Consider the following 48,216-nt stretch of genomic DNA (forward strand, 5'->3'; position numbering starts at 1 on the left):
TCCAGCGCGAACCGGTACGCCTGCACCGTCTCCACCACCACACCCCCGCCCCGACCGACACCGCGAACAGTATGGACCGCGGGTACGACACTTTTTCGGCAACCCACACCCACGAACACGCTCAACAGCGCTGAAGAGCACTGAAGTGCACTCAACCGCCAGCAGTTGGCAGCCCCGAGAAAAGCTGCTCCCCTGGGTGTGATGGTCGGGCCGGTGCCGGACACAGACGGGGTGGAGGTGGATGTGACAGCCGAAGAAGAGTTCTCCGCCGTGTTCGAACGGCACTATCGCGACGTCGAGCGGTACCTGCACCGGCGGGCACCGGACGTATCAGCGCATGACCTGGCGGCCGAGGTGTTCCTGGTCGCGTGGCGGCGGTGGGAGCGGATGCCACCGGACAAGACGCTGCCGTGGCTCTACGCGGTGGCGGGCAACGTCCTGGCCAACGAGATCCGGGGCCGGCAGCGGCAGCGGCGGCTCACCGATCGCGTCGCGGCGCTCAGCCCGCCGCCGGTCGAGACCGACCACGCCGAGGAGATCTCCGAGCGGGCGGCGGTCGCGGCCGCGTTCGACCGGCTCGGCGAGCCGGACCGCGAGGTGCTCCGCCTGGTCGTGTGGGAGCGGCTGAAGATGGCCGACGCCGCCCGGGTGCTCGGCTGCAGTATGCCGGCCTTCGCGATGCGGCTCGCCCGCGCACGCCGCCGGCTGCGGGCCGCGCTGGAGCCTTCGCCGTCGCCTCCCATGGCGACCCGCATCCGCGCTGTGCCCTCGACGACAGGAGAAACGTCGTGATGACCCGTTCCGTACGGCGAGCCGAATCGGTGCTCGCCGGCCTCGACCCCGCAGCCGACCTCGAAGGAGATCTCCGCGGAGGCAGTGACCAGCGCACGGTTCTGAACACCATCCTGGCCGCATCGCGCGACGAGCCCCGCCGCGCCGCCGTCCGGCCCCGCCGCCGGCTGTTCCTGGCCGGGGCGGCCCTCGCCGTGGCGGCCGCCGCCACGACCGGCACCGTCGCCGTCCTGCGGCACGACCCTGCCCCGGCGTACGCGGCGACGGCACCGCCGCTGCGCTACGAGCGCCCGACCGGCGGGCCCACCGCCGCCGAGCTGCTGCGCGGCCTCGCCGACACCGCCGAGCGTTCCCCGACGAAGGGGTCGGGCGGCTACGGGTACATCCACACCAAGCAATGGCAGCTGGCGAACCCGAACCTGGCCCCCAAGGGCGTCTACCTCACCGTGGATCCGTCCGAGACCTGGCTGTGGTATCAGGACAGCGATCGCTCCACCAGGATCGTGCAGGACAGCCCGCAGTTCGGCCGGCACGAGACGCGACAGCCTGCCGGCACACAGGTGGGCTACGTCTGCTGGACGACCAGCGTGGTCCCGCAGTCCTGCCCGACCGACAAGCTCATGGACCCGAAGCTCCTGCGCGATGTCCTGTTCATCAGCGGTCAGGGCAAGATGGTCAACATGACCGGGGAGCAGTCGCCCCTGGGCGGATATGCGCACCTGGCCGGCGGCCTCGTGCTGCCGCCAGGGGTGCGGGCGCAGGTCCTGCGAGTGCTCGCCGACCTGCCCGGCATCGCCTACACCGGCCGGGCCAGGGACCGCGCCGGACGCACCGGCGAGGCGTTCTCGCTCGACTTCGACGCCATGACCGGACCCGTCCGCGACACGATCATCGTGGACCCCGCCACCGGCACGTTGCTCGGGTACGAACGGACGCTGCTGTCGCTGACGAACCCGAACTACTTCGACGAAATGGTGCCGGGCGCGGTGCCGCTGAAGGTCCGCACCCCGGCCGTCGTGGACTACACCGTGTTGCTCGAGTGGGAGCTGCGCGCCACCGACCGATGAAGGGTGCATGAGCGACCCTGCACAGCGCGTCGGGCTGGTCGGCTACCGCGTGGCCGGATCCGCCTTCCACGCCCCGCTGATCTGCACAACGCCCGGCCTGCGGCTGAGCGCGATCGTCACCGCCGACCCCGGGCGCCGCTGCGGCCTACCCCGGGGTACGGCTGGTGAAGCGGGCCGAGGAGCTGTGGGCACCCAGCGCCGAGGTGGACGTGGTCGCCGTCGCCTCGCCGAACCGGACCCGGCGGTGCAGGCGACCGAGGCGCATGTGCAGGCCTTCTCACCGCCGCCGGCAACAACATCATCCGACTCGCCCAACACCGGCCCGACCCACGTCGACGACCACGGAGCCGTCTTCAACAACTTTTCCGCGCCATGTCCGACGACTCATCCCAAGATCACCAACAGCATCGAAAGCGTGATTGATCAGCGCTGACCGGCGTTCGTCCCACGGCTGCTGACGGCGTGGGTGATGTCAGACGGCGTAGTGCACGACCAGGCCGGCCAGGATGTCGCGGGTCCGGTGCAGAGAGCTGATCTGATCCTCGACCCGGCTCAGCTCCGAGCGCAACCGCTCGGCCAGCCAGGGCGTGCGGATCGCCTTCTCGGTGATACACGGCAACACGTCGTGGATGGTGCTGCTGGACAGACCTGCGGCGAGCAGAGACTGGATAAGCGTGACGCGCTCGACCGCCGACTCAGGATAGTGCCGTTGCCCGCCGGAACTGCGCTCGCTTGCGAGTAACCCCTGCTCCTCGTAGTAGCGCAGCGATCGCGCGCTCGCGCCGGTCGCCGTGGCCAGGTCGCCGATGCGCATCGGTGTCTCCCTCGTCACAAGACTTGCCCTTGACGTCAATGTCAGGTTTTAGCGTAACGGCATGACCGCGACGACTACCCTTCTGGGTACCCTTCTCGAGCCGATGACGCTTGCTGGCCTGCCGCTGAACAGCCGTTTCGTGATGGCACCGATGACCCGATTCCGTTCGCCCGGCGGTGTTCCGACGCCCGAGGTTGCCGCCTACTACCGGCGCCGAGCCGAAAACGGCATTGGTCTGATCATCAGCGAGGGGGTGCTCGTCGGGCATCCCAGCGCCGGCCACGAGACGACCGTGCCGCGGATGACCGCCGGTCCGGCGGAGAAAGGCTGGCAGCGGGTGACCGATGAAGTGCACGCCGCTGGCGGCCGGATCGCCGCGCAGCTCTGGCATCTCGGCAGCGCACGCGAGCCGGTAGACGGGATCCCGGCTTGGACCCCGTCGGGCGTGCCCGGCAACAGCCACGCGATGACCCTCGCCGACGTCGACGCCCTTCTCGCCGCATACGCCGACGCCGCTCGTGTGGCGGTCCGGGCCGGTTTCGACGCCGTGGAAATCCACGCCGCGCACGGCTATCTGCTCGACGAGTTTCTCTGGCCGTACACCAACCGCCGCACCGACCGTTTCGGCGGGTCACCCGCCGCGCGCGCCGCATTCCCGGCGGAGGTGATCCGGGCGGTCCGCGCGGCGATCCCCGCCGAGATGCCGGTCATCGTGCGGTTCTCCCAGTTCAAGGAGCGAGACTACGCCGCCCGGATCGCAGAGTCACCTGCCGAGCTGGCGGTGCTCCTCAATGCCTTCACCACGGCCGGCGCCGACGTGCTGCACGCTTCCCAGCGCAACTTCGCCAACCCGGCGTTCCCCGGCTCGCCGCGCAATCTGGCCGGCTGGGCCAAGCACCTCACCGGCCTGCCAGCCATCACCGTCGGCTCGATCGGCCTGACTCGTGACTTCCTCGGCTCCAGTGCGCTACGCAACCTGCTCCACCGGCTCGACGCGGGCGAATTCGACCTCGTCGCTCTCGGACGCATCCTGCTCGGCAACCCGGCGTGGGTAACCCTCGCCGCAGCCGGCCGACTCGACGAAATCCACAACTACCGCAAGGCCGACGAGGACATGTACTTCTAGCGATCTTCATGATTGAGTCAAGTTTCATGCTGCCGGAGAAAGCCGGGCATGGTCGGCGTAGTGGTGGACATGTCGACCGAGGGTCTGTATCGTTGAGCGTTGCCCGGGTCGGGCAGGCTTGAACGGTGCAGCTCTCGACCCGACGTCGTCCAGTCCAACCACCACGGTCGGCGTTCGCCGGGTTCCGGTTCCGGCCGACATCATCATCGTCGCCGTCCGGCTCCACCTGCGCTACAACCTACCGCGACGTCGAGGAACTCCTTGTCGTTGAGCGGGACACGAATGTACGTCCTCGCCGTGATCGAGCACGCCAGCCGCCGGATCCGGGTCCTGGGCGCGGTGAGGTCGCCGCCGGCAGCGACGCCAGCGCCTGACGGATCCGCGGGCCCAAGGCCGCGGAGAGCTCGTCGACCCACTGGTAGGTGAGGTCCGCGAACGTGCCGCTCGACGTGTCAACGTCGAGCTGCGCATCCATGAACAACGAAGCGGTCACTGCCGTTCAGTCCCCTGTCGTCAGCCCCGGCACCCACACCCCGCTGGCTGTGGCTCTGGTTGCGCCGGCTGCGTCGTTTGCGGTTCGGGAGCCCGGCCCGGGACCGGCGTCCGCCGGGGCTCGGCTGCCTCAACATCGCCGTCGACCACTGGACCGCCTCCGACGGCCGGCGCGCCCTCGTCGGCCTCCTGGACGAGGCCTTCGCCGCGCTCGATCCCGGCCCACCTCCGCCTCGTCACCGAGCCGGTCGAGGAGGGCCACCACCGGCCGATGTTGTAGAGTGCGTCGGACTCGTACCACAGCGATCGAAGTAAATGATCTTCTCACACGACGAGCCTTTCGCATAGGAGCCTGGCAATGGTCGACCCGGATTCCGAGCTCGCCGCACAGCTTCGTTTCGATGTGCCGCACGCGGCGCGGATCTGGAACTACTGGATGGGCGGCAAGGACAACTTCCAAGCCGACCGGGCCGCTGGGGACGCAGTGGTCCAGGTCTATCCAGAGATCGCCGTCATGGCGCGCGAGTCCCGGCAGTTCCTCATCCGGGTCGTGCGGTTCCTGGCGGCCGAGGCGGGCATCCGGCAGTTCCTCGATATCGGGACGGGCCTGCCCACCATGCAGAACACCCATGAGGTCGCCCAGCAGGTCGCGCCCGAATCCCGGATCGTGTACGTCGACAACGACCCGATGGTGCTGGTGCACGCCCGTGCCCTGCTGACCAATTCCAGCGCCGAGGGCCAGACGGACTACGTCCACGCCGACTACCACGACCCGGAACTAATTCTCGCCGAAGCGGCGAAGACGCTCGACTTCTCCGAACCGGTCGCCGTGATGTTCATGGGCGTCATGGGCTACGAGCCCGACCTGGACGTGGTGCGTTCCATCGTCGGGCGGGTGATGGACAGCGGCGCGCCCGGCAGCCACCTGGTCCTGTGGGACGGCACCGACACCACCCCGGCCGTGGTCGAGGGCGCCAACAAGCTGGCGGAGAGCGGCGGTGTCCCGTACATCCTGCGCAGCCCCGACCAAATGGCCGGATGCTTCGATGGCCTCACAATGGTGGACCCCGGCCTCGCGCCGATCACGCAATGGCACGTGGAGGACCCCGCGGCCGAGCACATCGACGCGTATGGCGCCGTGGCCCGCAAGCCGTGACGCGTCCCTGATCGAACGGTGCTGCGTCTCGGGAGCCGTGCCGCAACAGCCGTCGAGCAGACGTCAGTCGTGGTCGGCGGGGGCGCAGTGCCGCGCCGGCCGCAGTTCCTCGGGCGTCGTTGCGTGGTGGGATCGACGGACGCGTTGACCCCGTGTCGGGTCCGCGGTCAGATCGCCCGGGCGAGTTCGGTGAACGCCGCGGCGACCCGCGTAGTCGGCGAGGCGTCGACGGCGAGTGCGTGGTGGCCGCGGCGGAGGTTCTGCATGAAGGCGTGTCCGGTGTTGATCGTCTTGGCTGTGCGGTCGGTGCGTAGCCCGCGCATCGATCTCAGGCGGTGTTTGAGCCGGCTGTGATCAGCCTCGATCGGATTATTGGCGTACCGCTGACGATGGAGGCGATGGTGAACACGGCCAGGCCGGTCAGGAACACCCACTTGCGGGAGAGCAGGTCGGCGATGCGGCCGCCGAACAGCAGCCCTCCACCGGACATCATCAGGTAGGCCGTAACGACCCACTGCATGTCAGACCCGGCCAGGTGAAGGTCGCGCCCGATGGCCGGTAGGGCGGTGTTGACCACGGAGATGTCCAGGACGACGAGGATCTGCGCGGCAAGGGTCAGCGCCAGGACGACCCACGATGTGCGCGGTCCATGCTCGGCGTCGCCGTGGTGGGTGGTGGCGGGCGCGGCGTGTGATGTGTGGGCGGTGTGCGTGGCGGTGTCGACCGCGAGCGGTTCGGCGGCGGGCTTGGCGTGCATGATGACTCCTTGGCGAGGTGCTGACGGCCGGTTTCCTTGGTCGCATCGCGTGGCGGTGGTGGGTCCAACCGTCGTCGGAACGCCGAGGGTCTCGCGCCGGTCAAATCGCCGGGGTACCGGGCGGGCTCGGGACCGCCACGCCAACAGGGCCGGCTGAGGGGGTCGGCCGGCGGCGCTCAGCTGAAGTCGAGCTGGGCGAGCTCGGTCCGCGAGCTGACTCCGACCTTGGTGAACACGTTCCGCAGGTGGAACGCCACAGTTCGGGGTGACACCCAGCACTGGGCCGCCACGTCCTTGTTCGACAGCCCGGTGCTGACCAGCTGGGCCACCTTGCGTTCCATCGGGGTCAGGTCCAACAGGGTGGACGGGTCCCGCTTGCGGGCCGTCTCCCCGGAGGCGCGCAGCTCTTGTCCGGCCCGGGCGGCAAGGGGTGCGGCGCCGAGGTCGGTGAACGTCTCCAACGCCGGCCGCAGGTGGGTGCGGGCGTCGACGCGGCGGTTGGTCCGGCGCAGGAACTCCCCGTAGGCGAGCCGGGTCCGAGCCAGGTCGTAGGGGCGGGCCGCGTGCCGGTGCCGGTCCAGCGCGCTGTCGAACGCGTCCGCGGCATCCGCCGGGTTCACCGCGGTGAGAGCGTGTCCTAGGTCGATGTCGGCCAGCGCCCACGAGCGGTTCGTCGTCGTCGCGAACGGGGTCAGTTCCGCCACCCAGGCCAGCGCCTGGTCGCGGGCGCCGGCGCGGACGGCCGCCTCGATGCGGTCCACGGTGGCCATCCGCTGCAGCGCGGGCACCCGCATGGCCCCCAGTTGGTGCAGCGCTGCGAGCGCGTCACCGTCGGCAGCGGCCCTGATGCCCTTGGCCCAACGGGTCAGGTCGTGGACCGGGTCGGTGAGGATGCCCAGCGGGCGACCCGCCACCACTGTTTCGAGCTCGGTCAGGTGCTGGTCGTAGTCGTGGGTGCCGGTCAGGGCGGCGAGCAGCGTCAGCCAGGCCAGCGGCGCGGCGGTGAGGGTGGACTGCCCGACGCTGCGCGCCAAGGTGAGTGCCTCGTCTGCGCAGCTGCGGACGCCGGCCCATTGGGCGGCGGGGAGCTGGGCGAACGCGAGCCGCTCCAAGCCGTAGATGACGACCATGCCGGCGCCGAGCTCGCGGGCGCCGGACACCATGGCGGAGTAGAAGAACCGGGCGCCGTCGTCGTGACCGAGGTTGAGGGCGGTGTTTCCGAGGTTGCCCATCACGTCCAGGTCCTCCACCTGGCGTCCCGACTCCAGGGCGCGCTCGAGGATGGATGTCGCCTGGGCCCAGTCACTGTGGGCGGAGGCGTCCAGGGTCCCCAGCAGCAGCCGCAGACACCCGGTGCGGGCGGAGTCACCGTCAGTCGGGGTCAGCAGGTGCGCCAACACCGCTTCGGGGAGGGCGGCTCCGCTGTCGCCACCGTAGGTCCGGGTCAGGGCCGCCGCAGACGCCATCTCCAGGGCCCTGCCGGGGTCCATGTCCGCGACCGTACGCGCCCCGACCGTGAAGATTCGGTGCGCATCGGCCGCGGAACCGACGTAGATCTCGATGCGGGCCCGGAGCCGATCGATGTCGGCACGGAGCAACGGGTCGGAGACAACCTCGCGGGCGGATGCGGCCAGCGCCCCCGCGCGTGCCGCCTGCCCGGCCGCCCACGCAGTGCGGGCGGCGCCGAACAGCCGAGCCGCACGGTCAGACTCGTTCACCGTCAACGCCGCGGCGCGTTCGAACGCGTCCGCTGCCGCGACGTGCCCGCCACGCCGCTCTGCCCGCAGGGCCACCTCATGTATGGCGTCGGCGACGGCGGGGTCGGGTCCGTCGGCGGCTGCTGCCCGGTGCCACGTCGCCCGGTCCGGATCGTCAGGACCGACCACGTCCGCCAACGCCCGGTGCGCCTGACGGCGTTCGAAGCCGGTGGCGGCCTGGTACACCGCGGAACGGACCAGGGGATGCCGGACCGCGACGATCTCACCGGTGAAGGTCAGCAGGCCGGACCGCTCGGCGTCCTGCCATGCTGTCGGCTCGACACCCAGCACGCCGGCTGCTTGACGCACGGTGTCGACGCGGCCGGTGGCGTCGGCTGCCGCTACCAGCAGCAACGTCTGCACCTGTTCGCTGAGCCGACGGCACCGGTCCAGGAACGCCCGTTCGACCCCCGCTGTCAACGCCAGTTGTCGCGGCAACGGTGCTGTCCCGTGGAGCTGAGCGGGACTCAGCCCGGTCGGCAGTTCCAGCAGGGCCAGCGGGTTTCCCCCGGTGTCACGGACCAGCCGGTCGGCGACCTCCTCGGGCAACGGGCGGCCGCTGCGCTCGTCGAGAAGCTGACGTGCGGTCTCATTATCGAGACCACCGAGCTGAAGCACGGGAAGTCCTGTCCGGGCGAACGCCGCGCCACCGGCTTCGCCGGTGCGGGCGGCGAAGACCACCGCCACCGGGTCAGCCGACAGCTGACGGGCAGCGAACAGCAACGCGTCCGCGGACGCCGAGTCAAGCCACTGCGCGTCGTCCACCACACACAACACGGGTGCGTCGGCGTCGGCTACCTCGGTCAGTACAGACAGGGTCGCGACCCCGACCAGGAACGGCTCAACGGTGGGACCGTCCTCAAGGCCGAACGCGACCCGCAACGCCCGCGATTGCGGGGCCGGCAGCCGGTCAAGGTTGGAGACGGGACGCAGCAGGCGATACAGCGCGGCATACGGCAACGGTGACTCGGACTCCACACCGGCGGTGCGAAGCACCCGCGCGCTCCTGCCCTGCGCCCCCTGCTGCTGAGCGGTCGTCAGGTCGCTCAACAGGGCGGTCTTGCCCACGCCAGGCTCGCCCAGGACGACCAGCACGCCAGCGGTCCCGGCACGCGCCTGCTCCACCAGGGCCGCAAGCTGCCGGCGTTCCCGCTCGCGGCCGTATAGCACCAGCCGAGGGTACCGGTCGCCGCGACCGCCACAAGAGCATCCCAGTCCGCTGGCCGGGCCCCCGCCGCCCTCGGCAGTTCACTCGTCTCACTCGTTGAACGGGGCGAGGCGCACGGCGGCCGCAAACACGCCGTACCGCCGCAGCAGGTTCGCCCGACCCTGGGGGACCCGAGCCGCTTCGTCCGCCCACGCCTGAGCGAAGTACCGCTTGAAGCCCGCACGCGGGTGGGCGCTGACGGCCTGCGCCAAGGTCGAGCGCGGCAGGTCCCAGCAGCGCAGACCGACCACGTCGACGCCGGCTCCTGCCGACAGCAGGTATGCGACCGGTCCCGCAGCGAGGGTGACGCGAGGGCTGTGGTGCATGGTGATGGCCGTCTGCAACGTCTCGGTCGCGGCCGTGGAAAGGCCCACCTGTTCGGCCACGTCCCTGGCGACCCGAGCTGAGGTGAGAGTGAAATCGTCCCGCCCGTTGGCCATGACCAGACCCGTGTCGTGCAGCAGCGCTGCCGAGAACAGCACCTCGGCGTCCACGTCGACTCCTTCGAGCTCCCCCAGGGCGCGCCCGAACTGGTAGGTGCGGTGGCTGTGGTTGAGCAGGGTGGCCGGGAGGACGCGAGTGGCCGCGTCCCGCGCGGCGCGCGTCAACGGCGAGTCCGGGGGGACCAGCCGGGCGGGCGGCACGGACGCGTTCCTACGCGGATTGAGGTGTGCGAGGACGCTCAGCCTGCCGACAATGTTGCCGACGTGCACGCGGGCAAGGTCAGCGACGAAGCGGCGCTGCTGCGCAGGTTCGAGGCGCCCGCCGGTGCGCATCGTCCAGTCGGCGGTTCCAACGGTCGTAGCGGCGTTCATGTCATTCTCCCTCGTCACGGTTGGTCGTCTCCGACCTTGACGCCGCCGTGCCGGGCTCGCCCCGGTCAACTGACCGGGGCGCCGCCACAAACAGTTCGGCAGACCCGTTCAACTGCGGGGCGCCGCCCACGCCAGCGCCATGGCAGCCCAGCAGGTCCTGTCTGACGTCGGCACATCCCGGCAATCCCGGCCATGTGACCGGGGCGAGCAAATCGCGACACCGCGACGGTTGTTTCCGTGGCCGACCGCCCCAGGACGGCCAGGAAGGGACACCATCATGACCACTGCAACACGCACACCAACATCCGTCCCTGCGGGCGCGCCGGCCACGGCGACCGGCCCTGTCGGCCGCATCATCGCCGCCTGCACAGCCACCGGAGCCGTGGGTGCGGCAGCCCTGACGTTCGCCGTCCTGCCCGACGCGTCCGAGGCACGCATCGTCGGCGCCGCCCTCGTCGCGTTCGCGACGGGCTGGGCGATCCTCGCCTGGCTCACCACCCGCATGACGACACGCCCGCAACGGTGGGCGTACGTCCCTGCGACCCTCATGGCCACATCCGGCGCCGTCATGCTGGCCGTCAACCCGGGTGAGCCGGCCATGACCCGCCTGGCCTGGGCCTGGGCCCCGGCACTGGTCGTGTTGGCAGTGTGGGTACAGCGGCGAACCCGCCGCACCGTCCCCGGCCGGAGCCGCCTGCTCATCTACCCCGTCACACTCGCCATGCTCGCCGCCGGCACCGGCGGTCTGTACCAAGCCACGACCAAGGCACCCGACGTCACCGCCGGGACCATGCCCGGCCGACTCGTCGACGTCGGCGGGTACCGGCTCCACATCAGCTGCACCGGCATCGGCGCCCCCACGGTCGTCCTGCTCAACGGCCTCGGTGAGACGTCCCCACTGTGGGCACGCATCAACCCGCCAATCGCCGCGACCACCCGCGTCTGCACGTACGACCGGGCAGGACAGGGCTGGAGCGATGACTCACCAAACCCGGCCGATGCCACCAACGCCGCGACCGACCTGCACCGTCTGCTGACCGCCGCCGATGAGTCCGGTCCGTTCGTGCTGGCCGGGCACTCCAGCGGTGGAGTGCACGCCCTCACGTACACGCACCTGTACCCGCACGACGTGGTGGGCGTGGTCCTTCTCGACAGCGCCAGCCCGCACCAGGTCGACCTGGTGAAGCCGTTCAAGGGTGAGCATCAGCTCATGCGTCGAGTCCTGGCCGTCGCGCCGACTCTGTTCCGGTTCGGCATCGGTCACGTGATCCAGGCGATGACCACACCGGCACTGCCCGGTGCAGCCGGCAAGCAGGTGTCCGTGTTCGCGAACAGCACTCGAGGCATGGCGAACATGCGAGCCGAACAAGCGGCGCTGCCTGACGCATTCCGCCAGGCCCAAGCGCTCACCACGCTCGGCGTCACCCCGCTGGTCGTGCTCACCGCCAGGGACAACGTCGACCACAAGCGGGGATGGGGTGACGCCCAGGACCGGCTCGCCGCCCTGTCGACGAATACCCGGCACACCGTCGCCGACCTCGACCACGTGGCGTTCCTGGCGGACCCCGCAGGTGCCGCCCTGTCAATCACCGCCATCGCCGACGTCGTCACCGCCGTCCGCACGCACACCCCAGTGCCCACACCGTAGGACCACCGCCGCAGACGCCGGCATCCGACGATCCCGGCCATTTCACCGGCGCGAGCACTCCGGCACCGGCCGCACTGTGCACGACATCCTGACCACGCCGAAGGAGCCCACCGTGTCCGCCACCCTTGAGACCCGCACCGCCACCGGCGAGACCCGTATCACCCCGGCGGATCTCAGCGCCCACCGCCGCTGGATCGCCTTGGGGCTCCTGGTGTCCGCCCAGTTCGTCGTCATGCTCGACACCTCCATCGTCAACGTCGCACTACCCTCCGTCCAAGCCGACCTGCGGCTCAGCCCAACTGCCGTCACCTGGGTCATCAATGCCTACGTCCTGGCGTTCGGAGGCCTGTTGCTCCTCTCAGGACGTGCCGCAGATCTGTTCGGACGACGCCGCATGTTCGTCGCAGGCTCAACAGTGTTCACGGTCGGCACCCTGCTCGCAGCGTTCGCCGCCAACCAAGGGCTGCTGGTCACCGGCCGCATCGTCCAAGGGGTCGGTGCCGCGGCACTCAGCCCGGCCGCAATGTCCCTGCTCCTGCTCACCTTCCCCGGTCCGCGGCGGGCCCAGGCCATGAGCATCTGGGGCGCCGCCTCAGCCCTCGGAGGCGCCGCCGGCGTCATGGCCGGGGGACTCCTCGTCGGGTCCTTCGGCTGGTCATCAGTGTTCTTCGTCACCGTGCCGGTCTCGGTCGCCGCAGTTGTCATGGCCCGGACCGTGCTTGACGAGCCTGCCCGCAGTGCGCGACGCCGCTTCGACGGGCTCGGCGCAGCGACCATCACCGGCGCGGTCATTGCCCTGGTTCATGGCGCCCTCAGCGGCGCTGACCACGGCTGGACGTCCGCTCCCGTCGTCGCGAGCCTTGCCGGCTCCGCCGTCCTCACCACGCTCTTCGTGACTATCGAGCGCCGCACCGCCGACCCGCTCGTGCCCCTCAAGCTCTTCCAGAACCGGAACCTGTCTGCCTGCGTCGTCCTCGCGGTCCTCGGCGGAGCCGCCCGCGCGTCCACGTTCGTGCTCGTCGCCCTCTACCTCCAGCAGGCACTCGCCATGGCCCCGCAGCAGGCCGGGCTGGCCATGGTCCCCACGTCGCTGGCCGGGTTCGCCGTCTCGCTCGCCCTCCTGCCGCGGATCTTGCGCGCCCTCGGCCCGCAGCGCACGCTCGTCATCGGCCTCATGGTCCTCGCCGCCGGTCACCTGTGGCTGGCAGACGCACCGGTCGCCGCCGGATACGTCGTGGCAGTCCTGCCCGGGCTACTGCTCGTCGCCGTAGGCGTGGCCCTCAGCTTCACGCCCACCACCATGGTCATTGCCTCGGCCGTGCCCGAGTCGCACGCCGGCCTCGCGTCCGGTCTCGCAGGCTCAGCAACCCAGGTAGGCGCCGCGCTCGGGACGGCCACGTTCACGGCAATCGGCATCTCGGCGGGAGCATCGGCCACCGGCATGCTCGGCGCCACCGGATTCTCGGCAGCGTTCACCGCAGCCGCGGCGGTCGCACTCGCGACCGCGGTTCTCGGGTCCACCATCGCGCGAACGCGGCAATGAGCTTCTCGTCGACCGGCAGACGCGTCTGACAGCCCCTCCTGCACGTCCCCTTGCCGACCAACGGTCTCCGGGGCACGTGTGTGTCAGCCGCGGTCCAGTCGTCGAACGGCCCGCACACCCACTCCAACCCCGGCGATTCTGCCGGGGCGACCAGATCCTTCACCCGCATAGCGTTGCGGTCACGTCCACCTGATCCGCAACCGACCACCACGAGGAGTACACCATGAAGGCCATCGTTCAGGACCGGTACGGAAACGCTGACGTCCTCCAGCTCCGGGACGTCGACCAGCCCACGGCCGGCGACGGCGAAGTGCTACTCCAGGTGCACGCCGCCGCGCTCAGCCGAGGCACACTGCACCTGATGACGGGAGAGCCCTACCTCCTGCGCCTGAGTTTCGGTGTCCGAAAGCCGAAGAATCCCGTCCCCGGTCAAGACGTCGCCGGCACAGTCGTCGCAGTCGGGCCGAACGTCACCCGCTTCGCCGTCGGCGACGAGGTCTTCGGCATCGCCCGGGGCTCGTTCGCCGAGTACACCATCGCACGGGAGGACAAGCTGGCCCACAAGCCGCCGAGCATCACCTTCGAGCAGGCCGCAGCCATGCCGATCTCCGGACTGACGGCCCTGCGAGCCCTCGATGCCGCCGAAGTCGAGGCCGGACAGACCGTCCTCGTCGTCGGTGCCTCCGGCGGCGTCGGCACCTACGCAGTCCAACTGGCCGTCGCCCGAGGCGCGATCGTCACCGGCGTCGCATCCACCCGCAAGACCCAGCTCGTCAAGGACCTGGGCGCCAACGCCGTCATCGACTACACCCACGACGACTTCACCGACGGCTCCCGCACCTTCGACGTCGTCGTGGCCATCGGCGGCATGACGCCGGTCAAACGACTGCGCCGCGCCCTCACCCGGACAGGGACGCTGATCATCGTCGGCGGCGAGGGCGACGCAAGGTGGAGTCCCGGCCTGGGACGCCAGATGCACGCGACCCTCCTGTCCCCGTTCGTGTCCCAGCGACTCACGATGGTGATGAACAAGGAGCACCACTCCGGACTCGACCGGCTCGCCGCACTCGCGACCGAAGGCGAGCTCGCCTCCTTCATGGACCGGCCCTACCCACTGGCCGAAGCCCCTGACGCCGTGCGTCACCTCGCAGCCGGCAAGGCCGCGGGCAAGGTCGTCATCACCGTCTGACCGTCCGCACACCCCCCACCAGACCGTGTCGCCGCTGCACTTGACCACACCGTGCTCGTGCAGCGTGGCGTTGGTGGTCCTCCGCCGGGTCCAGCGATAATCGCGACGTGCCTACCGGTTCGCGTGATGACAGCCTCGGCGACGCGGTGCTCGGGCTGATCAGGACCCGGACGGACCTGCATCGGTGGAGCGCCGCCAACGCGCACGGCCGTCGCATGCACGAGGCGGTGGATCTGCTCCGGCAGGCCGCCGACGCTGCCGACCCGGCGGCGCTGTTGCCGGTCGCGGAGAAGGCGATCGCCTCCGCCGTCCACGTCGTACTGCGCGCCGACGATTCCAGCGGCATCATCGGCGACGCGATCCGTGACCTGCTGGAACTCCACGCGCAGGTGGCACGCAAGGCCCGCCCGGCCGCGTCGAAGCTCGTCCCCTGGATGATCAAGTTTCAGTTCGACAGCACCCAGGACTTCTTCTCCATCGACATCGCCGACTACGCGTCGGCGCTGGGGCCTGATGGTTTGGCGCAGTACAAGGCCCGGCTGGCCGAGATCGCCGGAGGGCTCGGGCCGGAGCCTACCGATGCGCAGCAACGGTCCTACTTCAAGGCACGGTCCACCGAATCCGAGGCTTGGGAGACGGCGGCCCGCGACCGGCACACCCGATTCGTCCTGGAACACAACGCCCGACGGCTGGCGGTGGCGGACCGCGACGTCGACGCCATCATCGCCACCCACGTCCGCGACCAGGATGTGTCATGACCATCCACAGTGGACCGAGGATGGCCGGGTCGCCGACTGGTGGTTCATAGGGTTCGAGTGGGTCGGCCCCGTCGTCCGACACGCGTCGGCCGGTTCGGGCGAAGTACACCTGGTCGGCGACAGCTCCGAACGGCTCCGCGAGTTCGATGCCTCGATGGGCGAAAATATCTACCAGCGTGTCCGGATCGTCACGGAACGGTTCGAAGGATTGCCGACCGGTCGCAACGATAAAGGTTCGGAAGTCCGTGAACCCGTCATCACCGATCAGCCCCTCGACCAGTTCCACGGCTGCCATGCGGGTCCACGCGTACAGCCGTCGGCGTCGGCGCTGCTGCCCCAGATTGCGCTCGGCGTCGTCGCGCTCGGCGCGGCCGGCCAGCACCCTTGGCGGGTTGTCTGATGCCGATCGCCGTTGCTGCGGCTCGGTCTTCATAAAGCGGGGGCGCCGCGGCGACGCAAATCCGTGTGGAGCGTCGGTGCAGAGTTTTGGAAGTGTCTTCGGAGCGCGATCGAATTTCGTGAGGAGGCCAGTACCAAAGATTCTGCGTGGTACAGCCGAAAGCTTTTCGGCGTACATGACCGCCACTCTTAAGGGGCTGCGTGTTGCGTTGTCCTCCGTCCGAATCAGTGTGGAGGATCAATGTTGATCATCATCGAACTCCCTGGCCACCGGGCTGGGCAAGGGTTGATGATCGAAGATCCAGCGGCCAATGATACACAACCGACACCCGCACCGCTGCCCCGTCCGCTGCGACTGAGATCGACGACCGCAAACTTGCATTGGCGATCACAAAATTGCCCGGGTTGAGCGAAATATCGATGGCTCGCGTCTTGACGGCGACCCCGGCGGTGGCTAGCTTCGGATTGGGAACTTCGATGTCTATGACGACATCGATCAATTTCGCGACGGTCTCACATCAACGGGGGTTGAAGTGCAGAGTGCGGTGAATCGCGCGTCGGAACAGCAGAGCCGCACGGCTGAGGTCCTCGCCTACGGTTCGGACCGAAGCAACTTCATCAACGCGCGGTATCTCACCGACGCGGCGTTGACCGAGATTCGCGCCTGGTATGACGACCCGATTCCGCGGCCGATCGGGCTGGAGGACTTCCTCGTCCCGCAGGTGGCACGCGACATGGGCGAGGTGCTGCGGACGCTGCCGAGCTGGTCCCGCTATGCGGGCATCTATCAGGGGCGCACAGGCAAGGAAGAGCGGTTCGACGACGACATCCCGGACGACGCGCAGCCGACTGCCTCGCACCAGATCGTGCGCGACATCCCGGCGCTGCTGGAGGGCCGGACGCTAAGCGCCGAGCACCGCGCGGTCCTGGAGCGCTTCTTCGCCTTCTCCCTGATCTCCGAGGCGTTTCAAGGGTGGCTCATCGCCGCGACCGGGTTGAAGCTGCGCCGGGTCGCCAACATTGAGCTTGCCTGCTACCAGAATTCCGACGGCATCGGTGAACACCAGGATCTGGTGCCGGGTCGGGTCCTCGCGCTCAACTTCTATCTGGACGAGTCCTACGATCCGGCTCAGGGCGGACATCTCGGCCTGCGCAATGCGGCCGGCGAGGTGCACCACGTGGTGCCGAGATTCAACACGCTGTCGGTGATCCCGATCCGGGAGGACTGCTGGCACTGGGTGGAGCCTTTCCGGACGTCGGGCACCGGGCGTTTCACCGTCGCCATGGGACAGCACCTGGCCTCCTGACAGGAGCCGGCCGGATGGGCCCGCCGGGCGGGCGAACCAGGCACCGGCCGATCGATCCACCCCACGATCCACCGATCCAGGGCTGACCCTTGCCTGTGATCGGTGATCGTCGACCCGTTCGTACGGGGCGACGAGAGGGAATTCTGCCAGCGCAGAGGGGAGGTGCAGCATGGAAAACACGACGACGGAACGCGCCTACAACGAGGCGGTCGAGGCGGTCGAGGTCCGTAACGAGGAGGACACGGCCGGCCAGCCGGTCGAGACCGATGGTCTCGTCTTCAAGCGTGAGGTGCTCAACGAGTTCTTGGGCCTTCGGGTCCGTAGCTGACACCACACGACTGCCGACGGTGGCAGCCCTGTCACCTGCGTCGGCACAACCGAACCCGGAGGCCTGATCGCACGGTCAGGCCTCCGGGCCCGCCCCGGCCGCCATGCTCGATCGACGAAGGAGCGCCGCAACGGTGACGTTCACCTGCACCGTCGATCTCGACGCATGGCCTTTGAGCTTCGACCCGTTCGACATTGTCGACTTCAACCAGGCACTCGTCCTGGACGCAGTGATCGACCCGCTGCTGCGCGAGGGGGCCGGCGCCGGGCCTGTACCGTCGTGCGCGGCCGGGATCGTTCCCGTCGACGACGGGCGACGGTGGCTGCTGCGGCTGCGCGAGGGGCTGCGGTGGCCGGACGGGTCGCCGATCACCGCCGGGCACGTGGCCGCCGGGGTGCACCGGGTGTGCGGCCCGACCGGTGTGCACCTGCCGTCGCTGCGACGTCCAGGTGAGCGCGCCACGGTACGTGGTGCGGCCGTGTCGGCGGACACGGTGGAGATCCGGTCGGAGTATCCGATCCCGTTCATGCCCGAGCTGCTGACGTTCCTCGGTGCCGGACCCGTGCGGTCCGACGGTGAGCGGTGGACGGGGTCTGGCCCGTATCGGGCCACCGGGGTGGACCGGCACGCCGGACGTATCGAACTGAGCAGGCAGGAGGCGCGCACCGCCGAGCGTTGCGGACCCGACCGGTTGTCGTTCCGGGTCTACGGGGACCGGGCTGCGGCGCTGACGGCCCTGGATGACGGCCGGCTCGACGTCTCGCTGAACACCGGTCTGCCGCCGGAGGACTTCAGCAGGCTGGCCGAGCATCCCCGGTCGATGGTGCGGCCGTTGTCCATGGTCGCGCAGCTGTGGGTACACCCGACGGTGGCGGCGGTGCTCGGCCACTCGGACGGGCGCCGCCTGCTGTCGGAGACGTTCGACCGGGCCGCGGTCGCCGCGGCGTCCGGGGGCGCGCTGATCCCGTTGCGCCGCTACCGTGACCTGTGGCGCACGCCGCAGGGCCGCGGCGCCGGGCCGGCTGTGCCGGCGGAGCGGGTGAGCGCCGGCCCGCGCGGCGAGCTCCGTCTGATCGTGGCCGACTTTCCGCCCAACCACCTGGTCGCTGCCGTTCTGGCGGCCCATGTCCACAGTGGGTTCGGCCATGTCGTGCGGCCGGTGGTGCTGCCCTACGAACGGTTCGCCCGGGCGGCGGCACACGGCGATTACGACCTGATGTACGGGATCAACCCGGCGCCCGTCCCGCACGTCGCGGCGTTGCTCACCGCCCTGCATTCCTCGTCGCCGTATGCCAGGTCGGTGGGGCTGCGCGACGACACCGTCGACGCGGTGCTGGAGCAGGTGCTGCGGTCCGGCGACCCGGACTGGGACGACGCGGAGGATCGGGTGCTCGCGGCGGCCCCGGTGATTCCGCTCTTTCAGGTCAACAGCGTCACCGCCTGGGCGTCCGATGTGGACGGGATCGACGTCGCGCCGTCCGGGGCGCTCGCCTGGCAGCGCATCGCCCGACCGGCCGGGCACCGTTCCTTGGAGGGAGCACGATGACACATTCCGCGACGACAGCACCGGCCCTCGCGCCGAGGACGCCGGACCGGGACGAGGCCGCCGCGCTGCATGCGCTGCTGCGGCAGTCACCGGCCCGCCCGGTGCACCTGCGTGACTTCTTCCCCCTGGCCGCTGCCCGGCGCCTCGCGGCGGCGGTTCGGGCACTGCCCGACTGGCAGGTGATGCCGCTGTTGTGGCTGCCCGACCGTAGCCGGACCAGGCCGGCGGACGCCGCTGAGTGGAGCACCGCGTCCGAGGGTGACCGCGCCGCAGTCCGGCAGGTGGCGGTACGCATCGGCGAGGCCTTCGACGACCCGGACGCGCTGCCGGCCGCCGGGCGGACGGCGCTGCAGGATCTGTTCGTGTTCGCCGCCATGGGGCCGGCGCTGCGTGAGCATCTCAGCGACTGGCTCGCGCCTGAGACGCCGTTCACGACGAACGTCGAGTTCGCGCGGTACACCACCGGCGATTTCCTGGGTGAGCATTCCGACACCGACTCGGACACCAGCTTCGTGCTCAATCTGTACCTCGATGAGCAGTACCGGCCGGAGGACGGCGGTGCGCTGGGCTTCCGGGCAGAGTCGGGCACGGAGCACTCGATCGAGCCGGTGTTCAACAGCGTTTCGTTCATGCCGATCCGGGAGGGCGCCGTGCACTGGGTGACCCCCTGGCTGGCGCAGCGGACCGGCCGGTTCACGGTCAGCATCGCGGCCGTGCCGGTCGCCGCCTAACACGAAGGGAGACCATCGAGATGGACGTGCCACAACCGTCCGGCGTACTGATCTTCCCGCCGATGGTCGAGTCGAGTTTCGGCCGGTACTTCCCGTCGCTGGCGGTCCTCGCGGGATACCTGCACAGTCAGGGCATCGCGACCACGCAGTGGGACCTCAATGAGGAGTTCGCGTTGCACCTGCTGCGCGACGAGCATCTGCGCAGCAGCGGTCACGGCAATCCGGTTGGGTTGCCGCCATGTGGGGGCGCGAGTATGAGCGCCGTCGCGGGTCGGTGGCTGCTCGGCAACAAGGCGACCCTCTTCGACGACGCCGGCCGGCACGACTTCACCAATCCCGACGGCGGCGCCTATCTGCTCGCGGCGCTAGCGCGTCCCTATCTCATCGACCCCGACTCCCAGTGGCTTCGCGACAGGTCCCTGCTGCACGACGACCGGGTCGCGATCTACCGGGAGTGCTATGCCCGGCTGTCGCTTGCTGAGCGGATCCCTGCCGGTGCCTCGCTCATCGGGATCTCGGTGCCGATGGGTCCGCAGCTCGTGCCCGCGCTGGTGCTGGCCGACATGGTCCGCGAGGTGCGGCCGGACGTCCGGATCGTCCTGGGCGGCCCGACGCTCTCATTGCTCGACGAGGACGACCTGACCACGCTGCTGCTCGCCCACGACCAGGTCGATGCGATCGTCCGGTTCGACGGTGAGTTGCCGCTGGCAGCGCTGCTACGGCAGGCGGCGCCCGGCGCCAGTTGGCGGCCGGAGACCGTCGCCGGTGTGTCGGCCGTGACGGGCGGCGGTGTCATGCACGTCCCGCCTGGGCCGGGACTGCATCCGAACGTGCTGCCGCACGCGCACTACGACGGTGAGCTGATGGGGCGGCTGGCCCGGCCGGAGATCGGCATCGTACAGGCGCGCGGCTGTTACTGGGGAAAGTGCGACTACTGCGACTTCGTCGAACTCTACGACGGCAGCCCGCCGTACCGGGGGCGGTCGGTCGGCACCTTTCTCGGCGAGCTCGAATACCAGATCGCCACCCACGGCGTCCGGTACTTCGAATTCATCACCGAGTCGATACCGCCCGCGTTCGCCCGACGGCTGTGCAGTGCCATCGTCGAACAGGGCATCGACATTTCTTGGAACTCCTTCGCCATGGTCGACCGTCGCTTCGACCGGGACACCCTGCGGGCCATCGCCGAGTCCGGCTGTGACTACCTGGTCATCGGCATGGAGACGACCAACACCCGCGTGCTGCAGTTGGTGCACAAGTCGGCGGACCGCGAGGAGAACCTCCGGTTCATGCGCACGGCGCAGGAGGTGGGGTTGCGGCTGCACATCAATCTCATCCCGGACCTACCGAGCACCACCTACGCCGAGTCGATGGCGTCGCTGGACGACATCGGCCGGATCGCCGACTGCGTCGCGTCGTTCAGCGTGTACCCGTTCGAGGCGACGCGGTCCTCACAGGTCGGCCGGACGCCGGAACGATTCGGGCTGCTCGTCTCCTCCCACGCCGACGGCGCCGACCAACAGGCACAGTTCGCCGTCAACCACCTCCGCAACGTGGATCCCGCGATGACGCCGGACGAGCGCCGCGCCGTGCACCTGGCCTATCAGGACTTCGCCGTGCGGCACGCCACCCGCGCCCGGGCCGGTGGTGCGCCGGCACTGCCCGGCCCGGACGACGTCGTCAGCGTTGCCGTCGGCGAGATCGACGTGTGGCGCGAACCTGAGGCAACGACGATCACCAACGTGGGGCAGCGGGAACGCATCGTGCTGACCCCCGCGGTGGTGGCGGTCGTCGACCCGCTGCTCACCGGGGCGACGTTCACGTTCCGACAGCTCGCCGAACTCCACGGCAGGTCCGTCGCCACGCTGCTGCTGCGTGAGCTGTCCGAGGCGCTGCTGCTGCACGCCACGCCGGCACCGACCGGTTCCGTACCGTCCCACGACAGTCGAATGGACGTCCGATGATCCCGTCCGCCGCGGTCTCGCCGCTGCCCGAAAACGTCCTTGCCCAGGCAGCGGCGTTCATCAACCCCGAGTACCTCGGCGTGGAGGCGCTCCGCGCGGTGCAGACGTGGTTTCACCTGCCCGACCCGCAGCCGCTGCCACTGCGGGACTTCCTGCGGCCCGAGGTCGCCGACGGCATCTCGGGCGCGCTGCGGACCCTGCCGTCCTGGGTCCGGTACGCCGCGTCCTATCACGGCCGGCTCGACAAGCAGGAGTTCTGGGGCGACGACGCCGATGGCGCCGCGACAGGGGGCCCGGCGCAGTATGTGATCCGGGACGTTGCCGCGCTGCTGGACGATCCCGCCCTGGACGCCGGGCACCGGCAGGCGATCGAACGGTTCCTGGTGTTCACCGTCCTGTCCGAGGCCTTGCGGGGGTGGCTCCTCGCGGGCACCGGGCTGGAACTGAGCCGCCACACCGGCGTGGAGTTTGCCTGCTACCGCGACTCCGACGGCCTCGCGCCGCATCAGGACCTGGTGCCCGGCCGGGTGCTGGCCGCCAACTTCTACCTGGACCCGGCGTACCGCACCGGGCACGGCGGCCGGCTGGGCTTCCGCAGCGGATCCGGCGAACACTTCGTCGAGCCGTTCTACAACACCCTGTCACTCATGCGGATCAGGGAGGACTGCTGGCACTGGGTCGAGCCCTACCGGGGCGACGGCATCGGCAGGTACACCATCGCCGTCGCGCTGCAGTCCGCTACGAGCTGATGCGGGACGCCATGGTGGATGTCCCGCATCCGGGTGACGCCGAGCAGTTGAAACTCGTCGACGCCGTGGCCGTGGTCGTGACGGGGCAGACGATCGCCCTGGTCCTCGGCTCCGATCTGCTGCGGATCGAGGGGCGGACCGAGTGGGTGCTCGACCTGCTCGACCTGCTCCGCGCCGGCACGACGGCCAGCGCGTTGCGGCGCCGCGCCGGGCCGGTCGACGCCACCCGGCTGGTCGACCAGTTGACCGCCATCGGCTGGATCACGACCGGTACACAGGCGCCGCAGCCTGCGCCGGACACCTTCGACCGGCAGATCGGCTACCTGGCGACCTTCACCCCGGATACGGCCACCGCCCAGGAACGGCTGCGGCGCTCCGCGGTCGCGGTGCTCGGCGTGGGCGGCATCGGTGCGACGGTCGTGCAGCATCTCGCCGCCGCGGGCATCCGACGGTTTCATCTGATCGACGACGACACCGTCGCACTGCACAACCTCAACCGCCAGTTCGCCTACACGCGCGACGACATCGGCGCGGCGAAGGTCGATGTGCTCGCGCGGCGCCTCGAGGTGCTGCGGCCCGACGGTTCCACCACGCTGTACCGGCACCGCGTCCACGACGCGGACGACCTGGCCGTGCTGCCGGACGACCTCGACCTGCTGGTCGTCGCGGCGGACACCCCCCCGACGATCATGGACCACGCCTGGCGGTGGGCGGAGGCAACCACCGCCGCGGTCACCACCGCGGCGGTGGGTCTGGGATCCGGGCATTGGGGTCCGCTGGTGCGGCCGGGGAGCGCTGCGTGCTGGCCCTGCTTCGAGCAACAGCGGCGCGACCGCCTCTCTGACCTGGAGCGTTCGCTCGAAGATGCGCTCAGCGCGCCGACACCCTATTCATTCGGCCCCAGTAACACCGCGATATCTGGCATGCTCGCACACGACATCATTGAATTTCTCTGTATCGGTACGTGCCCGACGTTCGGCCGGCGGGCGCATCTGGATTTCGCGAGACAAAGGCTCTCGCACAACGGGAAAGTGACGTGTGCATGCCCAGTGACACCATGACCGAACGCCCCACCGGGCCGGACCGGTCCTTCAAGGGGACCGGGTTCATCCGGCTGTGGAGCGGCGAGACGGCATCCCTGGCCGGGGCTGAGATCTCGTTCATGGCTATGAGTCTGACTGCTGTGATCACCCTCTCGGCGAGCCCCTTGCAGATGGGCATCCTGGAGGCCTGCGAGTCGCTGGCGGTGCTGTTTCTGGGGCTCTCCGTCGGCGTGTGGACGGACCGGTATGATCGGCGCCGGTTGATGCTGGCCGCGAATCTCGGCCGCTGCCTGGCCCTGCTGGTCGTGCCGGTGGGGTTCTGGTTCGGTTTTCTTTCGATGCCGGTGCTGTACGCCGTCGTCTTCGTCGTCGGCGCACTCACGCTGCTGTTCGACAGTTCGATGTCGGCCTATCTGCCGACACTCGTTGGCAAGTCCCTGCTCACCCGCGCAAACTCGTGGATGGAAGCCAGCCGGTCGGTGGGTACGGTGGCCGGGCCCGGGGTGGCCGGACTGCTCGTGCAGGTCATCAGCGCACCGCTGGCGCTACTGGTCGACGCGGTGAGCTACCTGGTGAGCTGGTTCACCCTGGCGGGACTGCCCAGGAAACCACCCGCGCAGCGCCCGGCCGACGAACCGGAGGTGTCGCACTTCCGCGACATCGGCCACGGCCTGCGCTTCCTGTGGAGCGACCGGATCCAGCGCCCGATGGTCCTGGCCGCCACGCACTTCAACATCTTCCACGCGGCGTTCTTCGCGGTGTACACCCTCTACGTGCTGCGGGTGCTGCACTTCAGCCCGGCCCTCTTCGGTGTGATGAGCATGGCTGGCGGTGCGGCGGGCCTGCTCGGCGCGGTGGTCACCCAGCGGGTGACGGACCGCCTCGGCTACGGACCCACGCTCATTTTGGTCTATGCCACACCGGCCGTGTCGGCGCTGTTCGTGCCCCTCGCCAGCAGCACGGGCAACACCGTAGGCGCGGCGTTCCTGGTCGCGACCGGCATCTTCTCGTGGACCTTCGCGGTCATCATCAACCTGGTCGTGAGTGAGACGATCAAGCAGTCACTCGTCCCCGACGCGCTGCTGGGCCGGGTCACGGCGACGATCCGGTTCATCAGCTGGGGCATCCAGCCGCTCGGCGCGGTGCTCGGCGGCGCGCTCGGCGGTGCCATCGGACTCGGCCGCACCATGCTGATCGCGGCGGTGGGGCTGCTGACGTCCGCGCTCTGGCCACTGTTCAGCCCGGTCCGGGACGTGCGGACGCTGCCCGCCGACAGCGACGAGTAGGGGCGCACCGTGCCGCCGACCCCGCCGCTTCGTCACACCCTGCGCAACGGTCTGCGCCTGGTGGTCCTCCACGACCGGAGCCTGCCCGCGGTCGCGGTCTGCGTCTGGTACGACGCCGGTTCCAGGCACGACCCCTCGGGCGGCAGCGGCCTGGCCCACCTGCTCGAACATCTCATGTTCCGTGGGTCCTCCGGTGTGGCCGCTGGTGAGCACACCGCGTTGATCGAGTCAGCCGGCGGGGAGACCAACGCGTCGACCGGGTTCGAGCGGGTCCTGTTCTACTCGACCGTTCCCAGCCGGGAGCTCGGCCTGGTCCTGCGCCTGGAGGCGGACCGCATGTTCGGCCTGCCGGACGGGTTCACCGAAGGTGAGCTGGAGATCCAGCGGGCGGTCGTGCTCAACGAGCGCCGGGAACGGTATGAGGACGTGCCCTACGGCACCGTCTGGGAGACGGTGGTCGCGGCGACCTTCCCGGCCGGGCATCCCTGCCATCACCTGCCGATCGGGACAGCCGCCGGCATCGCCCGGGCGACGCTGGCGGACTGCGTCTCGTTCCACCGCCGCCGCTACGCGTCGTCCAACGCCGTCCTGAGTGTCGTGGGTGACGTCGACCCGGACGCCGTGGTGCGGCAGGTTGAAAGCCTGTTCGGCAGCGGCCCGCCCGCACGTGACCCGGTTGGTTACAGCGCGACGGCGGCGCCGGTGCCCGTACCGGCGTCGACGCAGCGGATCCGGCGCACGCAAGGCGTGCCGGTACCGGCGCTGTCGCTCGCCTGCCAACTGCCCTCGGCCCGGACACCCGCCGGCCCGGCAGCCGATCTTGCGGTGCTCCTCCTCGGCGGTCTGACCAGCAGCCGCCTGCACACCGGCCTGGTCCGACGACGGCAACTGGCCTCATCGGCCCGATTCACGCTGCTCGCGCTGCACGACTTCCCGTCCGTCGGCATCCTCAACGTGCGGCTCTCGGCCGACGCGAGTCCGGCTGACGCCGAGACGGCACTCGACGGGGAGATCGGGAGTTTCGCCGACGCCGGCCCCACATCGGCGGAGCTGCGCCGCGGCCTGGCACAGATCCGCCGCAGGCACGGTGACGCGACTGCGACGCTTGCCGGGCGGGCCCGAGAGCTGTGCCGGTACGAGACGCTGTTCGGCGACGCGGACATGCTCAGCGCCGCCCTCACCAGATCGTTGGACGTCTCGGCCGAGGACGTCCGTGCGGTCGCGGCCCTTTACCTGACTCCGGCGCACCGCGTCACCTTCCTGATCGAACCGGAGCCGGCCCGGTGACGGTACCCACGGATCCCACCTGTGCGGGTGTCTGGGAATTCCCGCCGGTCGAGTCGGTACATCTTGACAACGGAGTACGCGTCGTCACCTGCCAGCGGGACGACCAAGACGTCATCACCATCGAATGGCTGATCCACGCACCACTGTGGAGCGAACCAGATCCGGTGCGGGGCGTCGCCGGGATCACCCTCAGCGCCATCTTCGAGGGAGCTGACGAACGGTCCGCGCTGGGCTTCATCGAAGCGATCGAGGGCTGCGGCGCCACAGTGAGCACCGGCGTCGAGCACCTGGGCCTGCGGATCACGGTGCAGGTTCCAGGCCCGTACCTCGCCAAGGTCGTGCGGCTGGTCCGGGGCGCACTCGCCGGCCCGCCGTTCCCGCCGTCCACGATCGACCGGCTCGTGCGGGCCCGGCTCGACGCCGCGCTGCGGGAGCGGACCAGTCCGGAGCGGCGTATGTCGACCGCGTTGCACACTGCGCTCTTCGGCCCCGGCCACCGGCTGTCGCAGCCCGCACACGGCGAACCGGACACCGTCCGCGCCATCGACAGGGCCGCCGTCGCGGCGTTCCACGCCGAACGTTTCCGCCCTGGATCAACCACTGTCGTCCTGGTCGGTGACCTGCGGGCCCACGACGCGGTCCGGATCGTGCGGCGGGCCTGCGGCGACTGGGACGGACCCGGCCCCGCCGGTGTGCCCGAGCTGCCCGGCTCGGTGGCGGACGGCCCGGGTGTCGTCCTCATCGACCGGCCTGGCGCGGTGCAGTCCCGGCTGGTGCTCGGCCGCGCCGCACCAGGTCGGTCGCATCCCGGATGGGATCCGCTCCTCATCGGCAACCGCTGCCTCGGCGGCTCGACCAGCTCACGACTGAACCGCGTGCTGCGCCAGTCGTCCGGTGCCACGTACGGTTTCGTCTCCACCCTGCTGCCCCTGCCGGGGCGGAGCATCGCGGTGGCCCGGGGCGCGGTTGCCGCGGAGGCGACCGGGCCTTCGATCCGTGCGGTGCTCGACGTGCTGCACCAGGTGCGCCGGGACGGATTCACCGACGAGGAACACCGGCTGGCTGTCGCGCAGGTCGTCACCGCCGCGCCGCTGCGGTATCAGACCTCGACCGCCGTGGCGGACGAGATCTCGCGGCTGCTGCTCGACGGCACGACCCTCGATCGGCTGCCCGGCTCCTTTGCACAGGCGGCCGGCGTGACCGCGCCCGAGGCCGCCGAGGCGGTCGCGGCGGCCTTCGCACCCGAACGGTTGTTCATCGTGGCGGCCGGCGACCGGGCCGTCCTGCAGGACCAGTTCGGCGGCCTCGGCCCCACGACCGTCCTCGACCTGCGGCACTGACGCACCTGCACCTCGCCGAGCAACGGAGGTGACCGTGCAGGTGCCGCGTACACAGCCGGACGCGGCGTCGACTCGGCCTGTCCGGAACCGGCAGGAGACTTCGCGGTCGTCGAACGTCGGGGCCAGCTCCCACGTGCGTCAGACAACAGGCGCCGCGGCGGGTACGTGAGCCGGCCCCAAGGCCCTGCCAGGCAGGCGTTCGGCCATCCGCATCACTGTCCAAGATCCAGACTGGCCAGCACAGACGGATCCCGACCATCACGACCAGCCATCGCGACGAGGAAGTCCACCCCTTCCGCGCAGTCCGCCTTGGCACGGAACACCTCGCGCATCCGTGCCGTCGCCGCAGCGAACGCCGGCCCTCGGACCTCGTCGATCATCTTCACCATCGTCGCGACGTCCACGGTGGCGGCGTCACCCACCAGCCCCAGACCGTGGTACTCCACCCTTGCGCCGTTGCCCGGCTGGTCGTTCCAGCCGGGGAACACCACCATCGGCACCCCGAAGTAGCACGCCTCCCGCAACGAGCTCAGCCCGCCATGGGTGATGAACACGTGCGCCCGGGACAGGGCTTCCAACTGGGGGACGGCCCGGACGACCTGCACGTTCTCCGGCAGTCCCGCGGGCGGTTCGATGTGCGCCTGGATCACGGTCGTGCAACCGAGCCGCCGGGCTGCCTCGATCACCACACCGAAGAGCCGCTCGGCCGGCGGATATTCTGCGCTGTACGTGCCCATCGAGCAGTAGAGGACCAGTCCGTCGGGCGGCACGAACGCCCAATCGAATGGTTCGTCCCTGCGGTCCACGTCGACGCAGGATCCGACGTACACGCGGGTGTTCCCGGTTTCGCGCCGCACCGGGAAGTCCAGCTCACGCGGCGCGGCCACCAGTTCCGGAGCGACGGGCCGCGGCCCGTACTCGGTCCACACGATCCGCGTGCCGAGCTGACGCAGCCGGCGGATCGTGCTGCGGACCGGAAGCAGGCCCAGCGACCACGGCCAGATACGCGGCCGCACCTGCTCCCAGTGGCGGGCACGGATCAACCGGTCGGCCCAGGCAAGCCGGTACCGTACGGGATGGGGCCGGTCGTCGAATCGCAGACCAGTGAATGCCGGCGGGACCGAGGGGTTGTACGCCCTCGTGAGCGAGGTGTTGAAGTTGACCACCGGAATGCCCAGCCGGGCCGCCTCCCCCGCATACCTCCACACCACGCTGTCAAGCACCACGACGGCCGGCCGGATCTCGGCCAACAGGCTCCCCAACCGGGCCGCCATCAGTGCCATGTCGCGACGATGGTGGCGGATCTCGGCCCGTCGTGCGCGTCGGCGGGACCTCGTGGCCGGGGCCGTGAAGGGCGTACTCGGCAAGGGCTCATATGCCAGTCCCTGAGCGGCCAGGTAGGGCTGCAGCAACGCCGGATCACCATAGATGCGGTCGTCGAACAGCTCGTGCTGCGGCCCGGTGAAGAGCACCCGGTAGCCGAGACCCGTCAGGCGTTTGGCCAACGTGAGGGTGGCGCTGGCAGCACTTCGCTCCGCCATCACGACGAAGAGCACCGTCTTCGGTTCGCTCATGGACGCATGCCTTCCTGATCGAGGTCCGCCGGCACATGATCGACCAGCCAGATGGGACCGTCGGCGCAGTCGACGCGGACACCGTCGGCCGGGGTGATGCTCGTCCGGTGCAGCCGGACCAGCTCCCCGTTCAGCTCAGCGACCGGACCGGCGGAGCCGAGCCCGCCCAGGCTCCAGGCGCGGACCAGGTCGTGGATCGACGCCGCCGGCGACGACCAGTCCACGACACCGTTCTGCGGGGTGAAGGGTCCGGCATAGGTGGCGTCGGCAGCGGACTGCGGCTCGCCCGCTTCGGCTTGTGCCGCCCGTTCGAGGGCTGGCCCGACAACCGCTTGGACGCCCTTGCCAACCCGCATCCAGATGGCGGACCCGAATGCCTGCACCGGAACCTCGAACCGCACACTGGCCAGCACCGGCCCGGTGTCGTAGTCGGCCTCCATCCGGTGTGCGGTCACGCCGAGCGTCCGGTCGCCGCGGCGAATGGCCCAGTGCACGGGGAAGGGGCCACGCAGTTCCGGCAGGATCGACGGGTGGAGGTTCACCGAGCCGTAACGCGCCAGGGCCAACAGGTTCTCCGGCAGCCGCCACGGGAAGCCGCACACCAGCAGCAGATCGGGCCGATAGCCCTCGACGCTGGCGGTGAGCTGGTCGACGTCGTCCACCACGACCAGATCCATGCCCGACGGGGCGCTAGCGAGGATGGCCTCGACCTGCCCGATCCGTTCTGCGGACGACCGGCCGCCACGGGCCGAGTGACTCCGCGTGGCCAGCGCCGCGACCGGCGTGTGGCCAGCGGCGCGACACGCGCGAAACATTCCCCGCAGCGAGAGGAAGTCCTGTGAGACGAGCACTGTCCGCATGTGACTAGCGCGCCTTTCCCACGGCACGCTCGCCTTCCCGCGCCCGCACCCCGTCCGCTGCCAATCTGCTCAGCTGCAGGTAGTCCGTCTTTCCGCTGGCGTTGACTGGCAGATCGGGCAGACGGAGCAATCGGTGGGGAATCATGTGGGCCGGCACGTGATCGCGGAGGTACGCCCGGATCACCTCGTCGCTGACATCCTCGCCGCACCAGGCCGCGAACAGTTCGGTGCCGCCCTGCTCGTCCGTGATGACGACGACGGCCGCGTCGGTCACCGCCGGGTGCCGGCGCACGGCCGCCTCGACGTCCCCCAGTTCGATCCGGTAGCCGCTTAGCTTGACCTGGCGGTCCAACCGGCCGAGGTGCACGAGCAGGTCGCCGGAACGGCGGATCCGGTCGCCGGTGCGGTACCACGCCGTCTCGTCGACCGGGACGCCGGCGGTCCCGGTATGACCGGCGAAACGGCCGACATCGTCCTCAGGCACCACGTAGCCACCGAACCGCTGGGGACCCCGGATGAGCAGTTCCCCTTCCTCGGCCGGCAGCCCGCCGGAGTCGACCACCCGCCACTCGAGGCCGGGATAGACCTGTCCGATGGGCACGGTCCCGTTGCTCGTCTCGGGCAGGTCTGCGAGGTCGCGGGGAAGCCGGTAGTCGGTGCAGCTGACCGTGAGCTCGGTGGGCCCGTACACGTTCTCGATCACCGATCCGGGAGCCGCCCGGTGCCAGCACTCGGCGATGTCGACCGGCAGGGGTTCTCCGATGAATTTCGTCCACCGCAGGTCCGGCATGCTTCCGGGCTTGAGCTTGCCGATCCGGCGGGCGTACGCGGCCAGCGACGGTACCGAGAACCAGTGCGTCAGTCGCCGGGCCGTCGCGTACACCGCCGGCAGGAGCAGCTCGCGGTTGCGGGGCACGACCAGCGTGGCGCCGGACGTCCACGCGCCGAAAAGGTCGAACACCGACGGGTCGAACGTCAGCGCGAACGTCTGCGACATGCGTGCGCCGGGGCCGAGCTCGTATCGTGGCACCACACGGTCCAGGTAGTGCACGACGTTCCGGTTCGTGATCGGTACGCCCTTCGGCCGGCCGGTCGAGCCGGACGTGAACAACACATACATGGTGTCGTCGGCCTCCCCGCCGGCGCCGTCGAGCGGCCGGTCGGCAACCTCGGCTGCACCTGGTGCCGTGCAGTCCGGAAGATCCAGCACCGCTACGTTGCGACGTGTCAGCGCCACCCGCAGGTCGCCGCGGAGACCCCTGTCCACGAAGGCCGCCCGGAGGTCCGCCATGACGGCGACCGGGACGAGCGCGTCGACCGGGTAATCCGCGCCCAGCGGCACGACCACGTGGCGGGCTCCGAGGATGGCCAGATAGGCGACGTAGGTTTCCAGCTGCCGGGTGGCCAGCAGCCCGATGCGGCTCCCGGCCTCCAGACCCAGTCCGTCGAGACGCGCGGCCGCGCGGCGGACGAGGGCGGCCAGCATGCCGTATGACAGCGAGATGTCGCCCATGTCGATGGCCGTGGCATCGGGCGACGTGCGAGCGGTCCGGACGAAGCGTTGCCAGGGGGTCAGCATCACGGTCACTCGGTCGACGCCTCGTGACAGGCCGTGAGGACGGCGCCGAACGTCCCGTCGACGAAGATGGCCTCCAGCGGAAATTCGAATCCGAGTTCCGCCTCCACCCGTTCCATCATGGTCACGGCGAGCAGCGAGTTGCCGCCGAGGGCAAAGAATTCGTCGTTCTCCCGGACTTCCGGCACGCCGAGGACGGTGCGCCACTCACGGGTCAGCACTTCGGTAACGAGGTCGTAGGAGGGCAAGGCGATGACATCCTCACGTGACGGCGGGTCGGATCAGGGCGGTGTGAAGCCGGAGTGGGCCGGGAAACCCCTCGGCGGGATGTTCACCCGATGAGCCGCGACCCGGCCGCCCGCATGTCGCTGGACTTGGTCAGGTCGCGACTCACGTTGACCCGCTTGAACCATCGATCGGTGCCGTCGTAGCGGGACCGGAACGGACTGCGGCCGTGCACCACCCTCTGGTTGTCGAGGAACAGGAAGTCACCCGCGTCGAGGACGCATACCTCTGCGCGGGTGTGCAGCAGCGCGACAGCATGGGCCAACGCCTCGGCCGCCTCGGTGTCGCCAGGGACGGCGGTCATGTAGGACTCGTCCAACCGCAGGAACGGACGCGTCGGTGAGCCGTGGAGGACCGATATCCGTTGCTCGTCGCACCGCAACGCGTCGATGCTGGCGAACGTCTCCGCCGCGCCGGCCATCGAGTTGTTGCGAGGGAGGTGCGACGTGTCCGGGAGGATGACGAAGCGGTCCTCACCGAGCACGCGGCGCTCGTCATCGCTCAGTGCCGTCACATCCAGTTCCGCCACCGTGGTCGGGACCCGGTCCGGGTTGCGCAATGCACCCAGGATGATGTGGTCGGCCCGGTACGGGTGGAAGCCGTCCTCGGTGTGCAGGGTGAGCCGCACCTGACTGCCGGTGCCGAGCCGCTGCGATTCGTTCTCCCGGATCGGGAAGATGTCATTGACGAGATTGCCGTCCTGCTGAGTGGCCCAGCCGAACGGCTCGCCCAGCAGCGCGGCGTACAACAGGACCAGAATCTCTTCCGGAAGCTCGGGATGATCGCGCCGGTTCCGCCAGTGTGCAGGTGTCGGCCCGATACGGTCATCGTCGATCCGGTGGCCGCGCAGCATGAAGAAGCCGGCCGCCTCGCCCAGCGCAAATTGGCGGAGCGCGCGGCGGATCCGCAGCGGAATTCCGGCGGTCAGCAAGGGGAGTTCGCGAAGCAGGTCAGGATCGTCACTGGCGCCGTAGGTGGCCGCTATTCGGGTCGCGAGAAGGTGGAGCTGGTCCGCCTCCCGGTCGGTCACATCGAGTGTCGAAGGGTACAGCGAAGTCGATCCAGGCATCATTACACCCCGTGTACGTCGATCCGGTCACGAATACCAATATCAGCAGCGCAGAGCAGGTTTTCCACTTCGAAAGGGAAGGCCGGAAAGGCTCAGCACCGTCGATCAGGTCTCCATTTCGGGCACCCCCGGTCGAATGATTCCGCCTGGCAGAAAGACGGTTCTTTCACACCGCACCGAGAGCCTCCAGCGCGAGCTGCCCGAACTGTGCGGTGACGTCGCACCGGGTGCACGATCGATGGACGCTCCGGTAGTGCTCCGGAAACTCCTTGGGCAGGTCGACGGCGGCGCCGGCCCGTACGGCGTCGATGACGAAATCGGCGAGCGGGTCCGCCCAACGCGCCAGCTCTTCGGCATCGGCAAGCCGCCGCAGCGCGCCGGGCGCCAACGTGTGCAGCGACACCTGAGCTTCCGGCCGGGCCAGAGCATCCGCTATGGATCCGTCGGTTCCGGTCATCGCGACCAGACCGAGGATGAAGGCGGCCGCCCACAAGTCGGACAGCGCGGTGTCCGGTACGGGCACGTCGTCCGGACGGGCGGCGGCCAGGCGGGCGATCGCCGCCGACGCGGTGGCTCCGGGGCCGGCCGGATTCCTGCCGAACGCATCGAGCAACTCCGTGATGGGCCGGCTGTGCCACTCCATCTGGCCGGGGACGTTCCACAGCCGGAATTCGGCGGCGCGGTCCCACCAGGAGAAATACGGCAGAAGGGCGGGTACGTCGAGGATCGGCCCGTCGGGTACGCCCGATTCGGCGAGGTCCGACCGGTAGCAGACCCCCGGCCGCAGTCCCAGGTACGAGTTCCCGATGATGCTGGGAGTGTCCCGGTGCTGCACCAGATTGCGTACCGACACCAACGCCGGGACGCCGTTGCGGGCAAGGAGGTCGTGGATGGCCTCGTCGTCCGGGACCGTGAGGGGCAGGGGAGCGAAGAAGGCGTCGACCTGCCGAGCGATTGCCACCGGCAGCGCGAGCGCCTGGGTCGGCACGTAGTGGTCCAGCGCCGGCACCCAGGAATCGCCCCGCAGGGCACCGATCCGGGCGGCGGCGGCGGTCGCGCTGGCCCATTCGGTGAAGAACGACAGCGCATGATCCGGGTGGCGGGCGACCGAGTCGGCGACGTGCGCGAGAAAGCTCGGATGCACCAGCACGTCGTCCTGCACGACCAGGTGATGCGTCACGTCCGCACCGGCCTGTCGCCAGGCGAGCCTGGCACTGCGCAATGTGGCCTTGCCCTCGTGCGGTGCCGGGTCGCAGGCGATGGTGACCGTGGCGCCAGTGGTGTCCGCGGCGCTCAGTTGCTCACGCAGCCGCTGGGCCGCCGCCAGCCGGGCCGGATGCGTCATCACCGCGACAGACAGCTTGGGCCTGACTGAACCTTGTGGACGTACCGTCATGACGTGGTCTCCCTTGTCGTGCTGACGACCTGCGGATATGTCGATCATTGGCTTCCGCCGTGCCCCGCGTCAGCATGGCTTCGGTTCAATCCGGCACTGAGATCTCTGGCGAACAAGCGGTTGATGCCGTCCAGGGTGGCCTCCCGGCCGGCCGAGATCTCGTCGAAGGAGTCGGCCACCAGGTTGAGCACGGCCATGCGAAACCCGTTCCGCGAGCGGGGATCGCCCGCCGACGCCACCTCGTCCACCCCGACGACGCCGGGGAGCCGGAGCAGGTCCGCGGCACTGACGTCGGAGAGGACCGCCCCGCGACGGTCCGGGAAGGCGGGCAGGAGCAGCAGTGCCGAGCCGGAGAGACCGTCAAGTGGCTCCGCGGGGCTTCGGCCGACCGCCAGCCCGAGGGCGGCTCGAATGAGGTCCGGTCCGTGGGCAAGTCCGACAAGTCTCGACAGGTACCCGGCTGTGCGTCCGTTGACCTCGATCAGCTCGGGGCCGGTCGGCGTGAGTTTTACCTCGCTGTGGGTCACGCGCCACGTCACACCCAACGCGTCCAGGCAACGGGAGGTGTAGTCGAGCACCTCGGCTAACATGTCGCCGGGCAACCGGCTGGGAACCAGGTCGCCGACCTCGTTCAGCGAGTCGGCGCCGTCGGCGCCGCAGTGTTTGACCAGGGAAGGCCCGAGCTTGTCGACCACGGCCACATGCCGGTGCCGATCGGTGTTGATCGTCTCGACCGAGACGAAGTCGCCGAGCCACCCGACACCGGAGGGGTGCGCGCCGTCGGGTATTCGCGTCTCGTACAGCAGACCCCGCCAGGCCGCCCGCGCCGTCATCTGGTGCCGGAAATCGTCAGCGGTGTCGATCATCGCCAGGCTGGTGCCGGTGTTGGCGCGGCGCGGTTTGAGGACCCCGGGCCGCCCCAACTCGGCGACGGCCGCGGCGAGATCCTCACGGGAGTCCACGCCGCGGGCACGAACGGAGGTCAACCCGTGCTCGCGCAATGTCGATCGTTGGACCAGCTTGTCCCACGCATGGTCGACGCCGGTCCTCCCGGGCAGGCCGGCGCTCGCCAGAACCCGGTCCACCAGGTCGAGTTCCGCATCGTGAAACGTCGTGACGCCGTCCAGCCGGCACTGCCGGACCAGCGTCGACTCGCTGCCGTCGGCGACGACCACGGTCTCGAACAGCCGCCGAGCGAGCGCGACCAGACCCGGCTGCTCAGCGGCGACCTCGTCCCGGATCAGCAGGACGGGACAGCAGACACCCTCGGCGGCCCGTTTGATGTCGCGGAGGCTCGCCGCGCCGAACGGCGCGTGCACGACCCCCACCCGCGGCCGGGTTTCTCCCGCCATGCGTCTACCGGTCCGGGCCGAGGGGGCCGCTGATCCGGGCGAGCCGGTCCACGACCGCGTCCAGCGTGGCCCGCGCGTCGGTTCCGGACATGGCGTCGGTCCGATATCCGGCGTACAGCGACCACGAGCCGTCCGGCCCCGGATTCGCCTCGATCACCAGGGGCACCGAACTGCGCGGAACGCGTACCTCGACGATCTGCAGGCCGGGCAGGGACCCGGGTCGCTGGTTGAGGATGATGCAGACCTGGGTGGCGGGAATGCCGCGTGGCAGTCCGGCGCCGATCTCGCCGACGGGTGTGTGGGCGTGCCGGAACGCCTGGTAGAGCCGTCGTCCTACGGTGCGGAGCCCGTCGTCGCGGTCGAAAGGGAGCACCAGGTGATTGACGAAGCAACCCACGGTGTTGCCGAAGCACGGTTCGAACCGCCCGGACGACATGGTCTCGAGGTGGAAGGCGTCACGGTGCAGCACCTGGCCGACGGCCCCCGCCGCGGCCGTCAGGAACGCGGCCGCCGCGCCGGGCCGCCGCAGCGCTGCCGTGGAATCCGGCGGAAGGGCGGTCACGTGTTCCGCGCGCTCGCCCTCCGCAGCATCCACCCCGTCGAACACGGGGGGCAGCGGGTCGGCGAGCAACCCCTGCCAGAACGGGGTCTCGGCGGCGCGCCACGCCGCCAGCCGTTCGTTCTCCCACCGGACGAAGTCGCCGTAGGGCGTGACAGCCGCCACAGCGTCCGCCGGTGCCACACCCAGGCGCAGCCGCCGGCAGGCGTGGGCGAAGTCGTGCAGGAACACCGACCGGGACCACCCGTCGAACGCGATGTGGTGCACGCCGACGCAGAGCAGCACCTGCCCGCTGGGCAGCGGGACCGCCCAGCCGTGCGTCGGCGGGTCCCGGCTCAGATCCAGGGGCATCGACCACCACCGCGCGAGCACGTCGTCGGCGACGGTGGCCGGATCCGCCGACGAGGTCGGCGCGGGCAGCACGGTCAGGCCGGGTTCCCCGGGGTCGATGTGCTGCCGCGTGCCGTCCGGGTGGTATCTGCTGCGGAGCACCTCATGTCGGTGCACGACGAGGGCGAAGGCCGCCTGGACCGTCGCAATGTCGACGTCCGACAGGGTCGCGGCGAAAGCCATGCGGTTGTCCACTTTGCCGGGCAGCGCCTGTTCGGCCGTCCAGAACCGCCGCTGCCCGTGGGTGAGCCCGATCGAGGAATCCAACAGCTCCGTCACCAGCCCAGATAGGTGGCCGGCGGCAACCAACCCGGCTGGGCGAGGCCGAACGCGGTCTGCAGCAGTCGTTCGGCGTTGCCCAGCGCCCCTTCCAGCCAGGTCGACAGGCCGGAGTAGGCCGCGCCGCAGATGAACAGGTCGACACCGGCAAGGGGTTGGCGCACCTGCTGAGCGACCTGCCAGGGACGTCGGCCGGGCCGCCAACCGTGATACGCGCTGCCGAACGGATCGGCCGTCCAGTCCCGCACCGAGATCCAGCGCGGTTGCGGCACCTGGACTCCGTGCAGCAGGGCCAGCTGCCGCACGGTCTGCCGCATGATCCGCGGGAGGTTCGGGTCGTCGCCCGGCGTCGCGGCGTGCTCCGGCAGCGGCACGAAGTAGTCGTAGGCGCGGTCGTCGTTGCAGACCACGCTCAGCACGGCGTCGTCCCGTTCGTCATACGATCCACGTAGCAGACCTGCCGGATCGGCGGATCGGTGGGCCTCGGCGAAGTGCAGCGTGTCGCGGTCCAGGACCATCGACTCCAGTTCCTGGTGCGCACGTCGCAATACGGTGCCGGCCGGGCACTCATACTCGCCGGGGGCGTTGAAGCCCACCACCTGGTTCTCGATGACGTCGACCCGGCCGATCCCGTGCCGGCCGGCGACGGCGTTGAGCCGCTGGACCGGCGCCAGCTTCTCCCCGTCCAGCGCGCACGGGGTGCCGCCGTCGAACTCGACCGAGATCTCGTCCGCGCCGGTCGTGCGGGCCGGGTCGGCGGTCATCAGGTAGATGCCCTCCGGCGGCGCGCTGTGGATGTCGTCGAAGACGCCGCACTCGATGCTCGCGCCCGGATGTTCACGTCGACGCTGTACGGACGGGCCTTGGTCACGTCGACCAGGATGGCGTGCCGCTCGGCATAAGCGACCTCCTCCTCCCGGTTGCGCAGCTCCCAGGTCATGGCCGGCGCCAGCACCTCAAGCCTCGGGTTGAGCGCGGCGACGCTCGCGCAGAACCGGACCTGGTCGTTGCCCATGCCGGTGGCGCCGTGCGCCACTGCGTCGGCGCCGACCTGGCGGGCATACCGCACCAGCCGCTCGCTGATCAGTGGTCGCGACAACGGTGCGGCCAACAGGTACTGCCGGTCGTAGGCAGCGTTCGCGCGCAGCGCCGGCAGGACGTAGTCGGTGAGGTACAGCTCCCGGACGTCCTCGACAAAGGCGTCGTTGGCACCGGTGGCGAGCGCCTTGTCCCGGACTGCCGGGAAATCGTCGGACTGGCCGACGTCGGCGCAGTACGCGTACATTTTGGCATCATACCGCTCCGCGTCCATGCAGGGTGACCGATGTGTCCGGCCCGCCGGAGTACGCCATGACGATCTTCATGCGGATGTCCTCTCTCGGTTCGTGGTGAACGACCGCGCGGCAACGGTGCCGATCGCATCCCACCTCACCGGCTTGTCCTCCTGCAGGTCGCAGCTGTACCCGAGGCCGACGCTCTTGGCGATCACCAGCACTTGGACCAACGCGCCGTAGGCACGCCCGGCCCGCGCTCGCACCAGCTCCGCGACCACCGGGTTCTTCTTCTGCGGCATGATCGAGCTGCCGGTCGCCATTGAGTCGGCCACGGTGAACAACCCGTATTCGTGGCCGTTGAAACGACGATCTCCTCTCAGCTTGATCTTTAACCTGGTCGGTCGTTGAGGGTCTGGTCCCGCAGGGTGGTTTTGCCTACGTCGTGGCGGGTGGCGGTGGTTCGGTTCTTGGATCCGGGTGGACGTCCGGGCCCTGGTGCGGCGGCTTCCGGTGCTCTGGCGGGACGCAGGGTTTCGGTCGGAGGTTCCGGAATGCGCGCCGGACGCGGGCCGGAGTGAGTCGAAGCGGCGAAGGTAGGCATGCCAGAGTCTGTCCACATGCGACGGTGAAGCGTCGCCGTCGTTGCCCGTGTCGCCGAGTATGCGGGAAGACCACAGCCACAACGGTTTCGGGTCGTGGTCGCTGGGCAGCCGGTCGACGGTAAGGCAGATCAGGGTGCCTTCCAGGACGGGGAGTTCACCGGGGTGGTCCAGCCACGCGGCGCGATGGGTGAGCCGGGGATGCAGCCGGTCCCAGGCGATGGCGACGGCGGTGCCGTAGCGGGTCGTGCCGGTGGTCGTGATGACCGCCGGATCGGACCAGGTGTCCCGGTCGGCGAGCCGGAATTCCTTGCCGTGCTTGGGTGAACGCCCGCGTGCGTCGGGTCCGCGGGGTGCGACCGGTTGCCGCAGAACCCGGTCGCTTCGGATCCTGCCCAGGATCTCGACGGGCAGGTCGGTGAGCAGGAACGCCAGCCGGGCCAGGTCGTAGCCGGAGTCGAACACAATGCGCGGCGAGGCCGCCGCCCTGCTGGAACGGGATCTGCCCGGCATTCCACCACTCGACGTCACGACCCTGCTGGACCTGACCGGACGCTGGCCGCTGCCGATGGCACTGACCAACGGCGCCCTGCGGCGCCGGGTCGACCAGGGTGAGCCGCTCACCGACGCTGTACGAGCCGTGGTGCGGCAGCTGTCCGTCGACGGCCCCACCGTGCTCGATCTCGGTGTCCTGGCCCGCCGGGAACGGGCGGTTGACCTCACCGTGCGGGCCAGCCTCGACCTGCTGGCCCCGGACGACCAGCGACGGTTCCTCGAACTGGCGATCTTCGGGGAGGACGTGGTGGTCCCGGACCGGACGACCACGCTGCTGTGGACCCGGGCGGGCGCCGCGACCGGCGCGGCTGCCGAGCGTCTGCGGACCTCATTGGCCGATCTGGCGCTCGGCCAGCGACAGACCGACGGCGTCCGCCTGCACGACGTCATCCGCACCTATCTGCGTAGCCGCCTCACCACGCCGGAGCTGGTTGCACTTAACGACTCGCCGAGGCCCGCACCTGCGACCGAAACGGGGCCTACACCAGCGCCATCATCATGCTCGGCAGCCTCCTCGAAGGCGTCCTGCTCGACGCGCTTAAGGCGCGAGTCCCCAACCCCACCAAGCCGCTGGACAAGTGGATGCTCCACGACCTGATCGAACTTGCCACCGCGAACACTGGATCCAAGCCGACGTCTATCGCTTCGCCGCAACGGTGCGCCACTATCGCAACCTTGTCCACCCCAACGCGCAGGTGACGCTCGGCGACCTCCCCGACCAGGACACCATCAAGATGTGCTGGCCCGTCATCAACGCCGCGCTCAACGACCCAGCTGCGTCCGCTATTTCGTAACAAGCCAGTGGTCGACTCGAAGTGCGCACTCTCGGAAGATCACGGTACGGGCGTTCGTGTCAAAGATGTGTCACGATCATCCACAGTGGACACCCAAATTGGGCGGATGAAAACATCCGAGTCAAGGTGTCGATCACGTGACGTCGCGATCGCCGGAAACTCGCATAGCGCCTGGTCAACCGCGCTCTCACGTCGAACACCGGCAGGCCGTCGCGGACCCCTTGACTCCACCCGGCGCAGCGGCGAGAGATCCAGCGAGCACGCCGGGCGACCGCCAACGACGGTAACCGTACGGTCGTACGGGCAAAATCGTGTGTCATGAAACGATCAGAAGATTCAACATCGTCAACGCAAAAGGCCAGCTGAGCTGGCCTTTTGCAATGTCGGGACGGCGGGATTCGAACCCACGACCCCTTGACCCCCAGGCTTGCAACAGCTCCACTGTGGAGTGTCCGCTCATGTCAGCCGGTGTTCCCACATCCAAGTGACCTGCCCACATTAACATGGCTGCGTGTTGGCCAGTGTTGCGTCATACTTCCGCGTCCGCCTGGAGTTGATCTCCATCGTGAGCGCATTGTTAGCGCGCTCCAATCAAGTGCCACTCCTGGTGCTGTGTCCACGCTGGCTCTCAACCCACCCCCACGCAACGCCGTCCATAGTGTTCTGACCCAACGCCGAATAGATAGAAGCCCCATGAACCCACGACCCGACACTCCTTGACTCCGGCATCCGCGACGGGAAGGAGCGGCTCCCACCCCTTGGCCGGCAGTGGTGCCGGCGTGGGCCCTGAGCGGCACTTCTTCCGGAGACGGCGACAACCCAAGGCCGCCTGAGCGCGGCACGGCTGTACCGGCGTGGATACTCGACGACGTGGTAGCTGACGCCTTAGATACAGAGTACGAGAACGGAGTCGCCGATGTTCTGGCCTACCTGGCCGGCGACGCGGCAGTGGTGCAGCGTAATGTCCGCATGCCAGGAAGAAGGAGCGGCACCGACCGACAGATTGATGTTCTGGTCGTTGGAGCGCTCTTCGGGACGGGTAGCGCGAGCATGGTCGTTGACTGCAAACGCTACGCGAGTGCGCTCGATGTCAATGACATCGGAACGTTCGTTAGTCTCGTAGAGGATGTAGGCGCCGACATCGGCCTTCTCGTCGGAACGAGTGGCGCGAGCCAGGCGGCACAGCAGTACGCAGACAGCGTTCGCGGTATTCGCTTAAATGTTTTCTCCCTAGATGAACTCGCGGCGTGGTCTCCGCCCGGGACAGTTCACTTCGACTACGCGGTCCCGGCAGAACTTTACGTAAACGTTGTTCGTGCAGCCAGAAGGGCTGGGTTTCGAGTACGGGAGGTCGAGGTGCCAGATTGGCGAGGCGAGATCGGGCTCGGGTTCAGCGCCTTTCGGCATTTCGGCGCGCCCAACCCCTCAGCGGATCAGCAGGTCGATGCGCGCACCCAGATCGAAGTAGCCATGCAGAGCGCTGGAGTCAAGGAGCCGATTGCCCTCGGGAACGGCGTGACTATCTCGGGCGGCACTCCGGCGCACCGCTGGCTCGACGTCACAGTGATGGGCGTTCCTATTGGCCTGAAGGTCATCGTTTCGTCGGAGGAAGAGATCAACGAACAACTTGACATGGTTGCGGAAAAGCTTTTTGGCAGGGCGCCACGCGACGACTTCGACGTCATCCGACCGAACCTTTGGCCGATCCCGACGATGTTTCCTCGCTGGTGAGTTTGCCAGATTGCCAGGGCGTGCACCTGGGCTCAACCCGTCGCGAAGCCCTTTGCAGGGATCAGCCTAACCATGATGGCTTCGAATCGGTGGGCGCGGTGGTATAACCACCCGTTGGTGCTCGCCCCGCCGCCCTGAGTAACAGTCACACGACTCGATCTGGACCCGACCGAGCTTCGATGGTGAAGGGCTGGTTCTCCTCGTCGGTGGAATGCCGGGTGTAAAACGGCGCGGGGTCGAGGGCTGGGTTGGGGCGAAGACGACGACGGGTTCCCAGATGAAGGACTCGGCGACGGCGCGTAGGCGCTCGACCCCCTGCATCGACTGATCGACGGTTGTCTCGACGGCAACGCGGATATAGCTCAGCAACGCAGTGCTCAACTGGGGTCCTTCGCCACGCTGACCTCCAGGGCGAACGCGAGCTGGCTCAGCTGCAGGGCCGCGCCGGCGTGGTGGAAGTCGACGCAGTGCCCGGCGTTGCGCACGAGGCGTCCGTCGACGACCGGCGCCGACGTGAACGACGCGGCGTAGTCGGCGGCCTGGGCGGCGTCGGTGATCCACAGGTGGCGACGCGTAGGTCCGATGGCCGGAGGCGGCGGTCTCGCATGACGTTTTCCTCCGGGTCGGAGAGCCGCCGAGCGGAGAGCCCGGCAGCGCGTGGTGGTCGAGTCGGGCATCCCGCAGGAAGGGGCCGATCGAAGCCGGAGGCTCCTGGATCAGGCGTGGAGTGCTCCCTCGAGGTGCTCAATGTTCACAGCCAAGGTTGTTGCCCAGCGAGCCAGTGTTCTGCCGCTGTCGTGGGCACCATCCTCGACCTGTTCTCTCTTCCGATGGTGCGGTGGAACGCTGCCGAAGCCGCGTTGGAGCTCTTCCAGGGCAGTTCCCCGCTGCGCGTTCGCCCGATCCTGCGCGACTCCGACGGCACCATGGTTGTGGTTCATAGCGGCATGCTGATCCCCGCCCTACGGGAACGAGGCGAGAAACCCTGATTGCCGATCAGCGATCATGGGACGTGTACAGCAAGCGCCGCGGCGACTACCTGGAGCGGGCACCGATCGACCTGGTCGCTGTCCACCTGCCCGGCTGGGCTCAGTACACCACGCTCAAGCAGCAACTCCTCGACATCACGGTAGGACAGGTTGTACCGCAGGTACAGCCGGACCGCGACCATGATCACGTCGGGCGGGAACCCGGAACCCGGCGAACGCCGACTGCGGTGGCAGGGACGGACGCCGACGGGTCGCGAACTTCATCGTGCAAGCACGCCGAACACGGGAGCGCTCTATGCAACCGACCCGATTCGTGGCTCCCAAGCCTCCCGTGTCACCCCGATCGACGACGACAATTCGGCTTGTGCCGCCGTAGTGTACCGAGCGCGCTGGATCGAATTGGGAGGCCGGGATGCCGCGTCACGAACAGCCCGCACAGCCGGCCAACGTCGTCGGGCCGCTCTGGTCATCGTCTGCTTCAAAGACGTACCCAGGTCGGTTCCCGTTGTCGGTCGAGCGGTACACCATGAACGTGGTCGACCGGCTCGTTCCTGGGGTGACCACGGTTACCCTCAACGCCCGCTACTACGCCCTGCACGGCCTGATCGCAGCTGAGGCACGCAAACGCAATCTGGGGATCACCGCTGCGCAGGACCTCCTTCGTCGGGCCGAGGTGGTCGTCGGTGCCGTCTCCACCCAGCACTATCAACGACATCACGCCGCACATGAGGCGATCTCACGTCCGCATGCCTACGATGTGATCCTTCCGAAGGTACGCAAGGGGGGCGTCGACATCGGCGCGCTTGCGGCTCCCAAGGTGTACGCCCAGCCGAATTGGGGATTCTGGCCAGCCTATCGAGGTTCGGAAATGCTGCTGCGGATCGTCACCCGCGCCAACGAGATCGCCCCAGGTGAACGCTTCGACCATGCCGCGGTCCGAGCCGGCCTCGACGGTGTGCTGGGCCTCGTCAACGAACGAACGCTGGACACCGACACCCTCGACACGAACGCGGAACTCTGTGTGTGCGGCTCCGTCGACAGTCCGGACGGAGCCTGGCTCGCCGAGCTCTTCTCGTCACCGGGCGCCGACTCGAACGCCACTCGTGCGGGTGTGCGCCGGCAGACCCTGCGGATGATCGCCCGGGTCGTGCAGCTCACGGAAGTGCGCCGTGTAACGCGGGACATCTCCCGATTCGTCGCCTACGATCCGGTCGCCTTCGACGACGATGTCCTTGCCGGCATCGACCTCACTGCGGAATGGCGGGGCCTGGTCCTGAGGAACGCTTCCACGACGGCATGGCGCGGTCTGTGGGCCTGGCTCGTCAACAGCATCGAGGGACTCACCACACGAGCCGACCTGTCCGACCGGTTCGCAGCCGCGTTGCCGAGCGTGACCACGAAGAACTTTCAAGACGGGCTGCCCTCGACGCTCACCGACACCGGCCGTCCGGCTCCAGCCGAACACGACCCAGATCTGGCCGCAACAGCGACACCATTGTGGAGCCTCAGTGTGCTGCTCCTCGGCGCCCGGCGCGCCAGGGAACTGACTGGCCATGAGCTGCACGGATTCCAGGGGCACGACCCCGAGGACATCCTCGAGGAACTGGCGCCGACCTGGCTGGCCGACCGCCTCGACGACTGGGCCGACCGGCCACTGCGCGACTTCGCGCGCTGGCTGACCATGATCATGATTGACCGGTCCCAACGACTGGCGCTGGCCAAGGCGCGCCCCGACCCCAAGAACGGGACCCTGAAGATCCCTACCCGGGTGCACACCCGCGACGAACTGGTGTTCCGCGACTCCACCGAAACAGCAGGCGCGGCGGCGCTGCGATGGGACCAACTCGCCGGCATCCTCGCCGGCATGGGTGTCCTCGCCCGCGACGAAGACGTATGGACCCTGGGACCACGGGGGGACCTCCTTGTCTGACCAGCACTCCGCCGGCAGCACGCAAGCGACAGCCACCGAACCCCCGGACATCGAGACGTCGACCTCCCCGCTCACCCACCTCTTCGCCGAGGAGCGGCACGGGGACAGACAGGCCCGCGAAGCGCTCTTCTGCACGTTCAACGCCGACCTCGGCTTCTTCGAACGGACCGTCTTGGGCGTCACCCAATCCACCGGCGCTCGTGTCACCGTCGTCGGCGATGCCCGTATGTCCGACCCGGATCCACGTGCCGCCCGGAATGCGGGCACCCGCTACGTGCACGGTGTCGCCGCCACCCCGCATGGCAGCGCCTTCCACCCCAAAGTCGCTGTCGTCGTCGGGCCGCAACGCGCGCTAGTCGCTGTCGGATCAGGCAATCTGTCCGTTGGCGGCTGGCACCTCAACGCCGAGACGTGGACGGTGGCCACCGCGAACCAGGATCGGTGCCCGGCACTCGTGCCCGAGCTCGCTACGTGGTTACGCACCCTCGACCAGGTCTGCGCGATCAGCCCGACAGCCGTCGACGGACTCCACCGGACCGCTGCCGCACTCGATGCCCTCGCCACCGGCAGCACGATCATCGACACCGGACATCACTTGGTGCACAGCTCCACCCAACCCATCATCGACAACCTGCCGACCGGTCCCATTGCACACCTGCTGCTCTACGCACCGTTCCACGACGAGAACGCCTCGGCCGTCCAGACCCTGCTCCAGCGGTTCAGGCCCGGCCGGGTAACGCTCGCGGTGCAGTCACGCGGCCGGACCGTCATCCAACCTGCGTCGATCGAGCGGGTCGTCGCGGAACTGAACGTGCCGCTGAGCGTGATCGAGGACGACGCCAAGGCGTACCGGCACGGCAAGCTGATCGAAGCCGTCGACACGAACGGCCGTCGCTGGACCCTGACCGGAAGCCCGAACCTGTCAGCGTCCGCGCTGCTACTCCCAGCCACCGGCCGAGGAAACATCGAACTCGGTATCGTCGCGAACCCGTCCATCAGTCTGTTCCCGTCCGGCTCACCGATCAGCCTGACCGACGTACCCGCGGTGTCGATCACCAGCTCCGCCGCGATACGTCAAACCAGCAGAGTGCTACTCATCGCGGCGACCCGCACGGCCGGAGGCGTCCACATCACGTTCGCCCGGCCGTTTGACGGTCCGGTCGAGATCCACGCGTCGCTCGAGGCGGAGTACGACGTCTGGAGCCGGATCGGCACGGCCCCGGCCGGCGCACAGCATCATCTGCTCGCTGGGGTGGATCTGCCCGGCGGATCACGCGTCCGCGGCGCCTGGCACGACGGCCCTGACCTCCAACACGGCACACTGATCTTCGTCACGGACCCCGACCAGGTGATGACCAGGATCGGGCAAGAAGCCACCCGAAGCGCCGCCACCCACGACCCCTACACGCTGCTCGCCGATCCTCGCCTCGTCGACATGTGGTTGACCGGGATCGGCCAGCTCGCCGCAGCTCGCAGGACGGTCGCATTACTCGGAGCCGGCGGGACGACCGGACCGGCCGGCAAGTCAGAACGACACGGCGGCGGGATACGGATCGACACCGACGCCGAAGATTGGCTGCGCTACTCCGACGACGCGAAAGCCCGCATGGGCGAGCACATGTTCCACTTCGCGCTCGGTGGCCTCCCCGCCCTGGCCGCCTTCGCAGCCCGGTCACATGCAGGCTTGCTGACGCCGACCGACCGCCTGGTCGACGAGCGCACCGCAGGACTGGACGGCGACGACGCGAACTCCGTCAACGACGACAGCGACCCATCGACCAGCACCAACGAGGAGCCCGACGACAGATCCCGCTTGTCCGATCAGCACAAGCGTCGAATTCGTCGGCGCCTCACCAGCGTGGTCATGGAAGAGATGCCCAACTACTCCGCCGTCGACCGGCTGGCCATCAGCACACTCGTCCTAGTCGCCGTCGAATTAGGAGTGTGGGCATCGGCCCTCGGCGAAGACGGGTGGATTGACGTGCTTGCCACCGCGATCGAGTCGGTGGACCTCGGTGACCTTCCGCTCCCCCTCGAAGCAAGTGCGGCCAGTTTCGCCGCCGTGGCCATCTACCTCATACGCGATCACCTGCCGACCACGGGGCGAATCCGCGAGGCGCTGCGCTACGAGACAGCAACCAGCCGCACGGCGCACCTCTACCCCGCCGCAGAACTCAACCTCGTGGCAGGGCACGCAGGCCCTCTCCATAACAGTCGCGGCTTCCCCGTCGACCCGGACGACGTCATGCGAACCATTGCCATGATCGTCCAAAACGATCCGCTGACCGATGCCACGGAGGTCGTCGAGGCTCGGCACCCGACCTGGCGAATCCATCAGCACAGCGCCTCCGTTCTGCACATCCACGGGAATTTCCGGACTCCATTCGCCGCCGCGGGAGAAGCGTTAGACAGCATCGGCGGTGTCGCCGTTGCCGCCATCTGGGCCACCAGTTCCCACGGCGGATGGGCGCTGGTCGCCCGCGACGGCAGCGATCTCATCCATGTCGAACAACAGCACGGCCCCGTTCTATGGCGGCACTACCGCCTGACCCAGCTCACCACCGCGACCCGGGTCGCGCAGGACAAAGAACTGGCCAATCGACTCCGGGTACCACACGGCCCATTGGTCCAGCCATTCGAGACCGCAACGACCGTCCTCACCTCAGCCGGCGTAAACATCACCATCGGGGCACCGACATGCTTCTGACGAATCAGCGACGGGACCTAACGAGCGTGGCGGCCGCACCCACCACGCCAAGGAGAGGTGGCCTCCCGACCTGCAGCGCTTCCATCGACAGACCAGATGCGATCGCCCGATACCAAGCGACACCAGACGGACGTGCAGCTATTGGATTGGACGCCCGTGCCACAGACGCACGTCAACCGCGTGCACCATGGTCAACATGCCGGTCGGTTATCGGTTGGCTGGCGGGACGCGTTCCTGGTCATCGCCGCGCCCGGCGCGATCATCGCCCTGCTGTAGGGCGTCGCGTACCAGATCACTACGGCCTCACCCCGCGGCCCAGGTCGACCAGAACAGACGCCACTGCGGATCAGGCTGGTGGACGGGCTCCTCACCGAAAAGGAGTGCGCCGATCGCGCTCGCCGCGCTCGCCTGGTCCTCAAGCCGGTGACGATCTGCAATCGGCTCGCACACTACGTACACCGTGCTCTCGTGAACCAGCGTCTGGCACGGGTGCCCGGTCTCGCGCCGAATCAGCGACCGAACCTGACGACGTAGTTCACTCTGTTGATCACCGGGCACACCGTGTATCTCCGCGTAACCGCGTTCCGTCACGACGTCAGCGACTACTCTCGCCGCGAGCGGCAGTTGCGGATCAATCGGCGGCGGCGGGAACAGCCGGTCCATCAGGGCCAGGCACCGTTTACACGAAGGCGCGAACTCGGGATCTTCGCCGTAAGGACTGATCGACCCACCCTCTCCCCCGATCATCACTACCCAGGGGCGACCACACAACGTCGTCGGACACCAGCGTTCCAGGAGAAGCGCTTCATGGTCGTAGTTCGCCAGTCCCGGCCGTCGGCCCGCCGGTTCCGGCTGGAGCACGAATTCCGGTACAGCCGCCTGCTTCGGTCCATTAGTCTCCGCCACCGCGGTCAGATGCGTCCTTGTCCCGCCGCCTGCGGAGGTAAGCAGGAGCTCCGCCTGCCCAACGATAATCACGTTGACGCCGTGCTTGTCCCCATCCACCGCCCCAGTGTCGGCGACAAACACTGATCCATCCAGTTCAACCCGCTCCGCCCGAACGACTAGGCCACGCCCTGCACCAGGACAAGCGGTCCTACAACTGAGGTTCCCCCCGGGGAGTGGACACCGAGTTAGCAGGACTGTGGTTCTGCTGGGAGGATGTCCGTCGTGCCTGCTGGTAAGCGTCGGTCGTA

Annotated in this window: 43 protein-coding genes and 2 pseudogenes; 25 read left to right on the forward strand and 20 right to left on the reverse strand. The window is 68.9% G+C overall.

Going from position 1 to position 48,216, the window contains the following annotated elements; translation table 11 throughout:
- The first annotated feature begins 243 nt into the window (after nt 1–243).
- Genes ABZS58_RS44645 through ABZS58_RS44655 form a run of 3 tightly spaced genes read left to right on the forward strand, consistent with a single transcriptional unit; the run spans nt 244 to nt 2,292 of the window.
- Nucleotides 244–792, forward strand: a complete 549-nt coding sequence (locus tag ABZS58_RS44645) for a sigma-70 family RNA polymerase sigma factor (protein ID WP_354790244.1) — start codon at nt 244–246, stop codon at nt 790–792.
- Nucleotides 792–1,859 (forward strand): CU044_5270 family protein, encoded by a 1,068-nt coding sequence (locus tag ABZS58_RS44650; RefSeq protein WP_354790245.1) that lies wholly within the window; start codon nt 792–794, stop codon nt 1,857–1,859. The genes ABZS58_RS44645 and ABZS58_RS44650 overlap by 1 nt, the downstream gene beginning before the upstream one ends.
- 7 nt (nt 1,860–1,866) lie before the next feature.
- On the forward strand, nt 1,867–2,292 hold the full coding sequence (locus ABZS58_RS44655; protein ID WP_354790246.1) for a hypothetical protein: 426 nt from the start codon (nt 1,867–1,869) through the stop codon (nt 2,290–2,292).
- 39 nt (nt 2,293–2,331) lie between these two features.
- On the opposite strand, the gene ABZS58_RS44660 is transcribed toward ABZS58_RS44655, so the two are convergent.
- Nucleotides 2,332–2,673 (reverse strand): MerR family transcriptional regulator, encoded by a 342-nt coding sequence (locus ABZS58_RS44660; protein ID WP_354790248.1) that lies wholly within the window; start codon nt 2,671–2,673, stop codon nt 2,332–2,334.
- Nucleotides 2,674–2,734: 61 nt separating this feature from the next.
- On the opposite strand from ABZS58_RS44660, the gene ABZS58_RS44665 reads away from it, so the two are divergent.
- A complete protein-coding gene (locus tag ABZS58_RS44665) occupies nt 2,735–3,799 on the forward strand; it encodes a 12-oxophytodienoate reductase (RefSeq protein WP_354790249.1) in 1,065 nt (354 codons plus the stop codon).
- A gap of 850 nt (nt 3,800–4,649) precedes the next feature.
- Nucleotides 4,650–5,447 carry an SAM-dependent methyltransferase gene (locus tag ABZS58_RS44670; protein WP_354790250.1) on the forward strand — a complete coding sequence of 266 codons (798 nt, stop codon included), beginning with the start codon at nt 4,650–4,652 and terminating at the stop codon, nt 5,445–5,447.
- 167 nt (nt 5,448–5,614) lie between these two features.
- Here ABZS58_RS44670 and ABZS58_RS44675 read toward each other — a convergent pair.
- From ABZS58_RS44675 to ABZS58_RS44690, 4 genes and pseudogenes are all read right to left on the reverse strand, one after another.
- Nucleotides 5,615–5,821: pseudogene (locus tag ABZS58_RS44675) on the reverse strand (DDE-type integrase/transposase/recombinase); the annotation flags it as partial.
- Nucleotides 5,776–6,204 carry an MFS transporter gene (locus ABZS58_RS44680; protein ID WP_354790251.1) on the reverse strand — a complete coding sequence of 143 codons (429 nt, stop codon included), beginning with the start codon at nt 6,202–6,204 and terminating at the stop codon, nt 5,776–5,778. The pseudogene ABZS58_RS44675 and the gene ABZS58_RS44680, both read right to left, overlap by 46 nt.
- A gap of 176 nt (nt 6,205–6,380) precedes the next feature.
- Nucleotides 6,381–9,131 carry an AAA family ATPase gene (locus ABZS58_RS44685; protein ID WP_354790253.1) on the reverse strand — a complete coding sequence of 917 codons (2,751 nt, stop codon included), beginning with the start codon at nt 9,129–9,131 and terminating at the stop codon, nt 6,381–6,383.
- An 87-nt stretch (nt 9,132–9,218) separates the two neighbouring features.
- Complete coding sequence (locus tag ABZS58_RS44690) at nt 9,219–9,983, reverse strand: HD domain-containing protein (RefSeq protein WP_354790255.1); 765 nt, start codon at nt 9,981–9,983, stop codon at nt 9,219–9,221.
- A 277-nt stretch (nt 9,984–10,260) separates the two neighbouring features.
- On the opposite strand from ABZS58_RS44690, the gene ABZS58_RS44695 reads away from it, so the two are divergent.
- The 4 genes from ABZS58_RS44695 to ABZS58_RS44710 all read left to right on the forward strand — a co-directional run bounded on the left by ABZS58_RS44695 (nt 10,261) and on the right by ABZS58_RS44710 (nt 15,121).
- Nucleotides 10,261–11,631 carry an alpha/beta hydrolase gene (locus ABZS58_RS44695; RefSeq protein ID WP_354790257.1) on the forward strand — a complete coding sequence of 457 codons (1,371 nt, stop codon included), beginning with the start codon at nt 10,261–10,263 and terminating at the stop codon, nt 11,629–11,631.
- 112 nt (nt 11,632–11,743) lie between these two features.
- Nucleotides 11,744–13,174 carry an MFS transporter gene (locus tag ABZS58_RS44700; RefSeq protein ID WP_354790259.1) on the forward strand — a complete coding sequence of 477 codons (1,431 nt, stop codon included), beginning with the start codon at nt 11,744–11,746 and terminating at the stop codon, nt 13,172–13,174.
- Nucleotides 13,175–13,397: 223 nt separating this feature from the next.
- Nucleotides 13,398–14,363, forward strand: a complete 966-nt coding sequence (locus tag ABZS58_RS44705; RefSeq protein ID WP_354790261.1) for an NAD(P)-dependent alcohol dehydrogenase — start codon at nt 13,398–13,400, stop codon at nt 14,361–14,363.
- Nucleotides 14,364–14,470: 107 nt separating this feature from the next.
- The gene (locus tag ABZS58_RS44710; protein ID WP_354790263.1) at nt 14,471–15,121 is read left to right on the forward strand and encodes a DUF6880 family protein; all 651 of its coding nucleotides are present in this window, start codon (nt 14,471–14,473) and stop codon (nt 15,119–15,121) included.
- Here ABZS58_RS44710 and ABZS58_RS44715 read toward each other — a convergent pair.
- On the reverse strand, nt 15,084–15,698 hold the full coding sequence (locus tag ABZS58_RS44715; RefSeq protein WP_354790264.1) for a DUF4240 domain-containing protein: 615 nt from the start codon (nt 15,696–15,698) through the stop codon (nt 15,084–15,086). The genes ABZS58_RS44710 and ABZS58_RS44715 overlap by 38 nt on opposite strands.
- A gap of 73 nt (nt 15,699–15,771) precedes the next feature.
- Nucleotides 15,772–16,020 (reverse strand): hypothetical protein, encoded by a 249-nt coding sequence (locus ABZS58_RS44720; RefSeq protein WP_354790265.1) that lies wholly within the window; start codon nt 16,018–16,020, stop codon nt 15,772–15,774.
- A gap of 33 nt (nt 16,021–16,053) precedes the next feature.
- Between ABZS58_RS44720 and ABZS58_RS44725 the strand changes: the two genes are divergently transcribed.
- From ABZS58_RS44725 to ABZS58_RS44770, 10 genes are all read left to right on the forward strand, one after another.
- On the forward strand, nt 16,054–16,827 hold the full coding sequence (locus ABZS58_RS44725; RefSeq protein WP_354790267.1) for a 2OG-Fe(II) oxygenase: 774 nt from the start codon (nt 16,054–16,056) through the stop codon (nt 16,825–16,827).
- A gap of 169 nt (nt 16,828–16,996) precedes the next feature.
- Nucleotides 16,997–17,155, forward strand: a complete 159-nt coding sequence (locus ABZS58_RS44730; RefSeq protein ID WP_354790268.1) for a hypothetical protein — start codon at nt 16,997–16,999, stop codon at nt 17,153–17,155.
- A gap of 133 nt (nt 17,156–17,288) precedes the next feature.
- Nucleotides 17,289–18,701: an ABC transporter substrate-binding protein gene (locus ABZS58_RS44735; protein ID WP_354790270.1), complete on the forward strand. Its 1,413-nt coding sequence runs from the start codon at nt 17,289–17,291 to the stop codon at nt 18,699–18,701.
- Nucleotides 18,698–19,432, forward strand: a complete 735-nt coding sequence (locus tag ABZS58_RS44740; protein WP_354790271.1) for a 2OG-Fe(II) oxygenase family protein — start codon at nt 18,698–18,700, stop codon at nt 19,430–19,432. Before ABZS58_RS44735 ends, ABZS58_RS44740 begins: the two co-directional genes overlap by 4 nt.
- 20 nt (nt 19,433–19,452) lie before the next feature.
- Complete coding sequence (locus ABZS58_RS44745) at nt 19,453–21,396, forward strand: radical SAM protein (RefSeq protein ID WP_354790273.1); 1,944 nt, start codon at nt 19,453–19,455, stop codon at nt 21,394–21,396.
- Nucleotides 21,393–22,145 (forward strand): 2OG-Fe(II) oxygenase, encoded by a 753-nt coding sequence (locus ABZS58_RS44750; protein WP_354790275.1) that lies wholly within the window; start codon nt 21,393–21,395, stop codon nt 22,143–22,145. The genes ABZS58_RS44745 and ABZS58_RS44750 overlap by 4 nt, the downstream gene beginning before the upstream one ends.
- Nucleotides 22,145–23,206, forward strand: coding sequence for a ThiF family adenylyltransferase (locus ABZS58_RS44755; RefSeq protein WP_354790276.1), 1,062 nt, complete (start codon nt 22,145–22,147; stop codon nt 23,204–23,206). The genes ABZS58_RS44750 and ABZS58_RS44755 overlap by 1 nt, the downstream gene beginning before the upstream one ends.
- Nucleotides 23,188–24,474: an MFS transporter gene (locus ABZS58_RS44760; protein WP_354790278.1), complete on the forward strand. Its 1,287-nt coding sequence runs from the start codon at nt 23,188–23,190 to the stop codon at nt 24,472–24,474. The genes ABZS58_RS44755 and ABZS58_RS44760 overlap by 19 nt, the downstream gene beginning before the upstream one ends.
- Nucleotides 24,475–24,483: 9 nt before the next feature.
- Nucleotides 24,484–25,761 (forward strand): pitrilysin family protein, encoded by a 1,278-nt coding sequence (locus tag ABZS58_RS44765; RefSeq protein ID WP_354790280.1) that lies wholly within the window; start codon nt 24,484–24,486, stop codon nt 25,759–25,761.
- Complete coding sequence (locus ABZS58_RS44770) at nt 25,758–27,101, forward strand: pitrilysin family protein (RefSeq protein ID WP_354790281.1); 1,344 nt, start codon at nt 25,758–25,760, stop codon at nt 27,099–27,101. The genes ABZS58_RS44765 and ABZS58_RS44770 overlap by 4 nt, the downstream gene beginning before the upstream one ends.
- Nucleotides 27,102–27,313: 212 nt before the next feature.
- Here the strand turns inward: ABZS58_RS44770 and ABZS58_RS44775 are convergent, their stop codons facing one another.
- The 11 genes from ABZS58_RS44775 to ABZS58_RS44825 form a co-directional block, all read right to left on the reverse strand.
- Nucleotides 27,314–28,675, reverse strand: coding sequence for a glycosyltransferase (locus tag ABZS58_RS44775; protein ID WP_354790282.1), 1,362 nt, complete (start codon nt 28,673–28,675; stop codon nt 27,314–27,316).
- The gene (locus tag ABZS58_RS44780; RefSeq protein WP_354790284.1) at nt 28,672–29,535 is read right to left on the reverse strand and encodes a formyltransferase family protein; all 864 of its coding nucleotides are present in this window, start codon (nt 29,533–29,535) and stop codon (nt 28,672–28,674) included. Before ABZS58_RS44780 ends, ABZS58_RS44775 begins: the two co-directional genes overlap by 4 nt.
- 4 nt (nt 29,536–29,539) lie before the next feature.
- Nucleotides 29,540–31,114, reverse strand: a complete 1,575-nt coding sequence (locus ABZS58_RS44785) for an AMP-binding protein (RefSeq protein WP_354790308.1) — start codon at nt 31,112–31,114, stop codon at nt 29,540–29,542.
- Nucleotides 31,115–31,119: 5 nt separating this feature from the next.
- A complete protein-coding gene (locus ABZS58_RS44790) occupies nt 31,120–31,359 on the reverse strand; it encodes a phosphopantetheine-binding protein (protein ID WP_354790285.1) in 240 nt (79 codons plus the stop codon).
- An 83-nt stretch (nt 31,360–31,442) separates the two neighbouring features.
- A complete protein-coding gene (gene gntD / locus ABZS58_RS44795; RefSeq protein WP_354790286.1) occupies nt 31,443–32,426 on the reverse strand; it encodes a guanitoxin biosynthesis L-enduracididine beta-hydroxylase GntD in 984 nt (327 codons plus the stop codon).
- Nucleotides 32,427–32,631: 205 nt separating this feature from the next.
- Nucleotides 32,632–33,861: a hypothetical protein gene (locus ABZS58_RS44800; RefSeq protein ID WP_354790287.1), complete on the reverse strand. Its 1,230-nt coding sequence runs from the start codon at nt 33,859–33,861 to the stop codon at nt 32,632–32,634.
- 44 nt (nt 33,862–33,905) lie between these two features.
- Complete coding sequence (locus ABZS58_RS44805) at nt 33,906–35,180, reverse strand: hypothetical protein (protein ID WP_354790289.1); 1,275 nt, start codon at nt 35,178–35,180, stop codon at nt 33,906–33,908.
- Between the two features lie 37 nt (nt 35,181–35,217).
- Nucleotides 35,218–36,441 carry a condensation domain-containing protein gene (locus tag ABZS58_RS44810; RefSeq protein WP_354790290.1) on the reverse strand — a complete coding sequence of 408 codons (1,224 nt, stop codon included), beginning with the start codon at nt 36,439–36,441 and terminating at the stop codon, nt 35,218–35,220.
- Nucleotides 36,438–37,262, reverse strand: a complete 825-nt coding sequence (locus tag ABZS58_RS44815; protein ID WP_354790310.1) for an FAD-dependent oxidoreductase — start codon at nt 37,260–37,262, stop codon at nt 36,438–36,440. The genes ABZS58_RS44810 and ABZS58_RS44815 overlap by 4 nt, the downstream gene beginning before the upstream one ends.
- Entirely contained in the window at nt 37,205–37,753 is a 549-nt protein-coding gene (locus tag ABZS58_RS44820; RefSeq protein ID WP_354790292.1) for an argininosuccinate synthase domain-containing protein, read from the reverse strand. The genes ABZS58_RS44815 and ABZS58_RS44820 overlap by 58 nt, the downstream gene beginning before the upstream one ends.
- A 48-nt stretch (nt 37,754–37,801) precedes the next feature.
- The gene (locus ABZS58_RS44825) at nt 37,802–38,779 is read right to left on the reverse strand and encodes a transposase (RefSeq protein WP_354790294.1); all 978 of its coding nucleotides are present in this window, start codon (nt 38,777–38,779) and stop codon (nt 37,802–37,804) included.
- 1 nt (nt 38,780) lies between these two features.
- Between ABZS58_RS44825 and ABZS58_RS44830 the strand changes: the two genes are divergently transcribed.
- From ABZS58_RS44830 to ABZS58_RS44845, 4 genes are all read left to right on the forward strand, one after another.
- Nucleotides 38,781–39,467 (forward strand): hypothetical protein, encoded by a 687-nt coding sequence (locus tag ABZS58_RS44830; protein ID WP_354790296.1) that lies wholly within the window; start codon nt 38,781–38,783, stop codon nt 39,465–39,467.
- A gap of 58 nt (nt 39,468–39,525) precedes the next feature.
- Nucleotides 39,526–39,663 (forward strand): hypothetical protein, encoded by a 138-nt coding sequence (locus ABZS58_RS44835; protein WP_354790298.1) that lies wholly within the window; start codon nt 39,526–39,528, stop codon nt 39,661–39,663.
- A gap of 870 nt (nt 39,664–40,533) precedes the next feature.
- A complete protein-coding gene (locus ABZS58_RS44840) occupies nt 40,534–41,394 on the forward strand; it encodes a restriction endonuclease (protein ID WP_354790299.1) in 861 nt (286 codons plus the stop codon).
- A gap of 797 nt (nt 41,395–42,191) precedes the next feature.
- The gene (locus ABZS58_RS44845; RefSeq protein ID WP_354790301.1) at nt 42,192–42,383 is read left to right on the forward strand and encodes a hypothetical protein; all 192 of its coding nucleotides are present in this window, start codon (nt 42,192–42,194) and stop codon (nt 42,381–42,383) included.
- Nucleotides 42,384–42,487: 104 nt separating this feature from the next.
- Here the strand turns inward: ABZS58_RS44845 and ABZS58_RS44850 are convergent.
- A pseudogene (locus ABZS58_RS44850) lies at nt 42,488–42,565 on the reverse strand (IS6 family transposase); the annotation flags it as partial.
- A 344-nt stretch (nt 42,566–42,909) separates the two neighbouring features.
- Between ABZS58_RS44850 and ABZS58_RS44855 the strand changes: the two are divergent.
- Both ABZS58_RS44855 and ABZS58_RS44860 read left to right on the forward strand, forming a co-directional pair.
- Nucleotides 42,910–44,313, forward strand: coding sequence for a hypothetical protein (locus ABZS58_RS44855; RefSeq protein WP_354790303.1), 1,404 nt, complete (start codon nt 42,910–42,912; stop codon nt 44,311–44,313).
- The gene (locus ABZS58_RS44860; protein ID WP_354790304.1) at nt 44,306–47,020 is read left to right on the forward strand and encodes a hypothetical protein; all 2,715 of its coding nucleotides are present in this window, start codon (nt 44,306–44,308) and stop codon (nt 47,018–47,020) included. Before ABZS58_RS44855 ends, ABZS58_RS44860 begins: the two co-directional genes overlap by 8 nt.
- Before the next feature lie 303 nt (nt 47,021–47,323).
- On the opposite strand, the gene ABZS58_RS44865 is transcribed toward ABZS58_RS44860, so the two are convergent.
- Entirely contained in the window at nt 47,324–48,025 is a 702-nt protein-coding gene (locus ABZS58_RS44865; protein ID WP_354790306.1) for a hypothetical protein, read from the reverse strand.
- Nucleotides 48,026–48,216: the final 191 nt, after the last annotated feature.

It is taken from the genome of Dactylosporangium sp. NPDC005555 (assembly GCF_040605635.1).
In the GTDB taxonomy this organism is placed as follows: domain Bacteria; phylum Actinomycetota; class Actinomycetes; order Mycobacteriales; family Micromonosporaceae; genus Dactylosporangium.

What these genes read in the sequence shown, in the direction of transcription:
- ABZS58_RS44650 (WP_354790245.1), top strand. Translation starts at nt 792, where the DNA reads ATGACCCGTTCCGTACGGCGAGCCGAATCGGTGCTCGCCGGCCTCGAC.
- ABZS58_RS44655 (WP_354790246.1), top strand. Translation starts at nt 1,867, where the DNA reads ATGAGCGACCCTGCACAGCGCGTCGGGCTGGTCGGCTACCGCGTGGCC.
- ABZS58_RS44660 (WP_354790248.1), bottom strand. Translation starts at nt 2,673, where the DNA reads ATGCGCATCGGCGACCTGGCCACGGCGACCGGCGCGAGCGCGCGATCG.
- ABZS58_RS44665 (WP_354790249.1), top strand. Translation starts at nt 2,735, where the DNA reads ATGACCGCGACGACTACCCTTCTGGGTACCCTTCTCGAGCCGATGACG.
- ABZS58_RS44670 (WP_354790250.1), top strand. Translation starts at nt 4,650, where the DNA reads ATGGTCGACCCGGATTCCGAGCTCGCCGCACAGCTTCGTTTCGATGTG.
- ABZS58_RS44680 (WP_354790251.1), bottom strand. Translation starts at nt 6,204, where the DNA reads ATGCACGCCAAGCCCGCCGCCGAACCGCTCGCGGTCGACACCGCCACG.
- ABZS58_RS44690 (WP_354790255.1), bottom strand. Translation starts at nt 9,983, where the DNA reads ATGAACGCCGCTACGACCGTTGGAACCGCCGACTGGACGATGCGCACC.
- ABZS58_RS44695 (WP_354790257.1), top strand. Translation starts at nt 10,261, where the DNA reads ATGACCACTGCAACACGCACACCAACATCCGTCCCTGCGGGCGCGCCG.
- ABZS58_RS44705 (WP_354790261.1), top strand. Translation starts at nt 13,398, where the DNA reads ATGAAGGCCATCGTTCAGGACCGGTACGGAAACGCTGACGTCCTCCAG.
- ABZS58_RS44715 (WP_354790264.1), bottom strand. Translation starts at nt 15,698, where the DNA reads ATGTACGCCGAAAAGCTTTCGGCTGTACCACGCAGAATCTTTGGTACT.
- ABZS58_RS44730 (WP_354790268.1), top strand. Translation starts at nt 16,997, where the DNA reads ATGGAAAACACGACGACGGAACGCGCCTACAACGAGGCGGTCGAGGCG.
- ABZS58_RS44740 (WP_354790271.1), top strand. Translation starts at nt 18,698, where the DNA reads ATGACACATTCCGCGACGACAGCACCGGCCCTCGCGCCGAGGACGCCG.
- ABZS58_RS44745 (WP_354790273.1), top strand. Translation starts at nt 19,453, where the DNA reads ATGGACGTGCCACAACCGTCCGGCGTACTGATCTTCCCGCCGATGGTC.
- ABZS58_RS44750 (WP_354790275.1), top strand. Translation starts at nt 21,393, where the DNA reads ATGATCCCGTCCGCCGCGGTCTCGCCGCTGCCCGAAAACGTCCTTGCC.
- ABZS58_RS44755 (WP_354790276.1), top strand. Translation starts at nt 22,145, where the DNA reads ATGCGGGACGCCATGGTGGATGTCCCGCATCCGGGTGACGCCGAGCAG.
- ABZS58_RS44760 (WP_354790278.1), top strand. Translation starts at nt 23,188, where the DNA reads ATGCCCAGTGACACCATGACCGAACGCCCCACCGGGCCGGACCGGTCC.
- ABZS58_RS44775 (WP_354790282.1), bottom strand. Translation starts at nt 28,675, where the DNA reads ATGAGCGAACCGAAGACGGTGCTCTTCGTCGTGATGGCGGAGCGAAGT.
- ABZS58_RS44780 (WP_354790284.1), bottom strand. Translation starts at nt 29,535, where the DNA reads ATGCGGACAGTGCTCGTCTCACAGGACTTCCTCTCGCTGCGGGGAATG.
- ABZS58_RS44785 (WP_354790308.1), bottom strand. Translation starts at nt 31,114, where the DNA reads ATGCTGACCCCCTGGCAACGCTTCGTCCGGACCGCTCGCACGTCGCCC.
- ABZS58_RS44800 (WP_354790287.1), bottom strand. Translation starts at nt 33,861, where the DNA reads ATGACGGTACGTCCACAAGGTTCAGTCAGGCCCAAGCTGTCTGTCGCG.
- ABZS58_RS44820 (WP_354790292.1), bottom strand. Translation starts at nt 37,753, where the DNA reads ATGGACGCGGAGCGGTATGATGCCAAAATGTACGCGTACTGCGCCGAC.
- ABZS58_RS44830 (WP_354790296.1), top strand. Translation starts at nt 38,781, where the DNA reads ATGCGCGGCGAGGCCGCCGCCCTGCTGGAACGGGATCTGCCCGGCATT.
- ABZS58_RS44855 (WP_354790303.1), top strand. Translation starts at nt 42,910, where the DNA reads ATGAACGTGGTCGACCGGCTCGTTCCTGGGGTGACCACGGTTACCCTC.